This is a genomic window from Cobetia sp. 14N.309.X.WAT.E.A4 (assembly GCF_030397495.1).
In the GTDB taxonomy this organism is placed as follows: Bacteria; Pseudomonadota; Gammaproteobacteria; order Pseudomonadales; family Halomonadaceae; genus Cobetia; species Cobetia marina.
Genome location: NZ_JAPNXT010000012.1, coordinates 56302 through 112870 on the forward strand (window position 1 = coordinate 56302; position 56569 = coordinate 112870).

Consider the following 56569-nt stretch of genomic DNA (forward strand, 5'->3'; position numbering starts at 1 on the left):
CACGCTCGCTGTCCGGTGGCGAGCGTGCACGTCTGGCACTGGCGCGCGCCTGGCTGTCGCGTCCTCCCGTCCTGCTGCTGGATGAGCCAGCGGCCAATCTCGACCAGGCCGCCGTGGAGCAGCTGGCCATCCGTCTCGAGCAGATGTCCCAGGCGGGTTGCGCGGTGATTCTGTCCTCGCATCAGGACAACGCGCTGAGTCATGGCTGTACAGCACGCTGGACGTTGGCGGAAGCTAGCCTGCACACTGAGCGCATGCCTGGTTGAGCCCGACACGGGAAAGGTATCGTCGGTTCCCGTGTCTTGCGTGATCAGAGGAATTTTCTCGCGCGTCCGCCGCGCCTGCATCGAGACCCTCTCGCATGTCCAGACCCCACTCTGATGCCAACTCCGGCCCCTCTCGTGATGGCCAAACCAATCCCGGCGTGACACCTCTGCCGGCCAGTGGTGAACAGCTGGCGGCCTCGCTGACGCCGTCCAACATCACCGGTGTGATTCTGGCCGGCGGCCAGGCTCGGCGCATGGGCGGTGTCGACAAGGGGCTGGTCATGCTCAATGAGGTGCCCTTGATCGCGCATGTGCTGGCACGCCTCACGCCCCAGGTCGGTGAGCTGCTGATCAATGCCAATCGCTCGCATCAGGAATATGCCGTCTATGGTCATCCGCTGGTGGAAGACCGTGAGGCGGGCTATCACGGCCCTCTGATGGGCATGGCCAGTGCGCTGGCCGCCGCGCATACCGAGTGGGTGATGGTGGTGGCCTGTGACGTGCCGCATCTGCCCAATGACCTCGTGGATACCCTGAGCGTGGCGCTGATAGATCACGCCAACGGTGACAGGCTGGCCGGCTACCGTGTGCAGGGAGATGACACCTCGGCTGAGCCGGCGCTGCTGGCGGTGGCCGCCGATGCCGAGCGCTATCACCCCGTCATCTGCCTCCTGCACCGTGGCCTTTTGCCATCACTGGAAGCCGCTCTGGCGGCAGGTGAGCGCAAGATCGACCGCTGGTTCGCGCAACATGTCTGGCTGACGGTGCAGGCGGGCAAGGCCGAAGACTTCGCCAATCTCAATACGCTGGATGAGTGCAGAGCGATGGAATCCGGCCCCCACTGAGACTGCCCGCATCGATTGCCATTGCGGCGCGGCCGCTGCCGAGCCTGAGCCGCAGGACATTCAAGGCGTGTCATCCGACCCCACTCCGCTGGCCAGGCGAGTCATAATGATCCACGGTCAGTGCTCACCTGCCGTACATGTTGGAATTCAGCGGCGTATTGTCCTGCCGCGCCAGGCATGCCTGGCCTTGGACTTGCAGATTTACAGGCAAGCCTGTTGTGGCAGGCCACCCTTTTTTCATCATGTCGCCAACGCTCCTCATGAGCGGCGCTGAGAGAAAAGGGCCCGACATGTGGGTCGATGCCATCAGAATCATCGAATCGTATCGGCCATCACGTCGTGAGCACGCCGGAAACCTCAAGAGAATCGTCATGCCCGAGTTGCCCACTGATGCCATGGGGCGCGAAGCGTCCACTGTCTCTCATTCTTGCTCTTCCGCTGATACCGGCGGCGGGACGATGTCACCCGGTTGGGCGGCGAGACTTGCCGCCTCGGCCTGTCCGCTGCTGGGCATCGCCGCCTGGAGCGGCACGGGCAAGACCACCTTGCTGGAACAGTTGCTGCCGGCCTTGCGTGAGCGTGGTCTGCGAGTCGCCGTCATCAAGCACGCTCATCATGCCTTTGATGTGGATACGCCGGGCAAGGACAGTCATCGCCTGCGCTCGGCGGGGGCAACTCCCATGCTGGTTGCCTCTGCCCGGCGATTTGCGCTGATGATGGAGACGCCCGATCAACAGGAGGCGGATCTGGAGCAGCTTGTCGCGCAGCTCGATGGGCTGGCGGTGGATCTGATTCTCGTCGAGGGGTTCAAGCAGTGGCCATTGCCCAAGCTTGAGCTGCATCGCGCGGCCGTCGGCAAGCCGCTGCGGGCCTTGCATGATCCCTGGATACGGGCACTTGCCGTGCCAGGTTCAATGGATGAGCCAGTTGATGAGCCCGATGGCGAGTTCCCGGTGGCGCTTCCTGCGGATCTGACGCGGCTGGACCTTGATGATATCGATGCCTTGGCGGCCTGGGTGGCGGCCTGGCCGGTGCAATGGCGATTGAATGGCGGTCAGCCCCGTCAGGAGGTGGCCTCTTGAGTCTGTCGTGCTTTGACCCAAGATTCGGTGAGCGGATGCTGAGTGTCGACGAGGCGCTTGCGGTGCTGGGAGGCAGTCTGGCGAAGCTCGCGGCGACACGGCCCACCCAGCGCGTGCCACTCGCCCAGGCCGTCGGACATGCTCTGGCTGAGCCGGTGATATCGCCATTGGATGTGCCTGCCCAGACAAATGCCGCGATGGACGGTATCGCGCTGGCCCACGCGTCGCTGGCTGCCGGCGCGCTGGATGAGGGGGATCGATGCCAGCTCCGAGTCATCGGCAGCTCGCTGGCAGGGCACCCCTGGACGGGGCGCGCCCTGGCTCCGGGGGAGGCATTGCGCATCACGACCGGTGCGGCCTTGCCGGCGGGGGCTGACAGTGTGGTCATGCAGGAGCAGCTCGACTATTTCACGCCCGATGCCTCGCCTGATTCAATGCTTGATGCCGATAGCCAGGCGGGTGACGCCGAGACTGCCGAGCAGGTCGTGATTGACGGCGTCAGCAGCGTTCGCGCAGGGCAGAATGTGCGTCAGGCAGGCGAGGATATCGCCCGTGGCAGTGACGTGATCTCGGCGGGGCAATGGCTGTCGCCGGCGGCCATCGGGGTACTTGCATCGCTGGGACTGGCCGAACTCACCGTTCATCGTCCGCTGCGTGTGGCGATCTTCTCGACCGGTGATGAAGTGACGGCGCCGGGAGAGCCCTTGCCGGCCGGCGGCATCTATGATGCCAACCGTTTCAGCCTCACGGCTGCCTTGCATGCCGAGGGAGTCGAGGTGCTGGATCTCGGCATTCTGCGTGACCAGCGCGAGGCGTTGAGCATTGCCCTGCGAGATGCCGCGGCGCGGGCGGATCTGGTGATCACTTCCGGCGGCGTGTCGGTCGGCGAGGCAGATCATGTGCGCAGCGCGCTGGAGGCCTGTGGCCAGCTGGCGCTGTGGCGGATTGCCATGCGTCCCGGGCGCCCTCTGGCCTTTGGCGTACTGGCGGCAGAGGAAGGCCGGCAGGTGCCGTTCTTCGGTCTGCCCGGCAATCCGGTCGCCACCATGGTGACCTATCTGCAGTTCGTGCTGCCGGCGTTGCGCATGCTGGGGGGGCTGGGTCCGCTGAGCCCGGCACCGGCAGACCATCCTGGGACCCTGGCATGCTGGCAGTCACCGCGTCTGCAGATGGTGGCAGGCGAGACGCTGCGCTCACGGCCTGAACGAGTCGATTATCATCGCGGCCGGGTGACGCTCGATGACCAGGGGCGTCAGGTCGTGACTACCACTGGCCGTCAGGGATCGGGGATTCTGACTTCGATGCTGGCAGCGCAGTGTCTGATCGAGATCCCGGCAGGCTGCGCCTCCCTTCAGACCGGCGACCCGGTCATGGTGCAATGGCTGGGGACGCGTGGCCTGTCATGATGGCCTGCCAGGCCGAGCGATCGAACGCAGAGTTCGGCGCGTCGTCCGACATCCTCGGGCCGCCGACAGACCACGAAACAGGATCTACCGGGCTGTCGTGACGACCGCCCATGCTTACAGAGGTAACCGCCACCCCCGGCGGACCTGATACGGATACGAGACAGCTAATGAGCCTTACCCATCTCAACGCCCGCGGCGAAGCCCATATGGTCGATGTCGCGGACAAGCAGGAAACCCGGCGCGAGGCCCGTGCCAGTGCGCGGGTCAGCATGCTGCCTGCCACGCTGGCCTTGTTGGCGGAGGGCGGCCTGCCCAAGGGAGATGTGCTGGCCACGGCGCGTATCGCCGGCATCCAGGCAGCCAAGCGCACCCATGAGCTGATCCCGCTCTGCCATGCCTTGATGCTCTCCAAGGTCACGGTCGATTTCACGCTGGATGAAGTGAACAGCTGTGTCGAGATACAGGTGTTCTGTCGCCTCAACGGCCGCACAGGTGTCGAGATGGAAGCGCTGACGGCTGCCTCCGTGGCAGCACTGACCCTGTATGACATGTGCAAGGCGGTGGACAAGGGCATCGTGATCGGCGACATCCAGCTGGAAACCAAGACGGGTGGCAAGAGCGGTGACTGGCAGCGTGAGGCCATGCAGGAGGAGGCGCCAGCCCCGACGGGAGTGCCGGCCGCCCTGGCAGTCGCATCCGAGGACGTGTCGCCTGTCACGGCGGTGAACGGCAATCTGCGCATCCTGTTTCTGGCCGAGCTGCGTGAGCGTCTCGACCTTGAGTCACTCTCGCTCAACCCTGCCACCCTGGCCGATGCCACGGTCGGTGGGCTCAAGCGCACCCTGGCACTGCGTGATCCGCAGCTGGAAGCGCTCAATGACTCGCGCGTGCTGTGCGCCGTGAACCAGGACATGGTGCGTGATGATCATCCTCTGAAGGCCGGTGATGAAGTCGCTTTCTTCCCGCCCGTCACGGGAGGCTGAGATGACGACACCCCTTGCGACTGCCGATCGGGCCTTTTCGGTCAGCATCCAGTCAGCGGATTTCGATATTCGCGCCGAGCAGGCGGCCCTGACCCATGCTCGGGGGGATATCGGTGCGGTGGTGACCTTTACCGGGCTGGTGCGTGATTTCAATGAACGCCCCGATGTCCAGGCACTGACACTGGAGCATTATCCCGGCATGACGGAGCGCAGCTTGCAGGCGTTGCTGGTGGAAGCGCAGGAACGTTTCGCGCTGACAGGGGCGCGTATCATCCATCGCATCGGGCGCCTGGCGCCCATGGACAATATCGTGCTGGTGCTGGTGGCGAGCGCGCATCGTCAGGCCGCCTTTGCCGGTTGTGACTTTCTGATGGACAACCTCAAGTCGCGTGCGCCTTTCTGGAAAAAGGAGCATACCGCCTCTGGCGATTACTGGGTGCAGGAGCGCTCCAGTGATCGCGATGCTCTGGAGCGCTGGCACTCTTCGGCAGAAGGCGCTCGGACACACTCTGCCAAGCAGGATTCCCTGACTCCTGTGACACCTCAGACCCTGGGAGATGGTTGATGGAAACCCTGGTCGATGATTTCGGGCGTCGCATTCGCTATGTGCGTCTCTCCGTGACGGATCGCTGTGACTTTCGCTGTGTCTATTGCATGAGCGAGGAGATGACATTTCTACCGCGGGACGAGGTATTGAGTCTCGAGGAAATCGCCCTGCTGGCACGCGCCTTCGTGGAGCTTGGGGTCGAAAAGATTCGCCTGACTGGTGGTGAGCCATTGGTCAGACGCGATATCGGTACTCTGGTGGAAGATATCGGCGCGCTTGACGGGCTGAAGGATTTCTCCATGACCACCAATGGGGCGGGCCTGGTCAAGCATGCCGCTCGTCTCAAGGCCGCCGGCATGCAGCGCCTCAACATCAGTCTTGATTCTCTGGACTCTGAGCGCTTCAAGGCCCTGACGCGTACGGGGGATCTCGACAAGGTGATCGCCGGTATTCGGGCCGCGCGGGCAGAAGGCTTTCGCATCAAGCTCAATGCTGTCGTGCTCAAGGGGCGCAATGATCATGAGGTCGTTTCTCTGGTCGACTTCGCGCGCCAGGAAGGGCTGGATATCAGCTTCATCGAGGAAATGCCGCTTGGGCAGGTGTCCGATCACGGACGTGAGGAGACGTTCTGTTCCAGCGATGAAGTGCAGGCGCGGATAGAGGAGCATCACGCGCTCATACCGACGCTGGAAGACAGTCTGGGACCGGCCCGGTATTTCCGCATGGCAGACAGTGAAACGCGCGTAGGCTTCATCTCACCGCACAGTCACAACTTCTGCTCGACCTGCAATCGTGTTCGAGTGACGGTAGAAGGGCGTCTGCTGCTATGTCTGGGCAATGAGCACTCGCTGGATCTGCGTGCCATCATGCGCCGCGACCCCGGCAATATTGAACCTCTCAAGGCGGCCATCATCGAGGCGATGCATCTCAAGCCGGAGCGTCACCACTTCACGACCGATGGTGATGTCCAGATCGTCCGCTTCATGAACATGACCGGTGGCTGACGAAATCGCCATCTGAATCTCTTGGCTGGCTTGGGATATCCACTCGACAACACGATAAACCTTCACAAGAACCCTGCCTTCGAGCAGGGTTCTTGTTGGGCGGTGCTGTGGCAACACTGCCTTGCTTTTGACAAGGCTTGTCAGCTTTCAATTAAGGCTTATACTTTGCTGCAACATCCAATCAACTATCGTGTCCCTCATTGGATTCCAGTTTCGCCCGCATGGTGGAGGTAGCAAGATGACCGCAGAATCCCTGGAAAAGATCGCTCGCAACAAGAATGTCGCACGTGCAGCGGCACGCCAGTTGTCCATGGAACAACTGCACAAGCTTTCTGAAGTCATCAATGAAGTCATTGAGCAGAAAGCCGAGGAAGATGAACAGCGTCGCGAAGAAGAAATCGCCAAGGAGCGCAAGCTTGCCGAGATTCGTGATGCGATGATCGAAGCGGGTCTTTCCGTCGATGATCTGGTCAGTGACCAGCCGAAGCGTCGCGGTCGTCCGCCGAAGAACAAGTCAGCACAGTAAGCGTTGCCCAGCACGGGGCCCCAGTGGATGAGGTGGATCACACTGGCGGTCATGACGGTAGAGTGGGACGTCTCTGCTGATGGATGTTCCAGCGTGCATTCAGGCATGAAAAAGCCCGATCGGTATTTTTCCGATCGGGCTTTTTCATGCTTCAAGGCAGGTGAAAGGCCGGGGGAATGGTAGTAGCCTGACAGGCTTGCCTGTCATGGCGTCTTCAGCTGTCACCCATGGTCATCACATGCAGAAAGAGCACCGGCTCGTGACGCAGATGATTGCGTAGCCAGCGATTGATTCTGCTGTTCAATTGCTGTTTCACGGTGTCGATGTCGGTGGTCTCGAGTCCGGCCAAGGTGTCATCGAGCCACTCGGCGAAGCTGTCTTCATCCAGTCTGGCCGTACCACTGACGTCCAGCATCAGGCGGCCGATACGCACCCAACCGGCTTCCTGCAGCGTCAGGGGCAAGGCGAGCGATACGCTGCCATGGCGTCCGAGACGCGCTCGTGCACGACGGTCCATCGAGTCAAGTGGCCGCACCTTGTCGTGCTCGATGATCCGCTCCTGCAACGTCAGACGCTTTTCCACGGACAGCCCCTGAGCATCGAGACGAATCACGTCACCATTGACGGGAATCAGCGGTGCCTCGATGCCCAGGGACTGTGCTACCTGGGTGTGCGCCAGCTGGTGACGGTATTCGCCGTGCACCGGCAGCAACCGCGTGGGTTTCAGCCAGCCGTAGAAGGTGCGCAGCTCCTCTTGGGCGGGATGGCCTGAGGCATGCAGATCCGGGAACTGCTTCTCTTCCATGATGCCGACGCCCAGACGGGTCAGGGCATTGTGCAGCTTGCCGATCGCCAGTTCATTGCCGGGAATGGCCTTGGAGGAGAAGATGACCGTGTCGCCCGCCGCCAGCTCGAAATCAGGGTGGCGCGAGTTGGCCAGGCGTGAGAGTGCCGCGCGTGGCTCGCCCTGGCTGCCGGTCGCGATCACCATCACCTCTTCCGGCGGCAGATAGCCTAGGTCCTTTACCGGCACCAGCGGCGGGAAATCTTCCAGATAGCCCAGTCCGCGTGCCACCCGCACCATGCGTTCCATCGAGCGGCCCAGCAGCGTGACCCGACGGCCATTGCGAGCCGCCGCACGACCCAGTGCCAGGATGCGCGCCAGGTTGCTCGCGAAGCAGGTCACCACGACCCGCCCACGGCAGCCGGCCAGCGTCTTCTCCAGTGCACGCGCCACCTCGCCTTCACTGCGTGAGTGGCCGGGCAGAGGGGCATTGGTGGAGTCGCCGACCACGAGATCGACCGGCGCCAGCGCCTGATAGCGCTCCGGGTCAGTGGGCTCACCGATCAGCGGCTCCGGGTCCAGCTTCCAGTCACCGGTGTGCATCACGCGATATTCCGGTGTGACGATCAGTAGCGAGCAGCTCTCGGGAATTGAGTGGGTCAACGGCAGCAGGCGCAAGGCGAAGGGCCCGGACTCGAAGCCTTCATCGACCTCGATGATCTGCAGGCTGGACGTCTCGAGTTCGCGTTCCGCGAACTTGGCCCGCAGCAGGCCCGCGGCCAGTGGTGTGGCGATGATCGGACAGCGCCATTTCGGCCACAGCCAGGCAACGGCGCCGATGTGGTCTTCGTGACCATGGGTAATCACCAGCATCTCCGGACAGATGCCCAGGCTTGCCAGCGATTCGGTGTCGGGTACCTGCAAGGGGCCTTCAGGAAGATCCTGGCGAATCATCATGCCGCAATCCACGGCGATCCAGTGATCCTGGTAACCATATAGCGTCAGATTCATGCCGATCTCGCCACAGCCGCCCAGCGGCAGAAGATGCAGCGGTGGACGTTGTCTCTGACGGACTTGAACGCGGGGTTTCAACATGGATGTCATGCCATCAGTAAAATGTCACTCAACTATACGGGAATCCCGCAAAGCGCCACAAATGACGGCACTTCTCGTCGGCCACCCCGAGGGGCGAAACCGAGGCCGAATTGACAATTCATTCACTCTCGTTGAAGGGCGCTGCTTCGTCGCGTGTGATCGGCTACAATGGCGCACCTTTTGCCGGGAGCCATGGCGTCGATGGCCGGACTCCCGAGCGTGTCGGTAGTCGTTACCGGCTGAATATCATTCCCCGCTTTCACAATGGTTGAACATACGATGTCACACGCCTATCGCCTGGTGGTGTCCTGCCCTGATCAGGTGGGAATTGTTGCCCGAGTCTCTACCTTCATCGCCGAGCAAGGCGGTTGGATCACCGAAGCCAATCAGCATTCCGATCTGGGTGCGGGTCGATTCTTCATGCGCTATGAGATCAATCCCGAGTCCATCGGCCTCAGCGCCGCTGAACTCAGCAAGCGCTTCGCGCCGATCGGGGAAGAGTTCGGAATGGAGTGGCGGGTGCATGACACGGCCGCTCGCAAGCGGGTCGTGCTGATGGTGTCCAAGGATTCCCATTGCCTGGTGGACCTGTTGCACCGCTGGCAGTCGGGGGATCTGGAATGCGATATCCCCTGTGTCATCTCCAATCACGAAGACATGCGCTCACTGGTCGAATGGCACGGCATTCCGTTCCACCATGTGCCGGTGGACAAGAATGACAAGGCGCCGGCATTTGCCGAGGTCGAACGACTGGTGGAAGAGGCCGAGGCCGACAGCATCGTGCTGGCGCGTTATATGCAGATCATCCCGCCGAGCCTCTGCGAGCGCTATGCCGGCCGCCTGATCAACATCCACCACAGCTTCCTGCCGTCCTTCATCGGTGCCAAGCCTTACCATCAGGCCTTCGGCCGCGGCGTGAAGCTGATCGGCGCTACCTGTCACTACGTGACCGAGGAGCTGGATGCCGGCCCGATCATCGAGCAGGACATCCATCGAGTCACCCATTGCCACACTGCGGAAGACCTGGTGCGCATCGGGCGTGACGTGGAGCAGAAGGTACTGTCGCGTGGCCTGCGCTGGCACCTGGAAGACCGCGTGCTGATCCACGGCAACAAGACCATCGTCTTTGCCTGATCCGTGCTCTGGGCTGACTGCCTGAGCCAAGCGGCTGAACCGAGACCGGCACCTGAAAGGGTGCCGGTCTTCTTGTTTCCTGCACCTGCCCGCAGGACGGCGTGGCGCAGGCGCCTGTCATGGGTTGCGAGAGGTGACAGGCGGAGTATTCAGCTCCCGTGCCAGCCAGTCGGCGAGGGCTTTTGCATGAGGGTGTCGTGCCCGTGTGCGACCGCTCTCGGGCAGCGTCAGCGTCAGGCAGGCGCGTGTCTCGACGAAGCCCCACGGCGCGATCAGGCGTCTGCTGCGCAGGTCCTCCTCGACCAGATAATCCGGCGTGATGCCCACGCCCAATCCCACCAGCGTCGCTTCCAGCAGATAGTTGAGGTGCTCGAAGCCTTGCGCGTAGTGCAGTTGATCGCTGGACAGGCCCTGGCGTGAGCACCAGTCCGGCCAGGCCTGCGGGCGCGAGCGGGTGTGCAGCAGCGGCAAGGTCAGCAGAGTCTGTGGTGCGGGAGTCGCGGTGGTCTCGCCCAGCCAGTCAGTGTCCGGACGCAGCACCGGGCCGATACGCTCCGTGCCGAGAATTCGCGTTTCCTGATGCTCAGATTGGGTGAAGGGGGGAGTCTGAAAGCGCAGTACGCCATCCACGCCAGAGCGCAGGCCTTCGTTGTCGTCACTGGCAGTCAGATGCAGTTCAAGCTCCGGAAGGGCTGCCTTGAGGGCACCCAGCCGCGGAATGAACCAGCGGGCGAGGAAGGAGCCCGGGCAGCTGAGCACGAAGGGCGCACGGGCATCACTGCGGGAAAGGTCCGCACAGACCCGTGCCAGACCGCTCAAGTGATGGCGTGTGGCAGCCGCCAGCTCATGACCCGCCGGCGTCAGCTTCAGCCCGCGGCCAGCACGGTCGAACAGCTGTGTCCCCAGCGTTTCCTCAAGCTGGCGAATCTGACGACTGACGGCGCCGTGGGTCACGTGCAGCGCCTCGGCGGCACGCGACGCGCTCTCGAAGCGAGCCGCCACATCGAAGGCGCGCAAGGCATTCAGCGAGGGCAATGCCTCCAGAGAGGCGGGAGAGGATGAATCGGGCGGAGTCAGGCGGGCCATCGGATGTCTCCTGCTGAGTGTCCTGTGAGATAAACTCACACATCTTGGCGAATATATCGTTTTTCATCCCGCGTGCCGAGCGCTAGGATGGTCAGCATACTGTCGGGTGCACCACGCAGGCCAAGAACGCAGACGCCGCACCAGCGTGCCCCGCCACTGACATGACTTCGAGGAGATTTGCATGAGCCAGTCGACTGCTACCCTGCGTCAAGGCCCGGATGCCAAGGGCTTCTTTGGTGACTTCGGCGGCCGATTCGTCGCCGAGACGCTGATGCCGCTGATTCTGCACCTGCAGCGCGAGTATGAAGCCGCCAAGCAGGATCCGGCCTTCGCCGAGGAACTGGCCGGTCTCTCCGCGGATTATGTCGGGCGTCAGAGCCCGCTGTATTACGCCGAGCGTCTGACCGAGCATCTCGGAGGTGCCAAGGTCTATCTCAAGCGGGAAGATCTGATGCACACCGGCGCTCACAAGATCAACAATGCGCTGGGCCAGGTGCTGCTGGCACGCCGCATGGGCAAGCAGCGCATCATCGCCGAGACCGGTGCCGGCATGCACGGCGTGGCGACGGCCACCGTGGCGGCGCGTTTCGGTCTGGACTGCGTGATCTACATGGGCTCCACCGACATTCACCGTCAGCAGCCCAACGTTCAGCGCATGCAGTTGCTGGGCGCCAAGGTGATCCCGGTCACTGCCGGTGATGGCACGTTGAAGGATGCCATGAACGAGGCGCTGCGTGACTGGGTCACCAACGTCGACGATACCTTCTACATCATCGGTACTGTCGCGGGCCCACATCCGTATCCGCAGCTGGTGCGTGACTTCCAGTCCATCATCGGTCAGGAAACCCGCGTCCAGCTGCAGGAGAAGGAAGGCCGTCTGCCGGACTCGCTGGTCGCCTGCATCGGCGGGGGGTCCAACGCCATGGGGTTGTTCCATCCGTTCCTGGACGAGCAAAGCGTCGAGATCATCGGGGTCGAGGCTGCCGGTGAAGGTCTGGACACGCCGCGCCACGCCGCCAGTCTCAAGGGTGGCCTGCCGGGCGTGCTGCACGGTAACCGCACCTTCCTGCTGCAGGATGACGAGGGGCAGATCGGTGATGCGCACTCCATCTCCGCAGGGCTCGACTATCCGGGTATCGGCCCGGAACACGCCTGGTTGCACGACATCAAGCGTGCCGAGTATGTCGCCGCGACCGACCAGGAAGCACTGGACGCCTTCAAGATGCTGTGTCGCCTGGAAGGCATCATCCCGGCGCTGGAGTCTTCCCACGCGCTGGCGGAAGTCATCAAGCGTGCACCGGGCCTGCCGAAGGACCATCTGATGGTGGTCAATCTGAGCGGCCGCGGTGACAAGGACATGGCCACCGTCACCCATCATCTGGCGGACGAGCTGGGCCTGAATCCTGACGGCGAGTAACGCCGCGCCTGTCGCGCAATGCCCGGCGATGGAGAGGTCAGACGCTGACCGGGTCCATCCGCCCCATGTCTTCTTCGCCTGCAGGTGAACCGCTGCCTGCAGGTCAGCAAATTCGGAGTCTATTGATGAGCACTTCCGCTACTGATACCACTTCCAGCAGCCGTCTTGACCGCCGTTTCGCTGCCGTACGCAGCGAGAATCGCGCAGCGCTGGTGACCTACATCACCGCGGGTGACCCCGGCTATGATGCCAGCCTCGCGACCTTCCTCGGCATGGCCGAGGCCGGTGCCGATGTCATCGAGCTGGGCATGCCGTTCACCGACCCGATGGCCGATGGTCTGGCGATCCAGCATGCCACCCAGCGTGCCCTGAAGGCCGGCCAGACGATGGATCGTACCCTGGCGATGGTCACGGAATTCCGCAAGCAGGATCAGGACACGCCCATCGTGCTGATGGGTTACTACAACCCGATCTATCGTCGCGGTGTGGCCACCTTCCTCGAGCAGGCAAGCCAGGCCGGTGTCGATGGCCTGATCGTGGTCGACCTGCCGCCGGAGCACGACGATGAGCTGTGTGAGCCGGCCAATGCCGCCGGTATCAGCTTCATTCGCCTCGCGACACCGACGACTGACAGCGCGCGCCTGCCGGGCGTGTTGGCCAATACCTCAGGCTTCCTCTACTACGTCTCCAGCAATGGCGTGACCGGTGGCGCGGCACCGACTGCCGAGAAGGTCGAGGCCGAAGTGGGCCGTATCCGTGAGCACACCGAGATTCCCGTCGCGGTCGGTTTCGGTATCCGTACCGCAGAGCAGGCGGCGCGTATCGGTCGTTTCGCCGACGGAGTCGTGGTCGGCTCGGCCCTGATCGATCTGCAGGCCAATGCCGAGACACCGGAGCAGGGCACCCAAGCGGTACATGCCTTGACCCGTGAACTGGCGGATGCGCTGAAGACGGCGCGCCACTGAGGGTTCGCTCAGGGGTAGCCAGCTCGCCTCTTCCCCTCGGGTAGTGACACAGCCACGCCTCGACCTCTGGTCGGGGCGTGGCTGTTTTCGTTCGGTCGTATCCGTCCGGCTGTGTCATCACGTTGCGCTGCCCTTCGAGCATTGCGCGGGAGGGTCTCGCGCGCTCTCGGATCCCACCACGCCAGAGAAGACCATCCTGCCGCGAAGGCTCGACATGGCAGTGCCTGCCTCGCGCTCGAGGCAGAGGATTCATGAGATTTCGCCTTCATTCAACGCAGATTGAGGGTTACTTATACTCAAGGACAAGTGACACTTGACCAGCAGGATGAGAGGAGAGTCGGCGTCAAGGCGTCCGGCACTTCAGGAAGGAAAGATCGAGTGCGACAGACATGCTGACTGTGCCAGAAGCCATGAACCTTCAGGCAGCATCGGCAGGGAGATTGAAACGACATGTCCATGAATCCATCAGCGTCCTCCGCCGCGGCCACCTCCGCTGCTTCGGTTGACGGCCTGGAAGGCAGCAATTGCTTGCATCAGCTGTTGCAGCATACTTCCAATGGAGTGTGTGGATACGACCTTCAAGGGCGTGTGCAGTGGGTCAATCCGGCCTTCGAGGAGCTGACGGGATACCGGGCAGAAGACCTGGCCGGTCAGGTGCTCAGTGAATTTCTGACGGGTGAGGATTCCGACAGGACGGTGATCGCCAGAATGCATCAGCAGTGCGAGCTGGGTGAGCCCAGTGACGAGGAGCTGCTCCATCACGATGCGAATGGACGACCGCTGCGCCTTCGTCTGCGCTGCATACCGCTCATGGCCGCCGACGGCACCCTGACCGGTTATCTCGGCGTGCATACCGATGTGACCCAGGCGCATCTGGCGCTGGAGCTCAGCCATTCCCAGCTCAGATTGCTTGAGTCCGTCACGGCTGGCCAGCCGCTGGACAAGACCCTGCTGGACCTGTGCCAGGCCATCGAGGCCGTCGCGACTCGCGTGCGTTCCTCGCTGCTGCTTCTGGATGAGGCAGGCACACGAATCATCGGAGGGAAGGCGCCGAGTCTGCCCCCCAGTTTCATGCAGTTCACCTCCGGCCTGCGCATCGGGGAGGGGGTGGGCACCTGTGGTACGGCGATGTGGCGGCGTGAGCAGGTGCTGACCCCCTCCATCGGCGAGGACCCCGCCTGGGAGGGCTTCCGTCAGCATCCCCACGCGCTGGGACTGGATGCCTGTCTCTCCATGCCCATCCTCGATGATGCAGGCAATCCGCTGGGAAGTTTCGCCTTCTATGCCACGTCCGGCGATGTCTTCAACGATAGCCATCTCGGCTTGCTGAAGGTCGCCGTCAACGTGGCTCGATTGGCGATAGAACGCCATCGGCGTGATGAGCAGCTCACCTATCAGGCGCTGCATGATGCATTGACGGGCCTGCCCAATCGTCGGCTGTTGCGTCGCAAGCTCGCAGCCTTCGCGGACCTCGCTCTGGAAGAAGCGCGCGTCGGGGCGTTGATGTTCCTGGATCTGGATCATTTCAAGCGCCTGAACGATGTACTGGGGCATGACGCGGGAGATCGTGCCCTGATCCAGATTGCCGCCCGGCTGGAGCAGTTGCTGGAGCCGGGCGATGTGCTCGCGCGCCAGGGCGGGGATGAGTTCATCGTGCTGCTGGCGCCTCGCTTCGGTGGCATGGAGGACGCCAGGGCCCGAGCGATGCACGTCGGCGAGGGATTGCTGGCACGTCTGCGGGTACCGGTTGAGCTGGAAGGGCGTGCGCATCAGCTGTCCGGCTCACTGGGCATCACGCTGTATCCGCGTCCGGATGAGGTGGACGAGGGGTATCAGACGCTTTCCGGGGCGGCAGAAGACGAGGGAGACGATTGGGGCCATCTGCTGCACGAGGCGGACATCGCGCTCTATGAGAGCAAGGGGGCCGGGCGTGCACGCATGTGTTTCTTCTCACCGGACATGCGCAATCGCATCATCGCCGCCACCCAGATGGAGCAATCCCTGCGCAGTGCGCTTTCCCGTCAGCATCTGGAAGTCCATCTCCAACCGCAATTCTCCCTGCAGTCGGATGCCTCGCTTGAGCATCAGCTGCCCAGGCTCTGTGGTCTTGAGGCGTTGCTGCGTTGGAATGACCCGCTGCTGGGGAATGTCTCGCCCGCGACCTTCATCCCGATCGCGGAAGAATCAGGGCTGATCGTCGAGCTGGGTCATTGGGTGCTGGGGCAAGCCTGTGCGGTGTTGGAAGACATGGCGACACGCGGACATCAGCTGCCGATCGCGGTGAATGTCAGTCAGGTACAGTTTCGCAGCGCGGAATTCGTGCCGCAGGTCGCAGCCCTGCTCAAGCGCCATGCCTTCGCGCCGGACATGTTGCGCATGGAGATCACCGAGAGCCTGGCGGCGGAAGATGAGGCCGACATGCTGGAGAAGGTCGACCAGCTGGCGGCGCTGGGGCTGACGTTCTCCATCGACGATTTCGGGATCGGCTATTCCAATCTTGCACGCCTGCGCCGCATGCCGCTCAGTGAGCTGAAGATCGACCGCAGCTTCATCAAGGATCTGCGTCTCATCGATGACGACGGGCTGACAGCGCCTGCACCTGGCGAGACTCCCGGACAGGAAGTCTGCCATGCCAACGAGATCGTGCGTGCGATGCTGGTGATGGCGCGTGCCCTGTCGCTGGAAGTGGTGGCAGAGGGAGTGGAGACCTCCGAGCAGTTCGAGGTGCTGCGTCAGCTGGGCTGTCAGCGTGTCCAGGGCTATCTGTTGGGGCGCCCCCGTCCCATGAAGGACGTGCTCGATGAGATCGAAGCCGGAGTGCTCGGCGCATGAGGCCGATGATACTCTTGCCTGGCGTGAGGAGGGCGGCACGCGCGGGCCGAACGGGTTTATCTTGCCACTTCAATGGCTTATACTGCGCAGCGCTACGCCCCCTTAGCTCAGCTGGATAGAGCGGCCCCCTCCTAAGGGGCAGGTCGCAGGTTCGACTCCTGCAGGGGGCGCCAAGCCCCTCTTTTTCCCTGCTTTACCCTCCTCTTATATTCTCGTAACTCCTTGTTTTACCTTTATTGCGTCCGTAATACTGTATATTTATACATGTATCCACTCTAGAGGCCCGTGTATGGTGTGGTGTATGGTGAGGTTCCACCATACATGGGCACCATACATGAAGCGTGATGCTATCAAGCGGCGACCGCTTGCAGACACCGTGTTGTCTACCCTCGAGCCAGAAGCGCGTGAGTATCGTGAGGCCTATGGCCTGGACCGTCTCTACTTCGTCGTGTCGCCAACTGGCCGCAAGCGCTGGGAGGTTCGCTACAAACACCCGATCACGCAAAAGTGGTCGTTCATGGGAGTAGGGGGTTACCCGGACACCAAGGCCAAGAAAGCGCGAGCTCAAGCTATCCAGATTGCCGAGCTGGTAGCCGACGGCATTGATCCCCGGGAGCACCTTAGAGGGGGCGGTGGTGTCCGGACCTTTGGGGTTGTCGCGGAGCAGTGGTACGAGCACAAGCAGATGCAGGGGAGATCGGCCAAGACGCTGACCAAGATGAGGCATTGGCTCGATAATGATGCGTTGCCTGCACTGGGAGATATGGCAGTTGCTGATGTGTCACGGGCTGACTGCGTGCGCGTTCAGAAAGGCATTGAGGCCCGCAAGGCTTTCAATATTGCCGAGAAGTCCCGGGCTTTTCTGCGCCGGATCTTCGACTTCGCCATTGCTCACGGCTATTGCGAGAACAACCCGGCTTCGAACCTGCTGGACGTTGCGGCGCCGGCACCTGTCTCTAAGCCTCGTCCTCATCTACTGGAAGAAGATCTACCAGAGTTTCTGCGTGCGCTGCGTATGACAACCAGCCGCCGGTCTACTCGCTTGGCTGCCTGGATGGTCGTGTGGACGGCATCGCGGCCAGGCATGGTGCGATGGATGGAATGGAGCGAGATCAAGGGCAAGTCGTGGCACATCCCCGCGGAGAAAATGAAGATGCGCCGCGATCATGTCGTGCCATTGTGCCGCCAAGCACTGCAAGCGCTTGAAGAGATGCGTCCTCTCTCTGGACGATCTAGGTATGTATTCACTGGGGAGGGGGCAAAGCTACCTGTCCTGTCGGATGCTGCGATCAATCGCTGCTTCTCGAATGCAGGATATAAGGAGAGGATGACGGGGCATGGAGCCCGCCACACGGCCAAGACGCTGCTGAGTGAGCATGGGTGGCCGTTACAGTGGACGGAGATACAGCTTGCGCACAAGCCGATCGGGTTGGAGGGCGTGTACAACCAGGCGTCGTATCTTGAGCAGAGACGGAAGATGATGCAGTGGTATGCCGACTACCTTGAGGCATTGGAAGTCGGCATGACCAAGGTCAAGCGGGACAAGTTCAAGCGTCGTCAGCGGGACGTAACTGCGTAGCCCATTGGCTCATCCATGCTTCAATCTCATGCTCATACCAATAGTTGGTCGATGCTCGGCCAATGCCATCCTTGATGGGGCGCGGGAAGTTGGAATCTTTCACTAGCAGCTTCTCGAGTGATGAGCGGCTGCGGCCTATCTTCTCGCAGACTTCACGGGTGCGGAGGAAGCGCAGCGGTTGGTGTGTGGCTGTGTCTGTCATGATCATCTCCTGTCTAGTCACCTTGATAACGGCCCGAGCTGTAGCCCAGGGCCTGCTCTTCTTGCGCGGCGGCATGATTGGCCATCGCGTCTTGCACACCGGGCACCTGCATCATCAATGTGTACTTGCGGCGCCAATGATCTCGGCGCCGACTGATCATCACGATCAGGTCTTCCAGTGGCAGTGCTTCACCATCCTTTGCGGCGTACCCGGAACCGTGACAGTGGGCACAAGGCGAGCGATGGAAGACGCCATGGAATGTGCCGCTACCACCACACTGGGGGCATGGGCTATGCGCTGGCGGCTCCCAAGTTGCTTGCGACACTATGCTCATTTATTCATCCCCATAATCAGCTTTAGGATGATCCTTGATTCTTACCTATATTGCCCGAGATGATATTAACAATTTTTTCGAGCTCATTGACTCCAGCTTTTTTACTTTCAATAATTTCTTTAGGAAATAATCGTCTATGAACCTCTTTTGATGTTGTTTTCTTTGTGCCAGCCACTTCCTCAAATTTACCCTTGCATTGCGGCGTTGTATCGTAGCAAGGTTGTTCCAGTATTCTCAGCAATGTGCTTTCAATACACGGCGTGTTGATTATAATGTCAATTTTTTCATTCTTTGCTCTACGTAACACGGCATCTGGTATTTTGACATCCCCATCCAAGAAAACTGTAACGCAGGCATGGCTGAGCTTTTCATTTATCGCATGGTTTATTATAATTTCTGGCCCACCTCCTCTCCGATTATCTAGATTTATCTTATATTCTTTTACAGAATAGTACTCTTTGAGCAGTGATAAAAAAGCATACTCTACATGCCCTTCTGTGACTATCAGTATGGTTTTTCTAACTGCTCGTGCTTTTCTTTTCCTAGGAGCCATACTACTTATCCCCCATAAGACTACTGTCCATTAGGTTCTGTAGGGATATATTTGACGCATCTAGTTCTGGCACTCCTCCCAGGGCCCCTTTTTTATACTTCATGTAAATATTTTCGTTGGTTCTAAGTCCCTCTATCTCATCTGCGCTATATATTTCGCTTCTTAGATCAATCTTTTCAACAAAAAAGGTTTGTGACTTACTCAGCTCTTTGATTGAATCGATAGCATGACCACTATATATAAGCTGGCCAGGCTTAACGTTCAGCTCGTGGTTTGTAAATATATCAATGAAGAATGGCATCATTAATATATGTAAGTCACTGTCTATTTCATCATATACAACTACTCCACCTTGTATCATTGCTCTTATCATATGCCACAAGGCGCAAATTATTTTTTGCGTACCAGTCGATTCTTCGAGTATAGGAAATGAATACTCCTTTCCTGAAGAGTCTACGTGTTTGGCATATAATAACTCTTTGTCTCTAAATTCGTCATTAATACGAACTTTTACAACGCCTATTGTTAGTGCGCTTATCCCGAGATCAATATTCCTAACCACCTCTTGCATGAGTTTAAATAATATTGTGTTCTCGTTTTCTGCAAGCTTTTCTGAGATATCAAATAAGAGGTCGTCCGTATCATCTAGCTTTCCACGAGGCCCGACATTAGTGAAATGTAAATCAAAAGCTTGGATAGCGCTCCAGATCAAATTGTTTTTTTGGTGAAGCAAGTCAAGATCTTCAACCTCTGCAATAAATGAAAGTAGGGAGCAATTATTCTTATTGAATCTATTATATCTTTCTGGGACCTCTTTACCTGCTGAAAGCTTTGTGTATATCGTATCTTCTATTAGCTCTCTCTTGTATAAGTATTTAAATTTATTAGTTTTAGGGTTTTGGTAGTATAAAGCTTCCTTATTTAAAAACCCATTTTGAACTGTAAATGTGTACTTAAATAGATTTCCTAGATGACTAAACTCTAATTTAAAATTAGATGGTTCGCCTTCATGCAACTCATGCGTATTAAAAGGGATTCTACCCTTGTCTTTACTATCAAATGAGCCTCTAGCAAAGAAGCACATAAATGAAATGGCCTTCAAAACATTAGTTTTACCTGAGCCGTTGGCACCAAAAATTCCATTAACTTTGTTTACATACCTTCCACATATGTGATCAGTTGTTTGCGTAGATTTTGCAAATGATGTTGTAAAATCTAATGATGTCTCCTCGTAAAATGAATAGAAATTATTAAATTCTATGCTATGTATATACATACATGCTCCTCTTGCTGCTATTGGAGGTTGCAACGAGCCAACCCCCTTGAAGTATTTCTAGAGCATTTTGACATTTTTTCGTCAAAATTGGTAGAAAATCAGGCAGGAGATGAAGGCAGCCTTAGTCCAATGTTCCCAAAAAGGACTTCATCTGACTCGCTTTACGGTGCCATCTACAGCCTTATCTGTTTATCTTGTCTACAATGCCTGCCTTTAGCACGCTATCAATTGCTCCTGTGTGATGATGATGCGGCGCCCATGGGCACCGATCCATGCGTAGTGCCATTCGTTGTTGGTTGGACCCTTGATCCAGCCCTCGAGATCGCCGTGGCCGTTATCGGTCGGAAGGCTGCATTCCGTCTCGGGTCGCGGCCACGGGTGAGGGAGGTGCAGCAGGCTTTCCATCAGTTGATCGCGGGTCATATCAGTCGTCCTTGGTGAGCAGTGTGTCGAGCCAGCCACCGGCGAGCAGATAAAAGAAAGCTGCCAGGCAAGTGGCGGCGATGAGTAGTGGGTGAATCATGGTGGTGCCTGTTTGAGTGAGGCGTAATCGCCCAGCCGTTTGGCAGTTGCCAACAGGCCGGCAGGCCTTCGCCTTAGCGTTTTGACAGCCTCTGCCAAGCTTTGGGGCTTCGCCGGCTTGCGGGATCTGGTGACTGGCGCAAGCAGTAGTATCGGGTCATGACGACCAAAGCGAGTCATGCGAGACAGGAGAGTCCCTTCCCCGATACCGAGCCGCTCGGCGTGTTCGGCCATCGTCGCGGTGATGCCATCGACGGTGACCCGAGATCGAAGAAAGAGCGTCATACTGACCTCCTCGAGTGGTTGAGCGCACACGTCAGCCCCCAGAAGAGGCTGACGTGTGAATACCAAAAGGCCCGCCGCTTGGGGCGGGCAAGATGCGCCGAGAGACACGATGAAAAGGGGAGTACCAAAAAGCCCCGTCAGGGACGTGACGGGGAAGCACAGGCACTACAGGGAAAGCGTATCGGGAAGCCGTCGCGTTGTGTGATGGCTTGCCAATGGCACTCTCGGGTGGGCTCTGCCATTGGCAAAGCCCCATATAATTCCCAGTATTTCGACAGCCCTGGGCGGCGTACTCCCAGCGGCCTCTCACGTCTCTAACGCTACGGGCGGGCTGGGCATGCCTGATTGTTAAAGAGCATCCGCATTGTCCGGCGGTTCGGGACTCATCAGGCGATACCGGCAGTGCCGATGTCCTCTGATAAGCGCTGTCTCTCCAGCTGTCACACCACTTGCCCAGGTGTCGGGGGTAAGGCCACTAGCGCAAGGGAGGAACCGGCGCCTTACCTGCGGGTGGTTATGCTCGCAATCCCACTGGCACCACCTGCTGGCCGTGGGGCGAGGTCTGATCAGCGACTGGCAAGCTGCTGACCATGCGTAATCTGAGGGGGGCAGAGGCTGGCGGCATTGCCATTGAAGTCCGGCCAGCCGCGGCGCTGGGATACGACGAAACCGGCCTTGGCATCTTCTTGCCACATGGCGGTCATTTCGCAGTATTCGGCTTCGCTGGCGGACAGCTGGCGGGCGCCATCGTTCTGCTGAGTGAGGCTGGCAAGTGTGACTAGGCCGCCGACGATGACGGCAAGGGTGATGGCTGAGCGATGCTTGCGGGCGGTGTCGGTCATGGGCTGCTCCAATCCACTCAGTGACGATGGCGATGTGCCGTGTTGATGTGAATTATTATGGGTAGGCCCGTATTAATGGTCAAGAGTTTACCCGTATTTTTCAGGTTGAGGGCTTTCCGCCCATGTCGTAGGCAAAAAAAACCCGCCACTGTGGGCGGGTCAGATGGCCTGCGAGGGCTTAGTGGTCGGCGTTCTCGATCCGCCGTTTGTACGCCTCGGCGGCCTGAGTGTCCGTGCCCCCGTGTTCCGCGTAATCGAAGCTACCGGCCGGTATGGGGGCTGGTTCTCGCATTTGTGGCTGGGGTGTAGCTGAGGGTTTCACACCATGCGTGGGCGTGCTGGCGGTCAGAGCGCTATTGCGGCCACAGTGATGGCAGATGGTGGCCTGCTTGGGGATCAGTGAGAGGCAGTGCGGGCATTCCTTGTCTGTGGCCTTGGCGCTCCGCATGCGGCGGCGCTTGAGCTTTACTGGATCTGCCGGCATGGCGATAACATAGAGGATGCCCATCAACGGTGTGCCGAAGAAGCCCACCGCGCCCGCCGAGGGGACATCCACGCCCTTGTAGTATGCGGCATGCATCACGGCTAGCCAGGGCAAAAGGAAGATGGAAAGCGTTAAGAAAACGATTAGTGCTGTAGACATGAGTTCGCCTCCTTGCGAGTCATGCAAAGTGATGAGGTTTGCTAAGACTAGCACTGCCGGCAGGCGGTAGAAGCCATAAAAAACCGATGTGCGGGCGACTTTTTGTAAAGGTTGGTTGTCTAGCAAAAATAAGCAGGGGGTGACATCAGTGTCAGGGGGGGGAGGGTGACACCAGTGCCGGGGGGAGGGTGACACCATTGTCGTACCCAGAACCTACCTACTAGAACCACTCTCTCTGGTTACGCGTGCGCACGAGGAATTCTCAGGCGAAAGTTTCCCACCAGAAGACGCGACCGATGATCTTCGGGGCATCCGGATCACCCAGGGTGTAGATCTCTTCCGGATACTCGATGTGGTTATCACTGACCACCCGCATGCGGCCCGGGGGTAATCGGTATAGGCGCTTTACACGCAGCATGCCGCAATGGTCCAGCGCGTAGACCTTCCCGTCCAGAATCTGTCGGCATCCCTTGTCGATGCCGATCGGTGAGCCATCCACGATCACCGGCTCCATCGAGTCGCCAGAAACGGTGGCGCATGCAGCAAGCGATGGATCGACTCCGGCCTTCATCAAGCGCGGCAGGCTGAAGCGCATGTAAGCGCCGTGGTTCTCGATAACTTGAGTGCGACCATCGCCTGCCGCCATCTCTACCTCACGGAAATACGGGATCTCTACCTCGTCATCTCTGAGAGGCTCATCACCGTCCACGACCTCAGTTTCATGAAGCACCAGCTCGCTGGCATCGCTACGGGGGGCAGTCCCTGACTCAAGCATCTCGCCTTCGCCAGTCGTGAGCCACCTCGCACTCACGCCAAGTACATGAGCAATTTCAGCCGCGTACCCAGTCTTGCGGGACTTGCCCCGTTCAAGGTCGGAAACGCTGGTCTGATCTATGCCCACACGCTCAGCAAGCTGCACTTGGGTGAGCTTGGCGTATTTTCGGGCGGCCTTGAGGCGATCTTTGAATTCCATGGGGTAATTATCATGGGCGCGCCCATACTCTTGCAAATGGGCATTCCCGTATTTATGATTACGGGTATTCCCGTATGGAGCGGCATGATGAAAAACATATTCGAGCGTTTGGTCGATCACTTTGGAACTCAGGCCAAGGCTGCTGATGCGCTTGGGGTCTACCAGGGGACAGTTTCTGGATGGGTTCGCGGAAAGCATGGGATGTCTCCAGTTTTAGCACTCCGTGCAGAGCGATTGACGATGGGCAAGTTCAAGGCTGAGAAGTTATGCCCGCCGCTGGCCCACGGCTTACGGACCGCCAACAAGAACACCGCCTGACAGCCACAGAATAGCCGGCCGCCCATATCGGCTTAAACGGAACGAACACGAAGAGATTCACCATGGACAGTCATACAGCCCCCGAACGTGACATGGATACCTATCTGGATGCGGTGCATGACGTGGTTTTCGAGTGCTGCCCCAAGGTGCTGGCGAGTGATATCGGCATGTCGGTGAAGTCACTTTACCGCCGGGTGGCAGAGGACGACCCCATGCCGATGCGTCTGATCGATGTGGTGGGGATCTTCTGGAACGTGGACCGCGAGCACCAAATGCGTCTGATCGCCCCGTTCCTCGATCACTTGGGGATGGTGGCTGTGCCGCGTTATGAGCAGGGCGAGGTGAGCCGTGGGGACGTGTTCGCCTCTGTACTGAATGCACAGCAGGGCCAGGGCGCGATGGCGGCGCTGATTCAGGCGGCGATTGCGGATGGCGAGATAGATGACAAAGAGGCTGCACAGCTGGAAGCGCAGCATAAGGCCATCGAGCAGCAGATGAGCACCCTGATGGGGCAGCTACAGGCGATGCGCAAGCCGCTGAAAGTGGTTGGCAAGTAACGAAGCGCTAGATGCAAAGAAGCCCCGCCGGCGACCAAACCATGACGGGGCATCTCAACTACGCCAAGGAAGTATGGCATGACGATCAAGACGAGTGAAGCCAAGGGCTTGTTGCTGAGTTATCGCGGTTGGAGCTGCGAGGAGCTCAAGCAGGAAACCTATCGACTGGCGGTGGCCATCGAGAAGCGTGAGCGAGTGCGAGGCGTGATTGATCTGCGCATGAGCATGCAGCACCACCTGGCCGTGGTGGCTCTACTTGAATGCGGCAAGGGGCAGGGTGAGTCGGCTCAGGCAGATGCCCGCCGCACTCTGTCGATCGACCACCACATGAGCGAAGCAGGACGTTTCGAGCGTCTGTCGCTGGGCATGGCAGCCAAGGGCGATGAGGTAATGGCATGACGATAACGGCAAGCATGAGCACGGCACGTATTGAAGCCGAGATGGCTCGCGCGAGTCGTCATGTTGCTCAACGAGAAGATGTCCGCCATGAACAGCCGGTGCGGGCCCGTGAGTATCACGAAGCATACGCCACTTGGCACAAGTGCAATGCCATTCTCGCAGCCCGCCGCGGTGACAAGGGCAATGAGTTGGGCGGCAAGAAGTGGCATCGGGCGCGTGCGGCACGACACTTGAAGTTGGCGGGAGGTGAGGCATGAGCCTGCATGCGATGAGTTGGGCGCGTGAAGTGATGCCCGAGATGCCTGGGTCGATCAAGGCGGGCCCGCGTCTGTTGCTGTTACTGATGGCCGATTACGCGAACGAGCAGGGCGTATGCTGGCCGTCCGTTCGTCGCCTGGCGGATGAGATGGCCTGTTCGATGCGCACGGTGCAGCGCGCGATTGAGGCGCTGGTCGAGCAAGGGATCATGACGGTTGTGGCTCGCAAGACAGCCTCTGGACGCCAGACCTCGAATTTCTACCGCCTTGCCATGGGCGATGATCATCAGCAACCGCAAGCCGCCGATGAGCCGTCACCGGAAGAGCTAGAGGCGCTGATGGCTGGCAGCGATGAGGAAGAGGCGCCTGCCGAGCCTGCCACTGCGCCTGACCAAGCCGAGCACCCGATCTTCGCCAATGCTGCCCAGCAGGCTGACAACGGCCAGCCGCAAGTGACTGCCGGGGCCCGTCAGGTGCTGATGACATTGGACTGGCAGCCGGATGCCACCCACTGGCAGACGGAGACGGTGCGCCGTGGTGATCCATCGCTGACATGGGATCAGGGCGAGCTGGCGGACTTCACCGCGCACTTCGCGGATCAGCCCGGTCGGAGGCATTCGCATCATGCTTGGTGCGCCAAGTTCGCGGGCTGGGTGAGTGAGAACCGCAAGCGAGAAGCGGCCCGTCAGGCCCGCATGAGCCAGAACGCCAACACTTCATCGAACAACAATGCACGCAACGCTGGAGGCATCCATGGAAGCCGTCGCTCAACTGGTCCAATCCGTAACTCGAAACTCTCAGCCGCTGAAGGGCGTGCACTCATTGAGCAGCGCCGCCGTGAACAAGTCGAAGGCCAGCCGCCGTCCGGCGATGTCATCGATGGCAAGTGGATGTGATGACCTGCCACGGGTGAGCCAGAAGGCGGTGGATGCCTTGTTCGATCGCTTGGCCCAGTTGCATGGCGCCCATTGGCACCGTCGCTGCCGTGAGATGGGTTGGGGCACTGAAGAGAATGGCCAGTGGGTGAGCTGTGACGTGGAAGGTGAGTGGCTGGCGGCCCTGAGTCACCTGAGCGCCCAGCACCTGCGCTGTGGCTTGCAGGCCGAGAAAGCCCGCACGGCCAAGTCACTTCAACAGCGTGGCAACGCCTTCCCACCTGACAGCGCCATGCAGTTCGCCGAGCTATGCCAGATGACACCCGAGGGCCTTGGCCTGCCGGACTTCGATACCGCCTGGCAGGCATTGCAGGACCACGCCTTCACCGGCAAGCCGTACCCGCATGAGGCTATCGCTGCCGCGGGCGAGCACATGGACCTTCATGGCATGGCGTCTGCCAGCTATCAGCGCATGGACAAGCATGAACGGGCCTTCCGCGTGTACTACCAGCAGGTGGTGGAGCGATACGCCCGGGGTGATGACCTCAAGCCGCAAGCGGCGATTGAGCATGACGGCCAACTGTCACCGGCGGAACGTGCCGTCATGGCGGGGGAAGACAAAGCACGCCAAGCAGCGGGAGATCTGGCAGGCATCACACCGACACAAGCACTGAAGATTATGCGGGGAGGGTTAGCACATGGGTAATCATGAGCATCAAGCATTCACAACCACTGCCGGTGCCAATGTTGGCAGAACCCCACGGCCACGACGTGCGACGCTGGACAATCCCGCAAGTCAGCTGGGCCGTACCTATCTGGCGCTCAGTGAATCGCGCTCATGGCTGATGCTACATGAGCTGGCCGCCGAGATCCTTGCCCGCTTCGATCGGCTGGATAGTGAAGCTGCCATCAGTGCGCGCTTGCGAGATCTGCGTCGCCATCATGGGGTAAGAGTGGAGAGTCGCCGCCGCGGGGGGAGTGCGGCCCATGAGTATCGCTTGCTGCGTCTGACGCGGGGCAAAACTCAGCCCGACATGCTGGAAGCTCTGCAGTGAGCTATCGCCCCGCTGGCAGCTTCAGGCGGCCGAATCGTTCAGCCCTGCGTCGCTGCTTTGCCTGCGGTAGGCGTGTAGCCGTTGATCAGCTGGCGGCGTGCTTGGGTACGTGCAAGCGCTGCATTGCCCTGGGTAGGCCACACTACAACGCCAAGGGTGCTCGGATAAGAGGAACAGGGTGATGGGGTATTCAGGCGGCAAGTACGCTCAGATGGCGGAAATGTTGCTGGCTACGGAGGACTTTCTGCTATTTCTCGATCATGCCAAGCGCTACCGCTACAAACTTGATGAGAACACTATTCCGGATGGGACTCATCAATATGAGGATGGCGTGGATTTCCTTTGCAAGGCATGCGGCGTCACGACTTTTGCCGATATGGACAAGAGCAAGCGATCTGGCCAGATGCTACCGCGAATCATCGCGAACTTTCGTCGCTGGCAGTCGGCGCAAAGGAGGCCTGAATGAGCTGGGCAACACACCCATCCGCCAAGGTGGCGGCCCGCAAGGCAGGCCAAGCCCGCAAGTCGGCGCCACGCATCGACCGCGAGGGCAACGAGCAAAAGGTGCTGATCCGTTGGCTCAAAGGCGAGCAGCGACGCGGAAAGCAGGTGGGGGTGCTGCTCGAGGATGTCACCTATCACGTCCCCAATGGCGGCCAGCGCAACAAGAAGACGGCGGCAGACCTCAAGATGCAGGGCGTGCGGGCTGGGGTGAGTGACCTGGTGGTGGCCACGGCCCGCGGTGGGTATCACGGGCTCTACATCGAGTTCAAAGCAGCCCCGCCACATGATGCCGCCCTGGCGAAGTCTCAGCGCGAATGGCTTGAGAAGATGGAGGGCAATGGCTATCTGGCGGTGCTGGCCAGGGGCGTGGATGAGGCCAAGGCGGTGCTGGTGGCCTATGCGAGCTGGCCCGAGACGGTGGTGGCCGGTGAGCCAGAAGTTATGCCGCATGGCAGTGAGTGGCGCAAGGCAACGGCATAAGGCTCACGGAGCAGGAGGGGACATGCAGCGGATCGAGGATATGGGGCTGGCGGAGACTTTTCGCCTGATCGCTAAGCTGCCGGAGGGCGTGAGGCGTCAGCAGGCGTTGGCACATGCTCTGGATGAGCTGCTCGAGGAAGAGATCGAGTATCGCACCGGGTTGCGCCATCAGAATGCCGGGTGGCATCAGGTGTCATCGGTGGGTGGCATGGGAGAAGGGCGTGGCGAATGCACAGGGCTGGTGGATCACGTCGGCAAGGCGGCAGAGCGTTATCAGCAGGAAAGCCAGTGGCGGACGATGGCGGCGGCGTTGCTGTCACGATTGAGCGATCGACAGCGCATGGCGGTACTGCTGGCGGCCTATGCCATTCCGCCGGTGCAGCATTGCCAGTCGCCGCGCATGATGACCCAATCGCAGGCCGTAGCGGCTCAGGTAGCGATACTGGCACGGTTGGGGTGGGTGCCAGGGGCGGTGAAGGTGAAGCCGTTCAAGTCAGCTAAGGCGATGCAGTGTGCAGCATCTCGCGCACGTGGCTGTCTACTACATATGGTGCTTTTGCAAGCCGAAGTGGCTGTATAGATACCATATGTTGCATAAGAAAGGGTTTGAGGGTACGATTCAGCTATTGTGTGATTCCTGCGTCTACGGGATTACCGTTTATTCTACTGTTTCCTTTCATCATGTGATTCAGTCTATGTTCTAGCTCATCCCAAAAATTTGGTGTGTTTATGAATGAGCTAGATCCGAAGCTTATCGAGAAAGCTAGGGCAGGTGAATTAGCAGCTTTAGGATCTTTATTGAATCGTGAGGCCTCTATCCATCAGCTTACCCTTGATGAATTAGTGCAACGTTATGAGCATATGGGATTGACGCGAGAAATTGCACTGCGCGCATGTAATGAAGACCATTTTCTTAGTTGCTTGAAAAAAGCCAGAGAGTGCAGATGTTACTTGAGAAGCTAATCTACCCTCGTGTATTTCAAGGTACGCGGGGGCAACAAGAAAATAGCGCTCGTGGTTAGCTTTTGTCTCAATATCGCACAACTTTTTCGTTTTATTATCGTTTGCTGGCTTGACGTTAACATGCTCTATACTTTCGGCATTGATTAATGGAGGGCAGTGCTGTGCAAGACGATACGATCAACCCTACGGTAATAAATGAGGCCCAGAAGGGTGATTTTAGCGCGCTAGGAAAAGCTATGTGCATACTCTGTGACGACATAGGGATGGGGCTGGAGCAGGTGGTTGAGGAGTTTTGGTATGTGGGCTTGGACGCGAGGCTGGCCAAGGAAGCACTGGCTCATGGGCGCTTCTCCAGGAAGATCAGACCCAGCTACTCGTATGATCGGTATTGAGTTTTTGAGATGAGGCAAGCGTAAGGAGATCGTTGATTCTCGGGTTTGTAACCGAAAGTGTCGCGAGTTACATTTCGCTTACAAACTGTGATCGAGGTGTCTTGAAATGACAAAATTGACCAAGGAACTCATTGAGCGAGGTCGAGCTGGAGAGCTATCCTTACTAGGTGGTGCAATATACGAAACGATGTCTAGAGAAAATTTGACATTTCAGCAAGTGGTTTTCGAATATAATAGACTTGGCTTGAACCATACGCTTGCTAAATCTGCTTATACTGAGTTTAGGATTGATCAAGACATATTGCAGTTCCAAGAATCACGTCAAGCCTATTCCTGAATAAATTAAAAAATCCTGCCCAGTGCAGGATTTTTTAATTTATTCGTGGTGATTATCATGGCAGCTTCTCTTCCTCTTCACTGGTTCGATGAAATCGAGTTGGTGGGCTTTGACACGTCTATTGATCCTACGGCTGACGATGCTAGCAACCTTGCCGCCTTCCTCGACACCATCGCTTATGCCGAGGGCACGCCGCGTTTCAGCTCAATCGAGGGCTATGACGTGCTGGTGGGTGGCAAGACCTTCTATGATTTCGATGATCACCCTCGGCAGTCGATGTGGCTCCCGAACCTCGGTATTCACTCGACCGCTGCCGGCCGTTATCAGTTCCTCGTGCGTACCTGGGATGACCTGGCCAACCGCTTCCACCTGCCGGACTTCTCGCCGGCCTCGCAGGATGAGGCTGCAAAACAGCTAATCCGTCAGTGTCGGGCATTGGGGCTGGTGTATGACGGGCGCATCGCTGAGGCCATACACGCTTGCCGGCGCATCTGGGCGAGCTTGCCCGGGGCAGGGTACGGGCAGCGTGAGCTTGATACCGATGAGCTGCTGGGCGTGTACGTGCGTGCTGGGGGCCACATCGCATAACGATAACGACGAACTACGCAGGGCCTACCGACTCAGGAGGCCATATGCATGATGACGACCACGAGCCCGCCGATATGCCACACCGCGATCCATCGACATGGCAGATGCTGTTGGAGTGGCTGCAGCCGTATCAAGCCAACCTTTATGCAGCAGGGCTGTCCTTCGTGATCGCGCTGCTGCGCGGTCTGCACTCCGGCGGCCGCTTCTACAAGTCAGTGCTCGAGGCGACCCTGGTGGGCGGCCTGACACTGGCGCTCAAGCCGCTGCTGGACTGGGGCGGTTTGGATCAGGACATGGCCGTGGCCATCGGGGCTGCGATCGCTTTCCTCGGTGTCGAGTGGCTGCGTGCCAAGTCTGACGCCATCTTCGATAAGGTGCTGGGACGATGGCTGCACTAATCAGGACCGCGTGGGCATGGGGCCGTAAGCTGATATCAGGTGTGAAGGTCGAGGTCATCCTGATGGCTGTGGTGCTGGGCTGGGGGGCGATGAAGACCTATGAGGCGACCAAGGCCGAGCAGTACACCAATGACCTCAAGGCTGAGCTATCCACTGAGAAGGCAGTCAACCGCGGGCTCGAGATGATGGCGTTGCACTACGGCAATCAGATGAAGCGATTGTCCGTCGCATTGGAAGCCCGTGAGGCCAGTCGCGCCCAAGATGACCGTTCAATCATGGCTGCCCGGGCAGCTGCACGCCGGATGGAGAGAGACGATGCGCCGACTGGGGATTGGGCTGATCGGCCTGTGCCTGACGCTGCTGCTGAGTGGCTGCAGCGCCTTCGAGAGCAAGTCAGTGGTGATGCCCACTGAGTGGCAGTGCACATTTGAGGTGCCGAGCTACCTGCTCAATCCACTGCCCGCCCCTGACCGGCCAGTGACATCCAACCGTGATCTGCTCAGCCTGCTGGCCGACTATGAGTCCCAGCGCCGGCGCTTCAATGATGACCGCACGGCGACGGCCTCGATCCTCGAGCGCCTGGCCGATGGACCAGAAGACGTGGGGAATGAATGATTTAGTCAGATCACACGATCTCGCCCGTTCCCCCCGTCGCGGATGACGAAGAGCTTGTAGCCTTTGATGTGACTGAGAGTCTTAGCGTACTCGCGAGCTTCGTCTTCACTCTTGAACGTCTTGTGAGGGATGTCTTCGTACTCACGACGCACTGCCCAGCCATCAGAGCATTGATAGAAATACATCTCGATCATCATAAGAGGCTCCTGTGATCGAAAGCCGTGTTCGCTATATGTGTAGTTCTTACTGTAGTAATGATGAGTGTTTATCAACAATGTTTCCGCCTCTCGCTTCAATCACGAGCTTGGTTCCCAGTCGGGCCGCGAGGCCGCGGGCGTAATCAATCGCATCGTATTGTGTTGTAAAGCACCTGATACACTGCGTTTTTCCCTCTCGCTTCACGCCCCATTGGTTGCCTCTGATGACCACGCGGATGCTGCTAGGAGCCGTCATCTCGGTCTTTCTTCTCCTGTAGATACATCATGTCATTTTTGGTGCACTAAATTAGTTGCATCAATAATAATAAATTTGACTATCGACTTACATGTTGAGGGCTTTGTGTGCCTATCAAACCACCGCGACCCTGCAAGGCACCCATGTGTGGTGGCAAGACAACTGCCTCTCACGGGTACTGCGAGGCGCATGCCGATCGCGCTATCAACTGGGGCAAGAGTAAGCGAGGTGGGCAAGGCCGAGGTGGTCGGCCATGGCGGCGACTGCGAAACGCGATTCTCAAGCGTGATCGCTACCTCTGCCAGCCATGCGAGCGCATGAACCGCATCACGCCAGCTACTGAAGTTGATCACATTGTGGGTAAGGCTCAGGGCGGCACAGACGCCGCTGACAACCTCGAAGCGATCTGCAAGGCCTGCCATCAGGCCAAGACGGCAAGCGAGGCACTGGCGGCCAGATCAGGCGACTGAGGCAGGCCCTGAGAGGGGGGAGGGGGTGCAATCTCTACCACCTTTGGGGGCGGCCACCGTTCCGTTACGTTTCTTTCTCACACCCGCGAAATTGAAAAATCAGCCTAGCGCGAAGGATTCTCAGATGACACGAGGTCGCAAGCCCAAACCAAGCCACTTGAAGGCGGTGCAGGGCAACGCCGGCAAGCGTGCCATCAACCATGACGAGCCCGAGGGCGATGCACTCGATGAAGCCCCGCCGGCACCCGACTGGCTGTGCGATATCGGCCGCGATGCCTGGGACAAGCTCGCGCCCTGGTTGGTTGGCTCCAAGATCCTGACGCGCTCTGACCTGCATCAGCTCGAGGCCTACTGCGATGCCTACGCCACCTGGCGGCAGGCCGTGGTCGAGATCCAGCAATGCGGCCTGGTGCTGGAAAGCCCTGCCACCGGCGCTCCCATCAAGAACCCAGCTCTGACCGCGAAGAATGAGGCGGCCCGCCAGATGACGACCTTCGGCAGCGCACTCGGTCTCGACCCGTCCAGCCGAGCTCGCCTGGCCGTGCCCGGGTCCAAGGATGCCGCCAACCCCTTCGCCGAGCTGCTGGGTGGCAACAAGCGATGACACTCAATGGCCAGCTATCCCAACGTCAATGCTGCGAACAAGTACGCTCGGGACGTGGTGGTTGGCCGGATACCCGCTTGCAAGTGGGTCCGCCTTGCCTGCCAGCGTCATGTCGATGAACAGAAGGCGGTCAAGACGCGCGCCTTTCCCTATCGGTTCGATCGTGACGCCGCCGAGCGGGCATGCGCCTTTATCCAGCTTCTGCCTCACACCAAGGGCAAGTGGGCGCGCGAACGCAAGCTGGTCACGCTCGAGCCCTGGCAGCTCTTCATCTTCAGTGTGCTGTTCGGCTGGATGAGCAAGCGTAGCGGTCAGCGCCGTTATCGTGAGGCTTACATCGAGGTACCGCGCAAGAACGGCAAGTCAGTGATCGCCGCGGGTGTGGCCACCTATATGCTGGCCGCCGATGGGGAATACGGCGCCGAGGTCTACTGTGGCGCCACCACCGAGAAGCAGGCCTGGGAGGTCTTCCGCCCCGCCAAGCTGATGCTGCAGAAGTCGCCGGCATTGGTCAGTGCCGCCGGTATCGAGGTGATGGCCAAGAACATCAGCATCCCCGGCGACGGCTCCCGTCTGGAACCGATGATCGGTGACCCGGGCGATGGCTCTAGCCCCAGCTGCGCCATTGTCGATGAGTTCCACGAGCACCAATCGCCCAGCCTCTACGAGACCATGCTGACCGGCATGGGTGCCCGCGATCAGCCGCTGATGTTCATCATCACCACTGCCGGCTTCAACCTCGCTGGCCCTTGCTACGACAAGCGCCGCCAGGCGCAGCAGATGCTCGATGGCGTGGTCGATAACCCTGAGCTCTTCGCGCTGATCTACACCATCGATGAGGGCGACGACTGGCAGTCGCCGGACGTGCTGCGCAAGGCCAACCCCAACTTCGGTGTCAGCGTCAGCGAGGAATTCCTGCTCAAGGCGCAGCGCGATGCCATCCAGTACCCCAGCCGCCAGAACTCCTTTCTGACCAAGCACCTCGATGTCTGGGTCTCGGCACGCAGCGCCTGGTTGAACATGGCCACCTGGCTGGCGGCCGGTGATGACTCGATGTCGCTGGAACAGATGGAGGGCGAGCCCTGCTGGCTGGGCGTTGACCTGGCCAGCAAGACCGACATCGCCGCCATCGGCCTGGTCTTCCGCAAGGTGCGCGAAGACGCCAAGGTCGAGTGGCGTGCCTTCGTGCGCAGCTACCTACCGGAAGGCGCGATCGAGCGCGCCAGCAGCAACCGCGCTGCCTATGAGGGCTGGGTCAACTCCGGCCACCTGATCATCACCGATGGCGAAGAACTCGACTTCGAGGTCATCCGGCAGGACATCCTCGACCTCTCCAGTCGCTTCGATGTGCAGGAAGTCGCCTACGATCCGTGGCGAGCCACCCAGCTCGCACATCAGCTGATGCAGGAAGGCGCGCCGGTCATCGAGTACCGCAACACGGTCCAGAACATGAGCCCCGCCATGCGCGAGATGGAGGCCGCCGTCACTGGCGGTCGCTTCACGCACCCGGCTGACCCGCTGCTCACCTGGATGGCCAGCAATGTGGTCGCCAAGGCCGACGCCAAAGAGAACATCTACCCGCGCAAGGAAGCCGCCGACAACAAGATCGACGGCATCATCGCGCTGCTCATGGCGTTGGGGCGTGCCATCACCCTCGATGTCGAGACACCCAGCCTTCTCGACTCCCTCTCAGACGACGACTTCCTGGTCATGTGACATGCGAAACCTACTGTTCGACACCCTCGGGCTGGCCGGCTTCGCCAGCCTGACGGGCGGCCTGTACCTGCGATTCGGCCTCGCGGACGCGCTGATGGTCAGTGGCAGCCTGCTACTGGTGTTGGCACTGCTCGGCGCACGCGCCATTCGCAAGGGGGCCTCATGATTCTTGATCAACTGTTCTCCACCCGCTCGGTCGAGAACCCGGCAACGCCGCTCACCGGTCAGACGCTGGCGGACTATCTGTATGGCGACTCCAGCATCACGGTCAACCAGCAGAGCGCCATGACGCTTGGCGCGGTCTACGCCTGTATCTACGTGCTGTCATCCTCGCTGGCGCAATTGCCGCTGCACGTCATGCGCAAGCAGAACGGCGTCATCACCGCCGCCACAGACCACCCCGCGTATCAGCTGCTGCATGACGAGCCCAACGACTGGCAGACCAGCTACAAGTGGCGCGAGACGGCCCAGTCCCATGTGCTCGGCTGGGGCAATGGCTACACCGAGGTGGTTCGGGATGCGCGGGGCAATGCCGTCTCACTGCAACGTCATTGCCCGTGGAACTGCAGCCCGGTGAAGCGCGGCAACCGCTGGCTATATGCCGTCACCGATGAGGATGGCTCACGCGCCGTCGCGACCGAGGACATGATCCACGTTCGTGCACTCGGCTCGCACGATCGCACCGGCGTCAGCGTGGTGCGCCAGCACGCCGAGACCATTGGCCTCGGGCTGGCGGCCCAGCGCTACGGCAAGGATTTCTTCGAGGGAGGCGGGCGCCCGACCGGGCTTGTCACCGTCAAGGACAGCTTGAACGCCGACAGCTGGAATCGCCTCAAGGAGACCTGGACCAAGGCCGTGGCCAGTCTGCGCCAGTCCGAGAACAAGACGCTGATGCTCCCCGCACAGCTGGATTACAAGTCGATCACCATCGCGCCGGAGGACGCCCAGTTCCTCGAGACGCGCAAGCTCAACCGCTCCGAGGTGGCCGGCATCTTCAACGTGCCAGCGCACATGATCAACGACCTGGACAAGGCCACCTTCTCGAACATCTCCGAGCAGGCCATCCAGTTCGTGCGGCACACGATGATGCCTTGGGTCATCAACTGGGAGCAGGAGATCAACCGCGCCATCTTCACGCCCACCGAGCGTCGGGCTGGCTACTACGCCAAGTTCAACCTCGCCGGGCTGCTGCGCGGCACCCCCACGGAGCGTGCCGAGTTCTATCACAAGGCCATCACCGATGGCTGGATGGATCGCAACGAAGTCCGCGCCCTGGAAGACATGAACCCACGCGATGGCCTCAGCGAGATGCTGATCAGCGTCAACGCCACCCCAGCCAGTCAGCTGGGCCAGTCACCCTCGCCCGAGGACTCCACATCATGAGTGAGACAGAAAAGCGCGCCCTGACGTGCGAAGTCCGCGCCGAAGCGGGCGGAGACGGCCAGCCGTTGCGGATCATTGGTCATGGCGCCGTCTTCAACAAGCGCAGCGAAATGATCATGGGCATGTTCAAGGAGCAGATCGCCCCTGGCGCGTTCGACAACGTGCTGGGCGATGACGTGCGTGCACTGTTCAACCATGACCCCAACTTCGTGCTCGGCCGCACCCTCAGCAACACGCTGTCGCTGTCGGTGGATGAAGAAGGCCTGCGTTATGAGATCGACCCACCTGACACCCAGTCGGTGCGTGATCTGGTCATGGCGCCGCTGGCACGGGGCGACATCACCGGCTCCAGCTTCGCCTTCCGAGTCGCCCCCGATGGTGACGAGTGGGGCGAGGACGAGCACGGCGTCATCGTGCGCACCATCCACCGATTCAGCCGCCTGCTGGATGTGTCCCCTGTGACCTATCCGGCTTACCCCGATGCGGGCGCCGCCAAGCGGTCGCTCCAAGCTCGCTGCGATGAACTCCGAGAGATCACGCAGCGTGCCGTCAATCAGCGCCGCGCCCGCGAGCGCTTCCTTGAACTCATCAATGCCTGAGCCCGTGGAGGCTACATGAAACTCTCTGAACTGAAGCAGAAGTACGCGGCCGTCGCCAAGGACATGCGCAAGATGCATGAAGATGCCGGTGACACCGAATGGAAGGATGAGCAGCGCAGCCAGTGGCAGTCCATGAAGAGCGAGCTGGATGGCCTGCAGGACAAGATCGATCGCGAAGAAGCCCTGCGCGATGCAGATCAGCGCTTCGTGCGTGACAACGAAGAGGAGCTGCGCGGCCAGTCTCAGACGTCTGAAGCTGGGCAGTCCCAGGGCCCGAGCGTGGACGAGCAGCGTGCCGCGGCCTTCGATGCCTTCGTACGTGAAGGCATGGGCAACATGAGCAAGGAGCAACGCGCGATCATGCGTGAGATGCGAGCTCAGGCAGCGGGCGAGAATGACAAGGGCGGCTACACCGTCCCGACCACCATGCTCAACCGCATCCATGAGTCCATGCAGGACTATGGCGGGCTGGCCTCGGTCGCCCAGATTCTGAATACCTCCGATGGCGCCACCATCGAATGGCCGGTGTCTGACGGTACCGGGGAAGAGGGCGAGCTGCTGGGCGAGAACACCGCCGCCAGTGAAAAGGATGTCGAGTTCGGCATCCAGAACCTCGGCGCCAAGAAGCTGAGCTCCAAGGTCATCCGTGTCTCCAACGAGCTGCTGCAGGACTCGGCCTTTGATATCGAGGGTTTCCTGGCCTCGCGCATCGGCTCCCGTATCGGTCGCGCCGAAGCCAAGTACCTGGTGAGCGGTACCGGTGCCGGCACTCCCCAGCAGCCCAAGGGCCTTGCCACCTCGGTCACTGGCACCGTGGCGGCAGCCGCTGCGGCCAGCCTGAACTGGAAGGACATCACCAAGCTGATCCACAGCATTGATCCGGCGTACCGTCGCGCGGCGAACTTCCGTCTGGGCTTCAACGACAACACCCTGCAGAAGATCACCGAGATGGAAGATGGCCAGGGTCGCCCGCTGTGGCTGCCGGCCGTCGCGGGCCTGGCGCCATCCACGGTACTCGGTCAGTCCTACTTCATTGATCAGGGCTTCGAGGACATGGCCGCGAGCAAGAAATTCATGTTCGCCGGTGACTTCCAGCAGTTCGTGATTCGCCGCATCAACTACATGACGCTCAAGCGCCTGGTCGAACGCTATGCCGAGTTCGACCAGACGGCCTTCCTCGCCTTCCATCGCTTCGATTGCGTGCTGCAGGACACTGCCGCCATCAAGGCGCTGACCGGCAAGGCGGCCTGATCCTCACCCACCACCTGACACAAGGGCCGCCATCGCGCGGCCCTTGCCTGTTGGGGCCAACCCCATGAGGCATGTCGATGCTCGAGCTGGACATCATCAAGTTGCACGTCCGGCTGGAGCCGGACTTCTCCGAGGACGATCAGCTCCTCGAGACCTATTCCAATGCGGCCCGTCGCGTCATTGAAGGACGCACGGGGCGCACGCTGTATGAAACCCACGACGCCATCCCGGCAGAAGGGGATGAGCACGCGCTGGTCATCGATGACGACATCACCACCGCGATGCTGCTGCTGATCGGCCACTGGTACGAGACCCGTGAAGCCGTGGTCATCGGCACCATCACCTCAGAGGTACCCATGGCCGTGGGCGCCCTGGTCGATCACTACACCCATTACCACTTCGCATGAGGTGACTATGCGCGCCGGACAGCTTCGTCATCGCGTCACCCTGCTGGGTAGCCGCACCGGGCATCCGCCCAGCTGGCCCACCTTGCGTGAGGTCTGGGCCGAATTCGTGGAGCCCAAGAGTGCCGGGCGAGAAGAGCAGTCGGGCATCCGCGCCCCATCTTCCACGCTGGTGCGCATGCGGCCCCGCGATGAGTTGGCAGCAGGCCAGATCATCCGCCGCCGCGATGGGTTGCTGTTCATCATCGAATCCCTCGACCCGGCACGCAGCATGGTCGAGATTGCCGCGCGTCGCCTGCAAGGCGTGGTGGCCGAGTATGAGCCGATGAGGGGTGAGGCCTACCCCATTCAGGCATGGCTGCACCGGCAGAACGTCTTCATCGGCCAGGCCAATGAGGCCCGCAACGTGGTCGAGGTACTGCAACCGGAGCTGCGCTGGCCGTGGCCAGAGCCCGGTGACAGGATTCACATCGCCGGTCTGGCGCTCGAGATCGAAGGCATCGTGGAAGGCAGCGATGACGGCATCAGCGTGCAGCTGTTCACCATTCCTCGCTGACAGGAGGCCGCATGCCTCGCAAGCGTGGCAAGAACTCACGGCTGCCCAAGGGCGTGGCCATCGAGGGATTGACCGAAAGCCTGGCGGAGTTCAAGGCGCTACCCGCGGCCACCCGCCGCGCGATGACCTCGGCCATCAATGAGCAGGCATCCGCGACCCGCAAGCAGCTCATCGATGACATCAGCGCCGATGGCAAGGTCAGGCCGACGGCGGTGCGCTCGCGCATCACGGTCGAGAAGGCCAGTAAGGACCAGCCAAGCGCCAGTCTCACGCTCAGCCGCTCACCGGTGCCATTCAAGTCCTGGCAGTACCGCACCGAGGTGGAGGATGGCACTGGCACCCGCGCCAGTATCTGGATTCGCAAGGGCGGCCAGCGCATGCGGGTCTACGGCTTCGTCAATCCCAAGGGCGGCAGCAAGACACCGCTGGTGCGCTACCGCAAGGGCAGTCAGCGCCGCCTCACCCGCGCCAACGGCTGGACCCTCAAGAACCATTGGAATCATCAGGTGAATGGCGAGCTGCGCAACCAGATCGCCTTCGACCTCCAGCAACGCTTCCTCGCTCGCCTGGCCAAGGAGAGAGCCACATGACGCCCATCACCCGCGTGATCGATGCCTTCGTGGCACAACTGGCGGCCATCTCGACGGCCAATGGCCATGCCACCGACATCGCGCATATTGAGACCGAGGCCATCCAGATCAACCTGCGCTCGGAGACCCCGCTGCCACTGCTGCATGTCCGTCGTCTGGCCAGCAACGTGGACGCCCGCGCCGGGCGGGGGACGCGCAAGGAATCGATCAGCCTTCAGATCGAGGCATATCTCGACCTCAAGACCCATGGGCGTGCCGGTCAGGATGCGCTGCTCAATGATCTTTACAACGCCATCTATCCGGAGAGCCAAGTGCTGCTCGATGGGCTGGCGGTCACCATCACGACTGGTGAAGCCGAACTGGATGATGCGGAGCTGGGCAGCCGCATTCTTCCCATCTATCTGCCCGTGACCATCACCTACACCCGCACGAGGTAACTCATGGCTGACTTCAAAGACACAGGCCTGATCATGTCTGGCGACATCTTCATGGCCGAGGTGGATGCCAACGGCAAGTTCGGCGCCCTGAATGGCCCGATGAACGTGCCGTCCCTGAGCATCACGCCGACCAGCGTGAACCGCATTTCTCGCCCTTCCTTCCAGAAGGACAACTACGGCCAGGCGCTGGATGCCGTCAACCTGCCCAGTGACTCGGCCAGTGTCACCATCCAGTTCGATTCCATGCCGGCCGCCATGCTGGCGGAGACGCTTGGCGGCACGGCAGAGCTGGCGGATGCCGAAGCTGACAGCGTGACCGGCGAGGCGCTGACCCTGACGGAAGGGGCCTGGGCGGCGCTGCCGCATTCCTCGCTGGCCGCGGGCAGTGTCGTGGTCACCAAGGACGCTACCGATGTCACTGCTGACTGCGACATCAACCTGAGTGCCGGCCTCATCAAGGCGCGTACCGCTGCCGCGGCAGGTGATGTCACCGTGGATTACGATACCGAGGCGGTCACCGGCCATCGCGTGATGGGGGACACCGAGATCTCCAAACCGCGTTACATCCTGGTGGATGGCATCAACCTCGCCACCGGCAAGCGTACCCGGGTCGAGATCTTCCGTGCCGTGTTGTCGGCGGATCAGGCCACCGAGCTGATGGGCACCGAGTTCATCACCGGGCAGCTGTCCGGCTCGCTGGTGGTGCCGCCCGGCAAGGGCGCCGCCTACACCGCCACCATGTACAGCTAATGGGAGCGAGCCATGACCGACAAGACTGCTACGGGAAAGACTGGCACTGAGGCAAAGCCCACCGACTCGGTGAGCGTCAAGCTCAGGAAGGCGCACCGCCACGGCGGTAAGGAGTATGCCGCCGGCGACTCCCTCACCCTCGAGGTGCGCCAGCTGGATCGACTGAAGAAGGCGGGCAAGGTCTGAGCCTGCCTGCTGTGAGTTGCACCACCTAGCCCGCCATCTGGCGGGCTTTTTCATGTCCGGAGCACGACACGATGGCCAATCAGAGTGACATTCAGCTGCGCATTCAGGCCGCGGTCGATGGGCTGCAAGACATCGGCAAGCTGATGAGCGAGCTGGATAATCTCGGGCAGGATAGCAGCGAGGCCTCAGCCGAGGTCGAGCGCCTCTCTGAAGAGATGTCGGCCATCGGCCAGCAACAGAAGCTGGTCACCCAGATCAACAAGGTCGCGGCGGTCGTGGATGACGCCGGGACTGCCATGCGTGAAGCCGTGGACAAGGCTGACGGCTTGCAGGCCGCGTATGAGAATTCCGCCAATGGTGCGGACTCGCTGCGGCTGGCGACACAGCGGGCTGCTCAAGAGGCGGACGATGCCAAGGCGGCGCATGTCGCCCAGACTCAGACGCTGACCCAGCTGCAGACCAGCTACAAGGGCGCCCAGACCGCCACCACTGCCGCCCGTCAGGCATGGCGTGATGCCGCACAGCGTGTGCGTGACCTCAAGTCCGAGATCGGCCGGAGCGCCAACGCCACCGACGAGCAGCGCCGGGCATTGTCGCGGGCCAGTGGTGCCGTGGAGCAGGCGAAGGATGCCTACGATGCCCAGGCACAAAGCCTCAGCAGTCTGCGTGATGAGCTGCAGCAGCAGCGTGAAGCGACGGATGAGGCCAAGGAGGAGTGGCAGAGCGCCAGCGCCAGTGCGGCCCAGCTGACTGCCGAGCTCAAGCCGGTCGAGCGCGAACTGAAGCAGCAGGAAAAGGCCCTCAACAAAGCCCGCGCGGCAGCCGACAAGGCGACCGCCGGTCATGAGGCTCAGGCCCAGAAGCTCACGCGCCTGCAGCAGGATGCCCACGCCGCGGGTGTGGACATCGACAACCTGGCCGATGAAGAACAGCGCCTGGCCCGCCAATCCCGTGAGCTGGAAGACGACGTGACCTCGCTGGCATCCGGCTTGCGTGAGACCGCCGCGGCCGCCCGCGAATCCGGTGAGGCAGCCGAGCGCAGTGAAAGCCGCTTCAAGAAAGCGGGTGCCTCACTCAAACAGTGGGCTGCCGGTGCTGCCGCCGCCACGGTGGCAGGGGCAGGGCTGGCCGTCGGCTGGGCCACGCGCTACACCGCTCAGCAGGCCGAGATGGCCCAGCAGCTGGATATCACGTCGCGCTCGCTGGGTATCTCCACTCAGGCGCTGCAAGGCTATCAGTACGCCTTTCAGCGTGCCGGTATCGATGCCGACAAGACCGGCAATATCTTCAAGGACACTGCCGACAAGATCGGTGACGCCTACCAGAACGGCGGCGGTGAGGCGCAGGACGCCCTCGATGCTCTGGGCATCAAGGCCGAGGAGCTGATCGAACTGGCGCCAGACGAGATGATGTTGCGCCTGGCCGATGCCATGAAGGATCTGCCCCAGGCGGCTCAGGTCAACCTGCTGGAATCGCTGGCAGACGATGCCACACGCCTGCAGCCACTGCTTGCCAATAATGCCGCTGAACTCCGAGCTCTGATGGAAGAGGCCAGCGAGGTGGGGCTGATCATGTCCTCCGAGCAGATCGCCAATCTGCAAGCGACCAATGCCGCCATCACCCGCCTGCAAGGCCGGCTACAAGGGTTGAGCAATCGCCTGATGGGCGAGCTGTCACCGGCGGTCAATCAGGTGTCCGCTGACTTCGAGAAGGCTCTGGCGGAAAACCCCGGGCTGCTGGACGACCTCGCCACGGCCATCGGGGGTGTGATTCGCACCGGCGGCGAGTGGGCGCGCAGTTTCATAGAGCATCGCGATCAGATTGGCGGTGCCATGCAGTCGGTCGTCGATACCGGCCAGTTTATGGGCAATTCTCTGCTAGCCGTATTCCGGTTGGTGCAGTCAGCTGCCGCCGGATTGACGGCCGGCATCGCAAGCGTCAGCACCGGTGTGCTGCAGCTCAACGCCAAGTCGCTCGAGTTGCTGAACAAGGTTGGCGCTGCTACCGATGAAGAAGTCGCCAGGGCGCAGGCCAAGGCCAAGGCGGCAGAACAGACGCTCTATGACCTCAACAAGGATGCCGCGCGTTACTTCAAACAGGCTGCCGAGGCAGGGAAGGACGCGGCCAACGCCTTCGACAACAGCGATACGGCCGCGCAGAAAGCCGCCAAGTCTGCTGCCAAGCAGGCCGCTGCCTCTGAGGCTGCGGCCATTGCCGCCAAGAAGCAGGCCGAGGAGGAAGAGAAGGCCGCCAAGCAGGCAGCGGATGCGGCCGCCAAACGCCAGAAGGCACTGGAAAACGCCGCCACTTCTCTCGGCACCTCGCTGGGCGAGCTGTCCAGTGGTATTGCGGACAGCGAGCAGGAAGCCCTCGATGCCTTCGCCACGCTGGCGGCCAGTGGTGAATTGAGTGCGGCGCAGCTAGCGACGGCCTTCGAGAAGGCGCAGGACAAGATCAAGTCTGACAAGGGGGTCGCCGCCCTCAAGGATCAGGTCGATGGGCTGGTGAATGACGGCGTGACCGGAGCGGATTCTCTCGCGACCAAGTGGAAGTCTGCCGGTGCCCGCCTGGCCAAGGACATGGGCACCACCCTGGAAGAGATTCGCACCGGTGTGACCGAGGCGGAACGCTCGGCCATTGATGCCTTCACCAAGATCGCCTCCACCGGTGAGCTGTCCGCCAAGGAGCTGAGCCGTGCCTATGTCGGAGCCAAGGAGCAGATCAGCTCTGACGAGGGCATCAAGGCTTTCGGCGCGGTTCTCGATGGGCTGGTCAAGGATGGTGTGACCGGGGCTCGCACGCTCAAGGCGCAGTGGATCGAGGCGCAGGAAGCCACGGCCAAGGCAGCCCGGGACACAGGAGACAAGGCGCAGCAGGCCTCTGCCGACACGGCCAAGACGGTGGAGGCCTCTGTCACGCGCAGTGCCCAGACCCTTGCCCAGCTGATGAGCAATGCCCTGCACGAGACGGAAGAGCAGATGCGGTCACTCAGTGACGCCGCCTATCAGGCCTTCGCCACTGACTGGGGGATCGACACCCAAGCCGAAGGCATCGAGGGCATGCAGGACCGCATTGCCGAGCTGGATCATGAAATTGGTGATCTTCGCGACAACCTGGCCACCCGTCTCGACTCCACCGGCTTCACGGCCTGGATGACAGACCTCGCCACCACGTCACGTCAGACCGAGATCGCCTTCCTCGAGCAGAAGATCGCCGTGGAATCGCTGACCGACCAGATCGAGGCAGGGCGGGCGCCAGCCAGCGCACTCTCACAGGACATGGACGATCTCTCAAGCCGCTTCGACCTGCTCGATGAGTCAGATCTTTCCGGCCTCGAAAACGCCATTCAGTCGGTGCGCAGTCAGGTCGAGTCGCTGTCAGACAGCGTGAGTGACACCTTGGCCAGTCTGCGCTCGGAGCTCGCCAGCCTGCAGGGCGATAGCGCCCAGGTCGAGGCGCTGCGATATCAGCAGCAACAGACCGAGCTTCAGGAGGCGCTCAACGCCGCCCGGGCATTGGGCGATGCTCAGACCATCAGCGCGGCGCAGGAGTCGCTGCGGCTCGCGGAACGCGCCCATGATCTGCGCCTTGAGGATATCCGCGCCCAGTCTGAGCAGGAGAAGCAGCAGGCTTTGGCAGATGAGGCTGAGCGTCAGCGAAACGTGCAGGAGGCTGAGGCCACCCAGCGCGAGAACAACCGTGACGCCCAGAACCGTACCAGCCAGCTCACCCAATCGGTGCAGGCCCAGCGCCGCGTGGCGGTGGATCTGAACATCGGTAACGAGACTGTCACCCTCAACGAGGTGGACGAACGTGAGGCCGATGCCTTTCTTGATCGATTGACCCAAGCCTCACGCACGACGGCCCGCCGCTGATGGCGGGCATTTCATTTCTATCGAGAGAACGCCATGGCGATCATCCTTGAGGGCATTGTCTTGCCCGATGACATCCAGTGGACCGATGAGCTGGTGTCTCACAGCGTCGGCCAAGTGCAGACGCCCACGCTGACCGGGGCACTCATCATCGAGGAATCCGCGCAGGCGGCAGGGCGTCCCATCACCCTCGCCAGTGGCAACGGGGCCTGGGTAACCCGCGCCACCGCGTTGGCCCTCACTGAGCTGGCGGCCACGCCACGGCCTGACGGCACGCCCATGACGCTCATCTGGGGCGATGGGCAAACCCTCGATTGCGTGTTCGATCGTGCCAGTGGTGAGGCGGTCACGGCCACCGAGGTCTATCGCCTCGCCGCTGGCGGCCAGGGGCCGGATCACCCCTACACCATCACCCTGCGCCTGATCACTGCCTGATTCTCACCTTCCTGCTGGAGCCAGCCACATGGCCGACGACACGATTCACAGCGGCGACATCCGCATCCTGCAGTCTGAGCGCATGACCGATAACGCCGATGGCGGTGGCCGGCTGACTGGCCGTCCCGTGACCGATGGCGCGAGCAATGACATCTTTGATGACATCTCTGATCTTGATCGCGCAGCGGGGCGCACCTCGCTGCGCAAGGTGGGTGCCGGCGTACTGACCGACAACACCGCCCAGTATTTCGGCGCGCACGCGATCATTGACCAGGTGCCGGCTGATCCTAATGTCAGCGTGGTGATGTTCGATACCGGCTCGCCATCTGATGAGCGTGCCGAGTCCCGCGATTATGTCGAGAGCTATGTGACCGCCGGCGCGACCTCGCGCATGACGCTGCTGGGCGATCAGCTGGCCGGCCAGCGCAGCATCATCACGTTTCAGATGCCAGAGGCTACGCTGCCCGATCTGGGCGATGTGCTGGCGCTGATGACCGAGCAGGGCGATGCCGCCGGCGAGGTCCAATATGTGCGCATCTCAGAGATCGACCACGAGATCAGAACGTTTGAGTATGAGAACGGCAGCAACGTGCAGACGTTCGAGCGCCGCGTGCTGACGCTGGGGCTATCCACCGCGCTGCGCCAGCGTGTCTATGGCGTGCAGCCCAAGCCTGGCACTCTCAACCCCGATACCGTGATCCGCGAGGGGCAGAGCACCGATGCCGCCCGTTACTATGGCGTCAGCACCCTGACCCAGCCGGCCACCTTCGGGGCCAATAGCGTCACCGTGGCCAGCACCTATGCGCCGCTTGTGCCGGCCACCACCACCGAGCAGGCGGTGACCGATGTGCAGGTGGGCGGCACGGCCACCATCAGCGTCAGCAGCGGTGGCTCGACCTTCGAGGTGGCGCAGATCGCCAGCACCACCCAGATCGCTATCGAGCTGAATAACCGTGGCTTCACCTATGTCAGTCGCCTGGACCCACTGCCGGCACCTGGTAGCGTGGTGATCGCGTATCGCTCGCTGGGCAAGTGGTATGAGCTGCGCGACGATGACGCCAATGGCGATCTGAGCGGCAGCGGGGCGGGGCGCGTGGACTACGCCACCGGATCTGTCAGCGTGACGCTGGGCGGCTTGCCGGATGTCGGCAGTTCGGTGCTGTTCAGCTGGGGCACGCCGGCCCACTATGAGGACCGCGCCGGCCAGGCCACCATCGACAAACCCTGGATGACGTTCGTGCTCGATCACGCCGGCGTGATGCCTGGCAGCGTTACCGTGCGCTGGATCTCTGGCGGCAGCGAGAAGTCAGCCTCCGATGATGGCCTGGGGAGCCTCAGCGGCGCAGCCACCGGCCGCGTGGTCTATGGCTATGCCGACGGCAGTGGCGCGCCCCAGCCTGGCGAGGCGTATGTCGAGTTCAATGGCGACGCCTTCCCAGATGCCAGCACCCAGGTCGAGATCGAATATGACTACGGGGCACCGAAAACCGAGCAATTCCTGCCGTCTGCCAACGGGGCCGGCCTGGTCAGCCTCAGCATCAGCGATGCGCCGGTGCGTCCTGGTAGCGTGGCCATCACCTGGGCAGTGGTGCGCACCTGGTCGAGCAGCGAGAGTGAGTCGCGCAGCAGCCCGCGCACCGGCACCTGGGAGACTGTCGAGCAGAATGGCGGCGAGGCCGATGTCACCTACACCATCACCGATGATGGCCGTGGCGGCTTCAATGGTGGATGGGAGGGCAGCATCGACTACGCCACCGGCGCGGTGACCTTCGAGGTCGAGAAGATCCGCGAGGTCAGCGAGTGGGATGATGGCGACGCCACGCACCGCGAGTGGGGCAGCAAAGAGAAGCGCGATGTTTTCGAGAATGGCTCGAGCGTCTGGCTGACCAGTCAGCTGGACAGCGCCGCCCCGACCACCCACACCATCACCCAGGATCTCGCCCCGCTCGATGTCGAGCTGATGCCCCTGCTGCAAGATAGCGTCGTGCCAGGCACCCTCAGTTTCATCTTCCGAGGCGATACGTTCATCGACCGCCAGGGCGGTCTCTATCGCAGTGTGACCAGCAACGGGGCCGGCGTTCTCGCGGGGACCATCGACTATGGCACCGGTGATGCCCGCATCACTGACTGGCCGAGCGGCACCAGCGCCACCATCACCGTCAAAACGCTGGTGAGCACCTTCGGCACCTGGACGCTCGATGAGGCGTTTTTCCGCACGCCAGGCTCGCCGCTGCAGGTGGGTGGTCTGCTGATCCAGGCCACGACGCTCGACGGCCGCTCGATCACCGGCCAGGCGGCACTCTCTGGCGAGATCGAGGGTGACGAGATGTCAGGCAGCGTGAGCTTCGAGACGGGGGTGGTGCGGGTGACCTTCGGCCAGCTGGTCAGCAATGACAGCCTGAGCGCTGCCGAGCGCGCCGAATCCTGGTACGACGCCACGGCCGTGGATGACGCCGGCATGATCTGGCGGCCCACCCAGGTGATCCCGAGCACCGCCCGTTTCAATGCCGTCATTCTGACCACGCTGCCGCTCGAGGCTGAGCTGATCGGCATCGACCCCGTGCGCCTGCCCAGCGATGGCCGCGTGCCCATCTATCGCGCCGGCGGCGTGGTGGTGGTGCATCACACCGGCCGCGCCCCGTTCCCGCTGGGGATTGGTAGCGGCACCACGCTGGAGGTCGGCCGCTCGCGGCTGGCCAGTCTGGTGGTGGAGGACGCCACCGGCGAGGAGGTGCCGGCCACCCAGTACAGTGCAGACCTCGATGCCGGCACCGTGCAGCTGGCTGCGCCTGATACGGCCACCCACCCCGAACCCTGGTACGCCCTGCACCGCGTCGAGGACATGCTGCTGGTGGGTGACGTGGATCTATCGGGGGCGCTGACGCTCAAGGGCAATCTGAGCCATGACTACCCCGCCGGCGATACGCTGGTCAGCGCCGCGATGGTGGCTGGCGATCTGCAAGCGCGCGTGGCTGACTTCTTCGATCTCTCGAGCTGGGATCGAGACTGGAGCAAAGACGACAACGATGGCGCAGATGGCACCCTGGCCGAGTACAACGTGACCACCTACCCGCCAATCATCACCAACCGTGGGGCCATCACTGAGGATTGGGCGCTGATCTTCACCAGCTCGAGCACGTTCCGCATCATCGGCCGCACCGTGGGCGAGATCGGCGTGGGCAATATCAATGAGGACACGTCGCCTATCAACCCGAATCAGGGCGTACCCTATTGGACGCTCAAGGCGGGCGGCTTCGGGGCCGGCTGGGTGAATGGCAACGTGATCCGTTTCTCGACCATCGGCGCATCCTTCCCGATGTGGCTGGCGCGCGTGATCCTGCAGGGGCCGGCCAGCGGGCAGCAAGATAGCTTTAGGCTGCAGATCCGTGGCAACGCCAACGCCTGATCGCATGCGGCAGGCGCAACCCTCTACCCCTATTCCTATTCCTCAACCGCCCAGCCACTCGCTGGGCGGCCTTGTTTCTGGAGACGTTCAAGATGGCCGATTTTCCCGTGAAGTGGTTCAGCAATGACATGGGCGGCAGCCCTGCCAATGGTGATGAATATGGAGCGCTTGTCGAGCTGCTGAAAGCCTGCCTTGTGACCGGCTTCAACACCAAACCCATCACCTCGCTAACGTATGACAGCGCCACTCAACAAGCCACCGCGAGCGTGGGCAGTGGTCACGGCTACCTCAAATGGCAGGTGATCGCCATCAGCGGGGCAGACCAGGCAGGCTACAATGGCGAGCATCGCGTGACTGCCATCGGTAGCGATTGGGTGCGCTTCGCGCTTGATGCCGCGCCCGCTGCCGCTGAGGCGACCGGCGAGCTGATCGAGATCAAGACGCCACCCGTGGGAGGCTGGGAGGTGGTGGCCGAGGATGCCGATACCCATCGGGCGGCTTTTCGACGCACTGATGTGACGGCGACAGACCTGACTTTGATCGTGCGCAATGACACGCACACCAATTATCCTGATACCACCAGTGCCTCTCGAGTCGCACAAGTTGCCTGGGTGGAAGACTTTAGCGATTTAGATACATTTGGGAGTGAGAACGTGCAGTTTTGGCCATTCTCAGGCTACTACCTAACGTCTCTCCGCCTCGACCCAGATTGGAAGATCGTAGCAAACTCCAAGTTCATTTATTATGTAGATCGCTATGGTTATGATGGCGGGTATGGGCTTATGTTTGCTGGCGATATTCCATCATTTAGACCCGCAGACAGTTATAATTGTATTGTCAATGGTATTTATGGCAGAGATAATTGGAATAGCTCCAGTCGTTCCATATATCCATATAGCTGGAAGTTTGGTTATAATAACTTTTTTACAATCTCTCGAGCGAACCATCAGCTCCCTGGTGTGGAGGCATGCTCTTTAGTCGGTGTTGGCCAGTCACCAGGCACAACCTTCGCTTACCCAAACCCGTCAGATAATGGTCTGCATATCTCGCTGGGAAAAATCATTGTAAGAGAGGGGAAAGGAGGGTTCGCGCAGACAAGCTATATTAAGGAGCAATCTGCTCGAGGGTATCTGCCTGGCTTGTATCAATCTCTCAATGCTAGCGATGTTTATCATGGATCGATTATTGATCATATACCTGGCCTAGATGGCGATCCAGTTCTCATGATTATGACAGCTGCAGATGAAAAGAATTATATGAGCGGCCTTGTTGCTATAAATCTCGCTGATTGGGAGTGATTTATGGCTGATGAAATTATTGTAGTTAATAAATCTGGTGTGAATGGGCTTTACAATGCCAATCAAAACTCTGTCCGAGTAGTTAATCCAAGTGCAATAAAAAATAATGGTCAATCTAGCATTCTCGTCGTGACAGATGCTGGACTCCCTTTAGTAAGATTTGATCAGCTTGACGGCAGTGGTGCTAATGGCACGGCCACTGGCGGCGTCTCAGATCCGGCGCGCATGGGCGTCATTGCCGGCACCGTGCTGGACATCCAGGCCCAGCCCGTCAGCCGGCGGGTGCGGGTGCATGAGCGCGCCACTGGCCGCATCGTGCGCGAGACGTGGAGCGATACCGATGGCAAATACCGCTTTACGGACCTCGACCCGCGCCGCGCGTTCTACGTGATGGCCTTCGATCACACCCTGCAGCAAAACGCTGTCGTGTCAGACAATGTGCATTCTGAGGTGGAGGACAGCCCGTGATCAGCTTCTCGACAAGCGTGAAAAATGCACGCTTGGCGGCCATCGCCGGTGCGATTGATGCCGGCGATTCGCCGGCGTCATTCGTCGTGTACTCCGGCACCCGCCCATCACCTGGTGCTGCCGTCACCGATCAGGTTGCGCTGGCCACGCTGGAGGTACCCCAGCCATTCGCCGCCGATCTCTCTGGTGGCGTCCTGACGGGGGCAGCCTTCGAGGAGGTGATGGCCGATGCCGATGGCGAGGCCACCTGGTCGCGCCTGGTCGATGGCGCGGGTGCCTGGGTGATGGATCTGGATGTCGGCATCGAGGGATCAGGCGCTGACGTGACCATCAGCTCGACAACGATTTATCGCGGGATACTGACGCGGATCAGCCGCATGGTATTCGCTGAGGGCTAGGGGGGCACCGTGAGAGAGATCAGGCTGCAGTTTGTCCAGGGGCTTGCCCCCTGGAATGCGCGAGCGCTCGAGCTGCGCCTGGGTGGCGATCCTGGTTTGCTGCTGCTGTTCGCCGGTGACTATGTGCCGCCGGCGGGTGGCAATGTCGTGCTGGGCTTTGGTGGTGCCACTGAGGCGGTGGAGCTGCCCCGCGAGCTGGTGCTCGATGCTCAGCTGACGCCGCCATCCCTCGATGCACGGCTCGCTCAGGGCGGTGCCATCGAGATCGCGGCCAGCCTGGTGATGCCGGCAGCCACCGTGCGTGCGCAGCTCGAGCTGATCCAGTCGCTCAGCCTGGAGGTGACCACGCCGCCGGTGACGGCAGAGATCCGCGTCGAGCATGGTGTCAGCCTCTCGCTGGTGGCCACGCTGGGTGCCCCGGCGGTGGTCGATGTCGCGCTGACCCGCGAGATCAATGTCTTTCGTGGTCCTGCCGATAATGCCGCCTCGCGCTTCGAGAACGCGGTGCCGCTCGAGGCCCAGGGCAGCACCCGCTGGGAGCAGCCTGCTCGCCCCTATGGCACCACCGCGTCAGCTTTCGAGCAGGGCGCAACGCTTGCGGCCAGTAAGGGTGGCCAGTGGTCGGCACGCCCCCGCACCGATGCCATCAGTGGCTCGCGGTGGGAGCAGGCCGAGCGCATCCTGGGCACCCTCAGTGGCAGCCAGTGGCTGCAGCTGCCGCGTGTCCGCCGCGCTTCTCGGCCGGTATGGGAGCAGGGGCAGGGCATTGCCGCTGCTCGCTCGAGCGGCTATCAGCACCCGCCCCGCAATGATGCCCGCCGGCGCTCGCGCTATGAGGAGGCCCGCACCCTCGAGCCGGTGACGATGGATGTGCCCTATCAGCAGGGGCGCACCACCGGCGACGATTGGCGCGTGCCCTGGGAGCAGGCCCGCCGACCACCGCCTGGCATCGACTTGCCCCCAGATCCGCCTGAGCCGCCGGTGCTCGAGCCGGTGGAGGGCACCACCACCCTGCAATTCTGCCACGCCATGCCGAGCGCCCCGTGGGTGCTGCAGTTCGGTCTGACGTGTGAGATACCCACCCCGACCATTCCCGTCAAAAGGCTCTATATCGTGCAAAACTCCGCGCGCCTGGTGCGCCTCTCCGATGGCCTGGAGCTGCCGGCCACCCAGATGTCGCTCAGCATCGACGCTGACAGCTGGGCATGGTCATTCTCTGCCGGCCTGGCAGGGCGTGATGCTCAAGCGCTGGTGACCGGCACCGATGGCCAGCCGGTGGAGGTGATGGCCGAGATCAATGGCGAGCAGTGGCGGTGCCTGGTGGATGGCTGGCGACGCTCTGAGAGCTGGCAGAGCCATAGCGTGACCATCAGCGGCCGCTCGCTCGCGGCGTACCTGGGCGCGCCCTACGCCACCGCGCGCAGCTACACCGAGGACAGCCAGGCCACCGCCTCGCAGCTTGCCCGTGCTGAGCTGCCAGAGGGCTGGTCACTGGATTGGCGCATGACTGACTGGGTGGTGCCCGCCGGTGCGTGGAGTTATGACAGCCTCGCGCCCATCGACGCCATCTCACGGATCGCCCAGGCGGCCGGCGGCTATGTGCAGGCCCATCAGCAGGATCAGACCGTCATCGTCGCGTCACGCTTCGAGGCAGCGCCCTGGCGCTGGGCTGAGAGCGAGGTTGATCTGGCGGTGCCCCGCGACATCATCACCCAGCTGGGCAGCGATCAGCAGCCAGGTGATGCCCGCAATGCCGTGTGGCTGCATGGCGATACCGGCGGCATCCAGGCCCAGATCATCCGGCAGGGCACCGCCGGCGATCAGCTGGCACCCACCGTGGTCGATGCGCTGATCACCGATCAGGCACCGGCGCAGTCGCGCGGGATCGCTGAGCTGGCAGCTACCCTACGTCAGAGCACCGAGAGCCTGCAGATGCCCCTGGCGGCCTCTCTGGGCGGCCTGCTGCTGCCTGGCATGATGATCGAGTGCGATGGCTGGCGTGGTGTCTCGCGGGGTGTGAGCGTCAGCGCCAGCCTGCAGGGGCGTGCCCTGAGCGTGCGCCAGTCTATCGAGCTGCAGAGATTCCATCTGTGATGGCTTCGGGTGCTATCAATTCAAGCAAAGGAGGGGGATAGCATGGCCAATCCATATCGCCGCCTGCTGGCGTTGCTGCCGACCACGCCGCGCCAGGTAGGCGAGGTGATCAGCGTCAGCGGCTTGCGCGTTCGCGTGGATCTGGTGGGGGGTGGGGTGCGCACCTGCCAGGGCGATGCCCAGGTGGGTGGCATGGTCTACGTGGAGGGGGATCAGATCATCGGCGAGGCACCGAGCTTGCCGGTGGTGGTGGTCGAGGTGTGATAGCCAGCGAGGCTGGATCTTTTAGTCTACCTCTGGTAAGATGCTTCGCATCGAACGGAGAGATATACAATGACTGAATTTCAGGATTTATTAAAATTGGATAAAGAGTTTTGCGATTATTATATAGGCGTAGAGGATAACATTTCCTTCATGTCAAAACTCGAAGATCAATCCCAGAAGCTAATAGTTACATCGCCTCCTTATAATATCGGAAAGTCATATGAGAAGGTTAAGGTCTCTCTAGATGATTACGTTGAATCACAGAGGAGAGTGATCACAGAGTGTGTCCGACTTCTAAAGCCTAATGGCTCTATATGCTGGCAGGTAGGTAATCATGTTAAGAATGGTGAGATTTTTCCGCTGGATATAATTCTGTATGATATTTTTAAGAGCTTAGGGTTGAAGCTCAGAAATAGGGTTGTTTGGCATTTTGAGCATGGGCTTCACTGTAAGAAGAGATTGTCAGGCAGACACGAGACTATACTCTGGTTTACAAAAGAAGACGAGTACACCTTCAATCTTGACCCTATAAGAGTGCCCTCAAAATACCCGAATAAAAAGCATTACAAGGGAAAGAATGCTGGAAAATTATCTAGTAATCCTCTTGGGAAAAATCCTGGTGATACTTGGATTTTCCCGAATGTAAAGAGTAATCATGTAGAGAAAACTATTCATCCTTGCCAATTTCCTGTTGAGTTGGTTGAGCGCTTAGTGCTCTCTCTTACAGATGAAGGTGATTCTGTTTTCGATCCCTACATGGGGGTTGGGACGACAGTTGTGGCTGCGATGAAGCACGGAAGGTATGGAGTCGGTTGCGATACTGAGTCTGATTACGTTAATGTTGCACATGAAAGGTTGCATATGTTGCAAAATGGCAGCTTAAAAACTCGGCCAATGAATAAGCCGGTCTATGATCCAAGTCTTCCTAAAGGCGGTCACTAAATGAAAATAGCCAAGATACATTCACATATGAATGGACTCGAGTATTTAGGCTACCATAAAAACAACTTGCTTGACGAGATTAAGGATGTAATCTCTCAGGTAGATGCTGCTTCCTGTAGGATAAAAGAGTCTAGGGAAGCTAGAAAACAAGATCAAGGGTTACTATACTCTCCTAAAGAGATGAATAGGCTGTTTAAGTTGCATTTTAATGCACTTGGTTGGGAGGATGAAAGAGTAACTAACTGGCTTTGCAGTGACCTGGATGTACTTAAACGTTCAGTTACATTGTCTCCGGAGGAACAGAAAAAGAATATTGAAGATCGTGGCCTTACGGCTATAAGGTCCTCAAATGAGACTGATTTTGTCAAAAATCGAGTCGCCGTAGAGGTCCAGTTTGGAAAATATTCTTTTGTAGCACACGATTTATTTGTGAAGCATATGGCTTTCTTTTCAAGTGATAGAATAGATGTGGGGGTTGAAATAATTCCTATGAAATCTCTTGAAAAAAATATGTCTTCTGGCGTCCCTTATTTTGAAAGAGATTATTTTAATCTAATGCGGCAAGGTAGAGGTACACCGGCAGTGCCACTCATCCTTATTGGTATAGAGCCTTGATAGCCCCACATCTTATACAGTGATTGTTTAAAGTAGCCATGCTATGCTTATGTATAGCATGGTTCTTCCGAATCGATACAAAATATTAATGATTATTGCCCGTGTCATGTTCGTTTATTGATATGGAAATGGTTTAAAATGTCGTCGGGTTTCGACAGTCCGTCTTGAACTTCAGCTGCGTTAGGTTTCGTTCTGATCTCGGTGCGCGGTTGTACTCTTGGGGAGGCACCTATTGAAGTCCAGTTCAGTGCTGATTGTCGTGTATGGTGCTGTGTATGGTAAAAGAGAAAATAGAGCTCTAAGCCCATGGTAACGGGATTATACGACTCCTGCAGGGGGCGCCAAGCCCTTCATTCATCCCCGCGTCATTCTTTCCTGAATCTCTCGTCACTCTCTGTACAGGGTGTCTCTCTGCTGTCTCTCGCTTGCCTGCCCTCTGGCTTCCGGGTCACGTCCTGCGCGCCCATGCGCCAGCAGCTTTCAGAGTGAGCCGGACCCCGGCTTGAGCAGCACGGCGCCTCATGCATGGCACGTCATTTATGATGCCCTGACCTGTTGCCCGGAGAATGGCAGTCGTGCCGGGCGGGGCAGGGCATCTCGTCATTCCATCGCGTTGTGTTCAGTCGCGATGTGCTGCCTCGGCATCCGTTGGCAGGGCCAGAAATTCCTGCATGATACGGGTGTCGCGGAAACGTTCGATCAACTCCGGATCCTCGGCGAGTGACGGCGGGTTCTCGAGCCCTTCGCGGATCTTGGCTGCCAGGCCTTCAATGCTGTTCTCGGAGATCAGCCGCGCCTGATCATGGATCAGCACATTGCGGACCCCACCGGGGACATCCGGCGCGACGCATGGCGTGCCGCAGCACATGCTTTCCACCAGCACGATTCCGAAGGCTTCACTGCGCGAGCTGAGAATGAACAGACGGGCATGCTTCATCCACGGGTAGGGATTGACCCGGCTGCCGATGAGATGGACCCGGTCGCCCACCCCGAGCTCGCGAATCAGGTTCTCCACACTCTCGCGCTTGGGCCCATCGCCGACGATGACCAGGTCTTCCTCGATATCGGCGGCGAGATAGGCCTTGATCAGGACATCCTGACGCTTCACGTCCGACAGGCGACATACCTGCACGACATAGGGACGTGATGGCAGCTCCACGGGCTCATCCGCCATCTGCGCGATGGCATCGAGATCGCAGACGTTGCCGATGGTGGCGAGGCGTCGAGGCGTGACAGCGTGTTGCGAGAGCAGTCGCTCGAGTTGCTCGCGGACATTGTCGGTATTGCAGATGATCTGCTTGTCGGCGTACAGGCGCTTGAGCAGGAATTTCTGACGCCAGCCCTGGCGGATGTCACCGGGCCAGGACACGGTGACCTGCCACAGGCGCGGGTCCTTGAGTGACCAGACCGTCTCGAAGGCGCCCTGGCCGCGCATGATCACCCGGTCGACGGGGCCATGGCGTGTTTCCAGGGTACGGATGAATCGCCGCAGGTAGGCGCCACCGTAATAGCCGCGCCAGACGAATCCAGAGCCCTTGATCAGAGGGTTGAGCACTGCGCGGGTGAAGAGGTCATACACCAGGCCAATGCCGGACTTGCGGAATGCCTTGTCGAAGTCGATCTGGTGGACATGTACGCCCGGGTCCGGGATGAGTTCGAGTTCACCCTTGAGCACGAGCACATGCACCTCGTGACCTTCGCGGCACAGGACATTGGCCAGATTGACGGTGTTTCGCTGGATCCCGCCGATGTTGAGCTTGCGTACCACAAGCAGGACGCGTTGTTTCATGGTGGCCATCTGTCCGAAAAGATGTGGGATGAGCCATCAACTCCCAGCGGTGCCAGTGACGGAAGACTGCCGGGGATCCGGCGCTCGGTCTGAGGCAAGGGGAGCGGGATGAGCGGAGGGTGCCATGTTACGTGGATTCAATGAGCGGGGGAATGCCGCCTGCCCAGCCGGATGTCAGGGCTCTGCGCCGCAGTCTGCTTGCATTCTGGCTTTGATGGAGTAGCCTACCTGCCGCCTTGTCCCGCGCGGCGCCTTTCGGCGTCTGCACTGCCGACTGTCGTCCAGTCGTGACCTCCGATTCCTTCACGTTCGAGATCCTGTCTGCCATGTCTGATGCTTCCAACCCGCCTGTCCGAGGGGAGTCCCGTGTCCGTCGTGCCACGGCGGATCGTCATTTCGATGGGCTGGCGGAAAAGTTCGAGCGCGGTTTCTATACCACCGAGCGTGGCAGGGTGCGTCTGGCGCTGACTCGCCAGTTGATGGAGGAGCGTTTCGCCCATCTGCCGGCCACCCAGGTGCTCGAGATCGGGGCCGGACTTGGTCAGATGGCGCACTGGTGGTTGTCGCGTGGCCATCAGCTGACGCTGGTCGAGCCTTCCGGTGAGATGCGTGAGCGCGCCATGCAGCGACTGTCCTCTCCAGAGGAGGATGCGGCCCCGCTGACGCAGGC

The 56569-nt window shown here is 60.3% G+C and carries 62 protein-coding genes and 1 tRNA gene (2 of these 63 running past the window's edge); 51 read left to right on the forward strand and 12 right to left on the reverse strand.

From position 1 onward, the window contains the following. The 8 genes from OW493_RS14540 to OW493_RS14575 form a co-directional block, all read left to right on the forward strand. A protein-coding gene (locus tag OW493_RS14540; protein ID WP_289864677.1) for an ATP-binding cassette domain-containing protein crosses the window boundary here: on the forward strand, positions 1-266 show its 3' end. The gene continues 427 nt to the left of window position 1, outside the view; the window shows 266 of its 693 coding nt (coding positions 428-693); its start codon lies off the left edge, out of view; the stop codon is at positions 264-266. 95 nt (positions 267-361) lie between these two features. Beyond that, on the forward strand, positions 362-1111 hold the full coding sequence (gene mobA / locus OW493_RS14545; RefSeq protein ID WP_289864679.1) for a molybdenum cofactor guanylyltransferase MobA: 750 nt from the start codon (positions 362-364) through the stop codon (positions 1109-1111). Between the two features lie 458 nt (positions 1112-1569). Next, entirely contained in the window at positions 1570-2193 is a 624-nt protein-coding gene (mobB, locus tag OW493_RS14550; RefSeq protein WP_191237472.1) for a molybdopterin-guanine dinucleotide biosynthesis protein B, read from the forward strand. Next, the gene (gene glp / locus OW493_RS14555; RefSeq protein ID WP_289864681.1) at positions 2190-3599 is read left to right on the forward strand and encodes a gephyrin-like molybdotransferase Glp; all 1410 of its coding nucleotides are present in this window, start codon (positions 2190-2192) and stop codon (positions 3597-3599) included. The genes mobB and glp overlap by 4 nt, the downstream gene beginning before the upstream one ends. Positions 3600-3766: 167 nt before the next feature. Beyond that, a complete protein-coding gene (gene moaC / locus OW493_RS14560) occupies positions 3767-4582 on the forward strand; it encodes a cyclic pyranopterin monophosphate synthase MoaC (RefSeq protein WP_077374543.1) in 816 nt (271 codons plus the stop codon). A gap of 1 nt (position 4583) precedes the next feature. Then, complete coding sequence (locus OW493_RS14565) at positions 4584-5147, forward strand: molybdenum cofactor biosynthesis protein MoaE (RefSeq protein WP_077374541.1); 564 nt, start codon at positions 4584-4586, stop codon at positions 5145-5147. After that, entirely contained in the window at positions 5144-6133 is a 990-nt protein-coding gene (moaA, locus tag OW493_RS14570) for a GTP 3',8-cyclase MoaA (RefSeq protein WP_084208155.1), read from the forward strand. The genes OW493_RS14565 and moaA overlap by 4 nt, the downstream gene beginning before the upstream one ends. 238 nt (positions 6134-6371) lie before the next feature. Then, positions 6372-6659, forward strand: a complete 288-nt coding sequence (locus OW493_RS14575; protein WP_077374537.1) for a hypothetical protein — start codon at positions 6372-6374, stop codon at positions 6657-6659. A 214-nt stretch (positions 6660-6873) separates the two neighbouring features. On the opposite strand, the gene OW493_RS14580 is transcribed toward OW493_RS14575, so the two are convergent. Next, entirely contained in the window at positions 6874-8454 is a 1581-nt protein-coding gene (locus tag OW493_RS14580; protein WP_084209644.1) for a ribonuclease J, read from the reverse strand. 363 nt (positions 8455-8817) lie between these two features. Here OW493_RS14580 and purU point away from each other — a divergent pair, with 363 nt between their 5' ends. Next, entirely contained in the window at positions 8818-9672 is an 855-nt protein-coding gene (purU, locus tag OW493_RS14585; protein WP_077374535.1) for a formyltetrahydrofolate deformylase, read from the forward strand. Between the two features lie 117 nt (positions 9673-9789). Here the strand turns inward: purU and OW493_RS14590 are convergent, their stop codons facing one another. After that, positions 9790-10758: a LysR family transcriptional regulator gene (locus tag OW493_RS14590; RefSeq protein ID WP_289864695.1), complete on the reverse strand. Its 969-nt coding sequence runs from the start codon at positions 10756-10758 to the stop codon at positions 9790-9792. Positions 10759-10939: 181 nt separating this feature from the next. Here OW493_RS14590 and trpB point away from each other — a divergent pair, with 181 nt between their 5' ends. From trpB to OW493_RS14615, 5 genes are all read left to right on the forward strand, one after another. Beyond that, positions 10940-12175 carry a tryptophan synthase subunit beta gene (gene trpB, locus OW493_RS14595; RefSeq protein ID WP_077374435.1) on the forward strand — a complete coding sequence of 412 codons (1236 nt, stop codon included), beginning with the start codon at positions 10940-10942 and terminating at the stop codon, positions 12173-12175. 125 nt (positions 12176-12300) lie between these two features. Continuing rightward, a complete protein-coding gene (gene trpA, locus OW493_RS14600) occupies positions 12301-13140 on the forward strand; it encodes a tryptophan synthase subunit alpha (protein WP_084208158.1) in 840 nt (279 codons plus the stop codon). Between the two features lie 456 nt (positions 13141-13596). Then, positions 13597-15972: an EAL domain-containing protein gene (locus tag OW493_RS14605; protein ID WP_289864700.1), complete on the forward strand. Its 2376-nt coding sequence runs from the start codon at positions 13597-13599 to the stop codon at positions 15970-15972. Positions 15973-16068: 96 nt separating this feature from the next. Then, positions 16069-16145, forward strand: a tRNA-Arg gene (locus tag OW493_RS14610). A 161-nt stretch (positions 16146-16306) separates the two neighbouring features. Beyond that, a complete protein-coding gene (locus tag OW493_RS14615) occupies positions 16307-17551 on the forward strand; it encodes a tyrosine-type recombinase/integrase (RefSeq protein WP_289864703.1) in 1245 nt (414 codons plus the stop codon). Here OW493_RS14615 and OW493_RS14620 read toward each other — a convergent pair. From OW493_RS14620 to OW493_RS14650, 7 genes are all read right to left on the reverse strand, one after another. Beyond that, positions 17520-17753 carry an AlpA family phage regulatory protein gene (locus OW493_RS14620; protein WP_289864706.1) on the reverse strand — a complete coding sequence of 78 codons (234 nt, stop codon included), beginning with the start codon at positions 17751-17753 and terminating at the stop codon, positions 17520-17522. The two genes, OW493_RS14615 and OW493_RS14620, sit on opposite strands and share 32 nt — an antisense overlap. Positions 17754-18109: 356 nt before the next feature. Next, the gene (locus OW493_RS14625; protein WP_289864708.1) at positions 18110-18640 is read right to left on the reverse strand and encodes a hypothetical protein; all 531 of its coding nucleotides are present in this window, start codon (positions 18638-18640) and stop codon (positions 18110-18112) included. A gap of 1 nt (position 18641) precedes the next feature. Then, on the reverse strand, positions 18642-19916 hold the full coding sequence (locus OW493_RS14630) for an ATP-binding protein (RefSeq protein ID WP_289864711.1): 1275 nt from the start codon (positions 19914-19916) through the stop codon (positions 18642-18644). A 213-nt stretch (positions 19917-20129) separates the two neighbouring features. Next, the gene (locus OW493_RS14635; RefSeq protein ID WP_289864714.1) at positions 20130-20339 is read right to left on the reverse strand and encodes a hypothetical protein; all 210 of its coding nucleotides are present in this window, start codon (positions 20337-20339) and stop codon (positions 20130-20132) included. Between the two features lie 950 nt (positions 20340-21289). Continuing rightward, positions 21290-21565, reverse strand: a complete 276-nt coding sequence (locus tag OW493_RS14640; RefSeq protein ID WP_289864717.1) for a hypothetical protein — start codon at positions 21563-21565, stop codon at positions 21290-21292. A gap of 178 nt (positions 21566-21743) precedes the next feature. Then, positions 21744-22208: a hypothetical protein gene (locus OW493_RS14645; protein WP_289864720.1), complete on the reverse strand. Its 465-nt coding sequence runs from the start codon at positions 22206-22208 to the stop codon at positions 21744-21746. Positions 22209-22470: 262 nt separating this feature from the next. Further along, positions 22471-23379, reverse strand: coding sequence for a helix-turn-helix transcriptional regulator (locus OW493_RS14650; protein ID WP_289864723.1), 909 nt, complete (start codon positions 23377-23379; stop codon positions 22471-22473). Between OW493_RS14650 and OW493_RS14655 the strand changes: the two genes are divergently transcribed. The 13 genes from OW493_RS14655 (at position 23269) to OW493_RS14715 (ending at position 30919) form a co-directional block, all read left to right on the forward strand. Beyond that, positions 23269-23499: a Cro/CI family transcriptional regulator gene (locus OW493_RS14655; RefSeq protein WP_289864726.1), complete on the forward strand. Its 231-nt coding sequence runs from the start codon at positions 23269-23271 to the stop codon at positions 23497-23499. The two genes, OW493_RS14650 and OW493_RS14655, sit on opposite strands and share 111 nt — an antisense overlap. 92 nt (positions 23500-23591) lie before the next feature. Beyond that, positions 23592-24056, forward strand: a complete 465-nt coding sequence (locus OW493_RS14660; protein ID WP_279837456.1) for a phage regulatory CII family protein — start codon at positions 23592-23594, stop codon at positions 24054-24056. Between the two features lie 78 nt (positions 24057-24134). Further along, on the forward strand, positions 24135-24455 hold the full coding sequence (locus OW493_RS14665) for a hypothetical protein (RefSeq protein WP_289864730.1): 321 nt from the start codon (positions 24135-24137) through the stop codon (positions 24453-24455). Positions 24456-24708: 253 nt separating this feature from the next. Then, positions 24709-25608, forward strand: a complete 900-nt coding sequence (locus tag OW493_RS14670) for a helix-turn-helix domain-containing protein (RefSeq protein ID WP_289864733.1) — start codon at positions 24709-24711, stop codon at positions 25606-25608. Beyond that, entirely contained in the window at positions 25550-26293 is a 744-nt protein-coding gene (locus OW493_RS14675; RefSeq protein ID WP_289864736.1) for a replication protein P, read from the forward strand. Before OW493_RS14670 ends, OW493_RS14675 begins: the two co-directional genes overlap by 59 nt. Then, positions 26286-26642, forward strand: a complete 357-nt coding sequence (locus tag OW493_RS14680) for a hypothetical protein (protein ID WP_289864739.1) — start codon at positions 26286-26288, stop codon at positions 26640-26642. The genes OW493_RS14675 and OW493_RS14680 overlap by 8 nt, the downstream gene beginning before the upstream one ends. 181 nt (positions 26643-26823) lie before the next feature. After that, positions 26824-27108, forward strand: a complete 285-nt coding sequence (locus OW493_RS14685; protein WP_279838044.1) for a hypothetical protein — start codon at positions 26824-26826, stop codon at positions 27106-27108. After that, on the forward strand, positions 27105-27626 hold the full coding sequence (locus OW493_RS14690) for a VRR-NUC domain-containing protein (protein ID WP_289864746.1): 522 nt from the start codon (positions 27105-27107) through the stop codon (positions 27624-27626). The genes OW493_RS14685 and OW493_RS14690 overlap by 4 nt, the downstream gene beginning before the upstream one ends. 22 nt (positions 27627-27648) lie before the next feature. Next, positions 27649-28206 carry a hypothetical protein gene (locus OW493_RS14695; protein ID WP_289864748.1) on the forward strand — a complete coding sequence of 186 codons (558 nt, stop codon included), beginning with the start codon at positions 27649-27651 and terminating at the stop codon, positions 28204-28206. 881 nt (positions 28207-29087) lie between these two features. Then, positions 29088-29318: a hypothetical protein gene (locus OW493_RS14700; protein WP_289864751.1), complete on the forward strand. Its 231-nt coding sequence runs from the start codon at positions 29088-29090 to the stop codon at positions 29316-29318. A gap of 57 nt (positions 29319-29375) precedes the next feature. Further along, positions 29376-29906, forward strand: coding sequence for a glycoside hydrolase family 104 protein (locus OW493_RS14705; RefSeq protein ID WP_084208174.1), 531 nt, complete (start codon positions 29376-29378; stop codon positions 29904-29906). Positions 29907-29950: 44 nt separating this feature from the next. Beyond that, positions 29951-30304, forward strand: coding sequence for a phage holin, lambda family (locus OW493_RS14710; protein WP_054557045.1), 354 nt, complete (start codon positions 29951-29953; stop codon positions 30302-30304). Between the two features lie 315 nt (positions 30305-30619). Beyond that, positions 30620-30919 (forward strand): hypothetical protein, encoded by a 300-nt coding sequence (locus OW493_RS14715; protein WP_289864761.1) that lies wholly within the window; start codon positions 30620-30622, stop codon positions 30917-30919. Between the two features lie 5 nt (positions 30920-30924). Here the strand turns inward: OW493_RS14715 and OW493_RS14720 are convergent, their stop codons facing one another. Both OW493_RS14720 and OW493_RS17240 read right to left on the reverse strand, forming a co-directional pair. Then, positions 30925-31116, reverse strand: a complete 192-nt coding sequence (locus OW493_RS14720; RefSeq protein WP_166019411.1) for a DUF2188 domain-containing protein — start codon at positions 31114-31116, stop codon at positions 30925-30927. Positions 31117-31162: 46 nt separating this feature from the next. Further along, complete coding sequence (locus tag OW493_RS17240; protein WP_082388876.1) at positions 31163-31372, reverse strand: DUF2188 domain-containing protein; 210 nt, start codon at positions 31370-31372, stop codon at positions 31163-31165. A 143-nt stretch (positions 31373-31515) separates the two neighbouring features. Here OW493_RS17240 and OW493_RS14725 point away from each other — a divergent pair, with 143 nt between their 5' ends. The 23 genes from OW493_RS14725 to OW493_RS14835 all read left to right on the forward strand — a co-directional run bounded on the left by OW493_RS14725 (position 31516) and on the right by OW493_RS14835 (position 54110). Then, positions 31516-31842 (forward strand): HNH endonuclease, encoded by a 327-nt coding sequence (locus tag OW493_RS14725; RefSeq protein WP_268750739.1) that lies wholly within the window; start codon positions 31516-31518, stop codon positions 31840-31842. A gap of 124 nt (positions 31843-31966) precedes the next feature. Further along, a complete protein-coding gene (locus OW493_RS14730) occupies positions 31967-32446 on the forward strand; it encodes a phage terminase small subunit P27 family (RefSeq protein WP_289864765.1) in 480 nt (159 codons plus the stop codon). Positions 32447-32452: 6 nt separating this feature from the next. Then, on the forward strand, positions 32453-34162 hold the full coding sequence (locus tag OW493_RS14735) for a terminase TerL endonuclease subunit (RefSeq protein WP_289864767.1): 1710 nt from the start codon (positions 32453-32455) through the stop codon (positions 34160-34162). Position 34163: 1 nt separating this feature from the next. Beyond that, on the forward strand, positions 34164-34328 hold the full coding sequence (locus tag OW493_RS14740) for a hypothetical protein (protein WP_289864769.1): 165 nt from the start codon (positions 34164-34166) through the stop codon (positions 34326-34328). Then, a complete protein-coding gene (locus OW493_RS14745) occupies positions 34325-35545 on the forward strand; it encodes a phage portal protein (RefSeq protein WP_289864771.1) in 1221 nt (406 codons plus the stop codon). Before OW493_RS14740 ends, OW493_RS14745 begins: the two co-directional genes overlap by 4 nt. Beyond that, positions 35542-36144, forward strand: a complete 603-nt coding sequence (locus OW493_RS14750; protein ID WP_054557052.1) for an HK97 family phage prohead protease — start codon at positions 35542-35544, stop codon at positions 36142-36144. The genes OW493_RS14745 and OW493_RS14750 overlap by 4 nt, the downstream gene beginning before the upstream one ends. A 15-nt stretch (positions 36145-36159) precedes the next feature. Next, positions 36160-37395 (forward strand): phage major capsid protein, encoded by a 1236-nt coding sequence (locus OW493_RS14755; RefSeq protein WP_289864774.1) that lies wholly within the window; start codon positions 36160-36162, stop codon positions 37393-37395. Between the two features lie 77 nt (positions 37396-37472). Beyond that, positions 37473-37802, forward strand: coding sequence for a head-tail connector protein (locus tag OW493_RS14760; RefSeq protein ID WP_054557054.1), 330 nt, complete (start codon positions 37473-37475; stop codon positions 37800-37802). Positions 37803-37809: 7 nt separating this feature from the next. After that, positions 37810-38355, forward strand: coding sequence for a head-tail adaptor protein (locus OW493_RS14765; protein WP_289864777.1), 546 nt, complete (start codon positions 37810-37812; stop codon positions 38353-38355). An 11-nt stretch (positions 38356-38366) separates the two neighbouring features. Continuing rightward, complete coding sequence (locus OW493_RS14770; protein ID WP_054557056.1) at positions 38367-38945, forward strand: hypothetical protein; 579 nt, start codon at positions 38367-38369, stop codon at positions 38943-38945. Then, complete coding sequence (locus OW493_RS14775) at positions 38942-39382, forward strand: hypothetical protein (protein ID WP_054557057.1); 441 nt, start codon at positions 38942-38944, stop codon at positions 39380-39382. The genes OW493_RS14770 and OW493_RS14775 overlap by 4 nt, the downstream gene beginning before the upstream one ends. A 3-nt stretch (positions 39383-39385) precedes the next feature. Then, positions 39386-40132, forward strand: coding sequence for a hypothetical protein (locus OW493_RS14780; RefSeq protein WP_054557058.1), 747 nt, complete (start codon positions 39386-39388; stop codon positions 40130-40132). Positions 40133-40144: 12 nt separating this feature from the next. After that, positions 40145-40318, forward strand: coding sequence for a hypothetical protein (locus OW493_RS14785; protein ID WP_289864782.1), 174 nt, complete (start codon positions 40145-40147; stop codon positions 40316-40318). Between the two features lie 71 nt (positions 40319-40389). Beyond that, on the forward strand, positions 40390-44193 hold the full coding sequence (locus OW493_RS14790) for a hypothetical protein (RefSeq protein WP_289864783.1): 3804 nt from the start codon (positions 40390-40392) through the stop codon (positions 44191-44193). Between the two features lie 33 nt (positions 44194-44226). Further along, entirely contained in the window at positions 44227-44625 is a 399-nt protein-coding gene (locus tag OW493_RS14795) for a hypothetical protein (protein WP_289864785.1), read from the forward strand. A 28-nt stretch (positions 44626-44653) separates the two neighbouring features. Continuing rightward, positions 44654-48031 carry a hypothetical protein gene (locus OW493_RS14800; RefSeq protein ID WP_289864787.1) on the forward strand — a complete coding sequence of 1126 codons (3378 nt, stop codon included), beginning with the start codon at positions 44654-44656 and terminating at the stop codon, positions 48029-48031. A 92-nt stretch (positions 48032-48123) separates the two neighbouring features. Continuing rightward, positions 48124-49329, forward strand: a complete 1206-nt coding sequence (locus OW493_RS14805; RefSeq protein ID WP_289864789.1) for a hypothetical protein — start codon at positions 48124-48126, stop codon at positions 49327-49329. Positions 49330-49332: 3 nt separating this feature from the next. Further along, positions 49333-49797: a hypothetical protein gene (locus tag OW493_RS14810; protein WP_289864790.1), complete on the forward strand. Its 465-nt coding sequence runs from the start codon at positions 49333-49335 to the stop codon at positions 49795-49797. A 17-nt stretch (positions 49798-49814) separates the two neighbouring features. Continuing rightward, on the forward strand, positions 49815-50195 hold the full coding sequence (locus OW493_RS14815) for a hypothetical protein (protein ID WP_289864792.1): 381 nt from the start codon (positions 49815-49817) through the stop codon (positions 50193-50195). Positions 50196-50204: 9 nt separating this feature from the next. After that, entirely contained in the window at positions 50205-52289 is a 2085-nt protein-coding gene (locus tag OW493_RS14820) for a hypothetical protein (protein WP_289864794.1), read from the forward strand. Between the two features lie 42 nt (positions 52290-52331). Continuing rightward, the gene (locus OW493_RS14825; RefSeq protein WP_289864795.1) at positions 52332-52553 is read left to right on the forward strand and encodes a hypothetical protein; all 222 of its coding nucleotides are present in this window, start codon (positions 52332-52334) and stop codon (positions 52551-52553) included. Between the two features lie 69 nt (positions 52554-52622). Then, positions 52623-53495, forward strand: coding sequence for a site-specific DNA-methyltransferase (locus OW493_RS14830; RefSeq protein WP_289864797.1), 873 nt, complete (start codon positions 52623-52625; stop codon positions 53493-53495). Next, positions 53496-54110, forward strand: coding sequence for a BglII/BstYI family type II restriction endonuclease (locus tag OW493_RS14835; protein ID WP_289864799.1), 615 nt, complete (start codon positions 53496-53498; stop codon positions 54108-54110). It abuts the gene before it with no gap. Between the two features lie 619 nt (positions 54111-54729). Here OW493_RS14835 and OW493_RS14840 read toward each other — a convergent pair. Beyond that, on the reverse strand, positions 54730-55899 hold the full coding sequence (locus OW493_RS14840) for a glycosyltransferase (RefSeq protein WP_289864801.1): 1170 nt from the start codon (positions 55897-55899) through the stop codon (positions 54730-54732). A 326-nt stretch (positions 55900-56225) separates the two neighbouring features. Here OW493_RS14840 and OW493_RS14845 point away from each other — a divergent pair, with 326 nt between their 5' ends. Beyond that, a protein-coding gene (locus OW493_RS14845) for a methyltransferase domain-containing protein (protein WP_284729293.1) crosses the window boundary here: on the forward strand, positions 56226-56569 show its 5' end (the start). 514 nt of this gene lie beyond the right edge of the window; the window shows 344 of its 858 coding nt (coding positions 1-344); it begins with the start codon at positions 56226-56228; the stop codon falls past the right edge of the window.

Coding starts and splice junctions, on each gene's coding strand:
- mobA (WP_289864679.1), top strand. CDS start 362: ATGTCCAGACCCCACTCTGATGCCAACTCCGGCCCCTCTCGTGATGGC.
- mobB (WP_191237472.1), top strand. CDS start 1,570: ATGTCACCCGGTTGGGCGGCGAGACTTGCCGCCTCGGCCTGTCCGCTG.
- moaC (WP_077374543.1), top strand. CDS start 3,767: ATGAGCCTTACCCATCTCAACGCCCGCGGCGAAGCCCATATGGTCGAT.
- OW493_RS14565 (WP_077374541.1), top strand. CDS start 4,584: ATGACGACACCCCTTGCGACTGCCGATCGGGCCTTTTCGGTCAGCATC.
- OW493_RS14575 (WP_077374537.1), top strand. CDS start 6,372: ATGACCGCAGAATCCCTGGAAAAGATCGCTCGCAACAAGAATGTCGCA.
- OW493_RS14580 (WP_084209644.1), bottom strand. CDS start 8,454: ATGAATCTGACGCTATATGGTTACCAGGATCACTGGATCGCCGTGGAT.
- purU (WP_077374535.1), top strand. CDS start 8,818: ATGTCACACGCCTATCGCCTGGTGGTGTCCTGCCCTGATCAGGTGGGA.
- OW493_RS14590 (WP_289864695.1), bottom strand. CDS start 10,758: ATGGCCCGCCTGACTCCGCCCGATTCATCCTCTCCCGCCTCTCTGGAG.
- trpB (WP_077374435.1), top strand. CDS start 10,940: ATGAGCCAGTCGACTGCTACCCTGCGTCAAGGCCCGGATGCCAAGGGC.
- trpA (WP_084208158.1), top strand. CDS start 12,301: ATGAGCACTTCCGCTACTGATACCACTTCCAGCAGCCGTCTTGACCGC.
- OW493_RS14605 (WP_289864700.1), top strand. CDS start 13,597: ATGAATCCATCAGCGTCCTCCGCCGCGGCCACCTCCGCTGCTTCGGTT.
- OW493_RS14615 (WP_289864703.1), top strand. CDS start 16,307: ATGAAGCGTGATGCTATCAAGCGGCGACCGCTTGCAGACACCGTGTTG.
- OW493_RS14620 (WP_289864706.1), bottom strand. CDS start 17,753: ATGACAGACACAGCCACACACCAACCGCTGCGCTTCCTCCGCACCCGT.
- OW493_RS14625 (WP_289864708.1), bottom strand. CDS start 18,640: ATGGCTCCTAGGAAAAGAAAAGCACGAGCAGTTAGAAAAACCATACTG.
- OW493_RS14630 (WP_289864711.1), bottom strand. CDS start 19,916: ATGTATATACATAGCATAGAATTTAATAATTTCTATTCATTTTACGAG.
- OW493_RS14635 (WP_289864714.1), bottom strand. CDS start 20,339: ATGACCCGCGATCAACTGATGGAAAGCCTGCTGCACCTCCCTCACCCG.
- OW493_RS14640 (WP_289864717.1), bottom strand. CDS start 21,565: ATGACCGACACCGCCCGCAAGCATCGCTCAGCCATCACCCTTGCCGTC.
- OW493_RS14645 (WP_289864720.1), bottom strand. CDS start 22,208: ATGTCTACAGCACTAATCGTTTTCTTAACGCTTTCCATCTTCCTTTTG.
- OW493_RS14655 (WP_289864726.1), top strand. CDS start 23,269: ATGAAAAACATATTCGAGCGTTTGGTCGATCACTTTGGAACTCAGGCC.
- OW493_RS14650 (WP_289864723.1), bottom strand. CDS start 23,379: ATGCTTTCCGCGAACCCATCCAGAAACTGTCCCCTGGTAGACCCCAAG.
- OW493_RS14660 (WP_279837456.1), top strand. CDS start 23,592: ATGGATACCTATCTGGATGCGGTGCATGACGTGGTTTTCGAGTGCTGC.
- OW493_RS14665 (WP_289864730.1), top strand. CDS start 24,135: ATGACGATCAAGACGAGTGAAGCCAAGGGCTTGTTGCTGAGTTATCGC.
- OW493_RS14670 (WP_289864733.1), top strand. CDS start 24,709: ATGAGCCTGCATGCGATGAGTTGGGCGCGTGAAGTGATGCCCGAGATG.
- OW493_RS14680 (WP_289864739.1), top strand. CDS start 26,286: ATGGGTAATCATGAGCATCAAGCATTCACAACCACTGCCGGTGCCAAT.
- OW493_RS14685 (WP_279838044.1), top strand. CDS start 26,824: ATGGGGTATTCAGGCGGCAAGTACGCTCAGATGGCGGAAATGTTGCTG.
- OW493_RS14690 (WP_289864746.1), top strand. CDS start 27,105: ATGAGCTGGGCAACACACCCATCCGCCAAGGTGGCGGCCCGCAAGGCA.
- OW493_RS14695 (WP_289864748.1), top strand. CDS start 27,649: ATGCAGCGGATCGAGGATATGGGGCTGGCGGAGACTTTTCGCCTGATC.
- OW493_RS14700 (WP_289864751.1), top strand. CDS start 29,088: ATGACAAAATTGACCAAGGAACTCATTGAGCGAGGTCGAGCTGGAGAG.
- OW493_RS14705 (WP_084208174.1), top strand. CDS start 29,376: ATGGCAGCTTCTCTTCCTCTTCACTGGTTCGATGAAATCGAGTTGGTG.
- OW493_RS14710 (WP_054557045.1), top strand. CDS start 29,951: ATGCATGATGACGACCACGAGCCCGCCGATATGCCACACCGCGATCCA.
- OW493_RS14715 (WP_289864761.1), top strand. CDS start 30,620: ATGCGCCGACTGGGGATTGGGCTGATCGGCCTGTGCCTGACGCTGCTG.
- OW493_RS14720 (WP_166019411.1), bottom strand. CDS start 31,116: ATGATGATCGAGATGTATTTCTATCAATGCTCTGATGGCTGGGCAGTG.
- OW493_RS17240 (WP_082388876.1), bottom strand. CDS start 31,372: ATGACGGCTCCTAGCAGCATCCGCGTGGTCATCAGAGGCAACCAATGG.
- OW493_RS14725 (WP_268750739.1), top strand. CDS start 31,516: ATGTGTGGTGGCAAGACAACTGCCTCTCACGGGTACTGCGAGGCGCAT.
- OW493_RS14730 (WP_289864765.1), top strand. CDS start 31,967: ATGACACGAGGTCGCAAGCCCAAACCAAGCCACTTGAAGGCGGTGCAG.
- OW493_RS14735 (WP_289864767.1), top strand. CDS start 32,453: ATGGCCAGCTATCCCAACGTCAATGCTGCGAACAAGTACGCTCGGGAC.
- OW493_RS14740 (WP_289864769.1), top strand. CDS start 34,164: ATGCGAAACCTACTGTTCGACACCCTCGGGCTGGCCGGCTTCGCCAGC.
- OW493_RS14745 (WP_289864771.1), top strand. CDS start 34,325: ATGATTCTTGATCAACTGTTCTCCACCCGCTCGGTCGAGAACCCGGCA.
- OW493_RS14750 (WP_054557052.1), top strand. CDS start 35,542: ATGAGTGAGACAGAAAAGCGCGCCCTGACGTGCGAAGTCCGCGCCGAA.
- OW493_RS14755 (WP_289864774.1), top strand. CDS start 36,160: ATGAAACTCTCTGAACTGAAGCAGAAGTACGCGGCCGTCGCCAAGGAC.
- OW493_RS14760 (WP_054557054.1), top strand. CDS start 37,473: ATGCTCGAGCTGGACATCATCAAGTTGCACGTCCGGCTGGAGCCGGAC.
- OW493_RS14765 (WP_289864777.1), top strand. CDS start 37,810: ATGCGCGCCGGACAGCTTCGTCATCGCGTCACCCTGCTGGGTAGCCGC.
- OW493_RS14770 (WP_054557056.1), top strand. CDS start 38,367: ATGCCTCGCAAGCGTGGCAAGAACTCACGGCTGCCCAAGGGCGTGGCC.
- OW493_RS14775 (WP_054557057.1), top strand. CDS start 38,942: ATGACGCCCATCACCCGCGTGATCGATGCCTTCGTGGCACAACTGGCG.
- OW493_RS14780 (WP_054557058.1), top strand. CDS start 39,386: ATGGCTGACTTCAAAGACACAGGCCTGATCATGTCTGGCGACATCTTC.
- OW493_RS14785 (WP_289864782.1), top strand. CDS start 40,145: ATGACCGACAAGACTGCTACGGGAAAGACTGGCACTGAGGCAAAGCCC.
- OW493_RS14790 (WP_289864783.1), top strand. CDS start 40,390: ATGGCCAATCAGAGTGACATTCAGCTGCGCATTCAGGCCGCGGTCGAT.
- OW493_RS14795 (WP_289864785.1), top strand. CDS start 44,227: ATGGCGATCATCCTTGAGGGCATTGTCTTGCCCGATGACATCCAGTGG.
- OW493_RS14800 (WP_289864787.1), top strand. CDS start 44,654: ATGGCCGACGACACGATTCACAGCGGCGACATCCGCATCCTGCAGTCT.
- OW493_RS14805 (WP_289864789.1), top strand. CDS start 48,124: ATGGCCGATTTTCCCGTGAAGTGGTTCAGCAATGACATGGGCGGCAGC.
- OW493_RS14810 (WP_289864790.1), top strand. CDS start 49,333: ATGGCTGATGAAATTATTGTAGTTAATAAATCTGGTGTGAATGGGCTT.
- OW493_RS14825 (WP_289864795.1), top strand. CDS start 52,332: ATGGCCAATCCATATCGCCGCCTGCTGGCGTTGCTGCCGACCACGCCG.
- OW493_RS14830 (WP_289864797.1), top strand. CDS start 52,623: ATGACTGAATTTCAGGATTTATTAAAATTGGATAAAGAGTTTTGCGAT.
- OW493_RS14835 (WP_289864799.1), top strand. CDS start 53,496: ATGAAAATAGCCAAGATACATTCACATATGAATGGACTCGAGTATTTA.
- OW493_RS14840 (WP_289864801.1), bottom strand. CDS start 55,899: ATGAAACAACGCGTCCTGCTTGTGGTACGCAAGCTCAACATCGGCGGG.